Raw genomic sequence first — 57,671 nt, 5'->3', positions numbered from 1 at the left:
GTTTTTGATTTCAGGGACGATGTTTGCCATCATTTTGGCTCAGCCTGACTTTGGTTCAGTGGTCATCATCACAGGTTGCATGCTGGCAATATTCTATGTTGCTGGCGCTCCGATTGGTTTATACATTGGCATGATCATCATGACGGTATTTTTGTTCGCCACCGCCATTTATTTTTCAGATTATCGCAGCATTCGTGCCATGTCATTTTTAGACCCATTTGATGATTTAAGTGGCTCAGACTATCAATTATCACGCAGTTTAATCGCCTTTGGGCGGGGTGAGTGGCATGGGGTTGGCTATGGCAACAGCATACAGAAGTTATCTTATCTGCCTGAAGCCCATACTGACTTTGTGCTGGCGATTACAGGTGAAGAGTTGGGCTTTTTTGGTGTGGGGTTGGTGTTGATGCTCCAAGCCACTTTGGTGGCAAGCATGATGCGTATCAGCATCACCGCCCTAAAACGTAACCAGATGCGCATCAGCTATATGGCGTTTGGGTTTGCCATTATGTTTGTGGGGCAAACGGTGGTGAATGCTGGCATGAACATGGGCCTGATGCCCACCAAGGGTTTGACCATGCCATTTTTTAGCTTTGGTGGCACATCTATGGTGGTGTGTTTGATTATCATTGGAATGATTTATCGCATGAGCAAAGAAAGTGACATCATTAAGGTGGATGATTGTCGCAATTATTGATGCTTTGCTTCTGTTTTTGCTGGTTGCTGTGCCAAGGCGGTTGAACTTTGATATTTGCAATGAAAAATGGATTAAAATTCTCAATAATATCAATTCTCAATAAAATGTTATCAATGTTTAACACGCCCTAGTCTTTTGTTTTGGCTTTTTTAGCACGCCCTGAGCCAGAGCGACCGCCATGATTGGTTTTATTGTTATGTTTATTGTTGCGTTTTTTTGTTTTGCTCTTTGTGGTTTTATCTGCCTTTGACTGGTTCATCTCACTTGCTTTTAATTTGGCAAGCAATTCAAAATCAATCTGTAACAAGTCCATGTTAACACCAGCAACTTGCACACGCACTTGGTCACCTAAGCCAAACAACAGCCCTGTGTCTTTGCCAATCAACTGTTGTTGGCGTTCGTCATAGACAAAATAATCATTGCCCACATTCGAGACATGCACCAAGCCATCAATAAACAGCTCGTTTAACGTGATAAATAACCCAAAATTGGTCACTGTGCTGACCGTTCCATCAAATTCTTCACCCACATGTTGTGACATATAGTGACATTTAAGCCATGTCTCCACAAAGCGAGATGCTTCTTCGGCTCGGCGTTCGGTATCTGATGTTTGGGTGGCGGCCTCACTTAACGTAAAGTCGGTTGTGGTTTGTTTTTTACCTGTAACTTTATTTTTAATGGCACGGTGTAGCATCAAATCAGGATAACGGCGAATGGGTGATGTGAAGTGACTGTATTCGTCATAAGCCAAGCCAAAATGTCCGATGTTCTCTGGGGCATAGTTGGCTTGCATCATCGAACGAAGCAACATGCTATGAATGCTGACGGCATCGGGGCGGTCTTTGGTTGCTTGTATTAAACGCTGATAATCAGCTTGTGTTGGGTTTTCTTCTGGGAATTTAATGCCAAAGTTTTTGGCGTATTCATGAATACGCAAGGATTTTTCAGCATCAGGGCGGTCATGATTGCGGTATAACACAGGCAGATGATGTTGTAGGGCGAATTTGGCAGCACAGGTATTTGCCAACAGCATGCACTCTTCAATGAGTTTGTGAGCGTCGCCACGAGTGCGTGCCACAATGTCGCTAATGCCACCTGCTTCATCAAACTTGATATGAGTTTCGGCAGTTTCAAACTCCATGGCATGACGCTGTTCACGTTTTTTTAACAGCACTTGATATAATTGATACAGCACATCAACCGATTTTTTGACGAGTGCGTTGTCTGTCAGCGTTTTAGGCACGTTGGAATCTGTGTCATCATCAAAATAGGCGTTGACTTGATTGTAGGTTAGGCGAGCTTGTGAGTGCATGACAGCAGGATAAAATTCATAACCTGTGACGTTGCCTGTCCTGGACACTTTGATGTCAGCGACCATGCACAAGCGATCAACGTGGGGATTTAATGAACATAGCCCATTAGACAGCACTTCTGGCAACATGGGGATAACACGGTGTGGGAAGTACACGGACGTACCACGTTCATAGGCTTCGTGGTCAAGCGGTGAGTTGGCGGTCACATAATGGCTGACATCAGCAATGGCAATGACCACACGGTAGTTACCACCAGCACGTTTTTCAGCATAGACAGCATCATCAAAATCACGTGCATCTTCACTGTCAATGGTAATCAGTGGCAAATCTCTTAAGTCAATTCTGTTTTTGATGTCAGCATGATTAGGTTCAGTATAAGCATTGGCTTGCTTAAGCACTTCTTTGCTAAATTCGTGGGGAATATCATAGTTAAGTAGCGTGGTTTCAATGATGACTTCTCGGTCATTATCATTAACCATCACCTCGACAATCTTGCCTGTGGCAAATTCATGCTGGTTTGGCCAATCGATGATGTTTACTTTGACAGGGTGCCCAAGCTTTGCCCCACTTTGTTTAACATCATCATCACTGACGGTAACGGGCTGATGGTTATTGGGGCTGGCAAGGCTGACAAAGTAGCCGTCCTCTGCCTTATCCAATCTGCCAATAAACTGACTTTGCTGACGCTCAGCGATGTCCACAATCCGTCCCTCACCACGTCCACGACCATCGGTCTCACTGGCAACTGCCCTGACCGTATCGCCATTGAACACCCAACGCATCTGCTTTTCATGCAAAAATAAATCTGGCATGTCGTCCAACACCACAAAACCAAACCCTTTGGCATGAGCTGATACCGTGCCAGTGACCGTGTCGCTGTCATCAATGGGGCGATAGCGGTAAGGTCTGCCATCTCGGCTGACTTGCCCTGCCCTGACCATGGCTTTTAAGCGATTGCCTAAGGCATCAAAGCGTTCTTCATCATCGATGGCAAATGCTTGAGCCAGTTGTGAATGTGTCAGACCTTGTTTTGAATCATTGTCTATCAGTGTTTGCAAGATTAACAAGCGACTGGGAATGGGGTTATCGTATTTTTGGGCTTCTGCTTGGGCGTTGGGGTCATTCCAGTTATGTTTAGTCATAATTTTCCGTAAAAGTCATCGCCTAGAGACAAATTAAACAAAGATGAATTGAAATATAAGATGAATTGAATGGATAAACAAGGCATCATCAGCCATTTTAGCATAATTATTCACAAGCACAGTGAGAAATGAAGTGACCAAAAGTTAAGCAACCAAAATTTGATAAGATGGCAGGGCTTTTATCATGACATGCCTTGATAAATGAATAAATACCTCCATTATAACAATGATTTTTATTGATAAGACTGCAAAATTCGTTCCAAATGACTGATTTTTATTGTTTTATTGGCTTAACCAACCATGAATTTAACCAACCATTAACCGCCTAGGAGACCTGATGAGCAAGCGAGATTTTTACGAAGTGTTGGGCGTTAATAAAAATGCCGATGAAAAAGAAATTAAACGCGCTTATCGCAAATTGGCGATGAAATATCACCCTGACCGCAACCCAGATGACCCACAAGCTGAAGAGAAATTTAAAGAAGCTTCTTTGGCGTATGAAGTGTTGAGTGATGCTCAAAAACGCTCTGCTTATGACCGCATGGGACACGCTGCCTTTGAAAATGGCATGGGCGGTGGTGGCTTTGGTGGGGCGGGTTTTCAAGACATCTTTGGTGATATTTTTGGTAACTTTGGTGACATATTTGGGCAAGCTCGTGGGGGCGGACGGGCCAGACGTGGGGCAGACTTGCGATACGTGTTGGAGCTGACTTTAGAAGAAGCGGTTAAAGGGGTAAAAAAAGAAATCAGCTTCAAAGCGCCCGCTCCTTGTGATGCCTGTGATGGCAAAGGTACAAAAAATGCGTCTGATGTGGTTACTTGCCCGACCTGTCGTGGACAAGGACAAATCCGTATGCAACAAGGCTTTTTTGCCGTTCAACAGACTTGCCCAGACTGTGGTGGCTCTGGCAAAAAAATCAAAAATCCTTGTTCAGATTGTCATGGCAGTGGCGTAAAAGAAAAATCTCGCACGCTTGAGGTGAATATCCCCGCTGGTGTGGACGATGGCGACCGTGTGCGTTTGGCGGGTGAAGGCGAAGCAGGCGGGGCAGGCATACAAAGTGGTGATTTGTTTGTGGAAGTGCGTGTCAAAGAGCATGCTGTCTTTGTCAGACAAGGGGCTGACTTGTATATGGATGTGCCTGTGAGTATCACCGATGCCGCTCTGGGTAAAGAAGTTGAAATTCCCACTTTAGATGGTAAAGTCAAAATTAAAGTCAGTGAAGGCACACAAAGTGGCAAACTGTTGCGAGTGCGTGGTAAGGGCGTAACCCCTGTGCGTACGTCCATGAAAGGCGACTTAATTTGTCGCATCATGGTAGAAACGCCCGTCAATTTGACTTATGAACAAAAAGAGTTGCTCAAACAATTCCAAGAGACTTTGGATAAACATGACAGCGACAATCCACCACACCAACAATCACCCAAGAAAAAATCTTTCTTTGAAAAACTGGGTGATTTATTTGACTGAATTTAACCTATCCTGCTTACATCTCCACCCATAATCTTTGATTTAGGTGGAGATGTAAGCACAGGCGACCTAGTCAGGGCGTTCTTGTTTTTCGATGTCATAGACACTAAATAAAAACAGACACCAAATAAAAACAATGCTAAATTATACCCATATTTCATCAGCTAACAAGCCATGCTCAAAGCCTACAAATACAGAATTTACCCAAACCAACAACAAGCCATAGCGTTTGAACAACACTTTGGTTGTGTTCGTTTTGTTTATAATTGGGCATTGGCATTACAAAATAGATATTACAAAATCTTTGGCAAGTCATTATCCCGTACTCAAATACAAAACCAATTAGTCAAGAAAAAGAAAACGGCTAAATTTGCATGGCTAAATGAAGTCAATAGCCAATCGCTACTTAATGCATTGCTAAATGTCCATACCGCTTTTACTAATTTTTTCAAAGGTCGTGCCAAGTTTCCACGCTTTAAATCTAGAAAAATCCCACGAAAAAGTTATCAATGCCCCCAACATTGCACCATAAACTTTGAACAAGGCATCATCAACCTACCCAAAATCAAAGGCATCAAAACCGTATTTAGCCGTGAATTTGTTGGCAATATAAAAACAGTTACCATCACTAAGACAGCCACAGGCAAATACCATGCAAGTATTTTAGTAGATACGGATAGCATATTGCCAACACCCACCACAATAGAGCCTAGCCTAACTGTTGGTATTGACTTAGGCATCAGCCACTTACTTAACTTATCAGACGGCAGCAAGTTTGATAACCCAAAACATTTAGCCAAAGCCAGTCAAAGGCTTTCTGCACAGCAAAAAATCTTTGCTCGCAAACAAAAACAAAGTAAAAACCATCAAAAACAAAAATTAGCCGTTGCTCGTATTTATGAAAAAGTACGCAACCAGCGCTTAGACTTACACCACAAAATCACGCATAAACTGATTTGCGAAAACCAAGCTACCAGTTATGCACTTGAAGATTTGGGTGTCAAAAACATGGTAAAAAACCGAAAACTTGCCAAAGCGATTAATGATGTGGGCTTAGGGCAGTTTGTTGCCCTACTCAATTATAAAGCAAATTGGCATGGTAAAAACATTCTAAAAGTGAATCGGTTCTTTGCCAGTAGTAAAATTTGTTCGCATTGCCATCACAAATTAGACAGTCTGCCGTTATCGGTGCGTCATTGGACGTGTCCTAGCTGTCAAACACAGCATGACCGTGATATCAATGCAGCAAGCAATATACGCCATCAAGCGTTAGCTGATGCACTAGGACTTAGTGTTGTATAAAGAGTTCCCCCAGTATGATACTTATCAGCGTAAGTATACTGGCGAAAGGTAACAACTCAATCTAAGTTGAGGTTGTTATGGGTCACAAAGATTCTCACGCCTACCGCTGGGTTTGGTGGTGGGAGTGTGTCAAAAATTGGCTCAAAGATTGATTATCCGTTTTGGTTGTAGCCGACCTGTCGGCTCTAACAACCCTAAACCGATGAAGGTTTGAGCCTTGTTAAGTAACTTAACTTCTGTGGCAATGGTGATGTGTGGCTTACTTGGTGTGTCATCAAAAACCCTCAAACGCTGGCCTTGGCAAATGCGTTCGACTTGTTTGTCGTCCAGCTCAATGCTCATCATATCATTTGGTAAACAGGCTTGTATGGGCAATAACAGGTGCAATCGCTCAACATGTGATAACCTCTCTAATTGCTCTAAACTGATGGCATCTGCCACCATAAATCCACCAGTCTGCAGGCGTCGTAAGGCGGTTAGATGTCCTAATGTGCCTAAAGCCTTAGCGATGTCTTCTGCCAGCACCCGCACATAAGTGCCTTTTGAACAAGTGACGGATAAGCCAAGATAGATGTTCTGAGTGTCGTGCAGGTGTTGATGACGCTCTAATGATAACTCAAAAATGTGAATGCCTCTGGCTTGTCTAGGCACTTCTATGCCCTCTCGAGCCAATTCATACAGCTTTTTGCCCTGTTGTTTTAAAGCAGAATACATGGGTGGGGTTTGATTAAGCTCACCGATAAAATCGTAACTTACCCTGTGTAATTGGTCAGCCGATAAAGACGGCACATCAGCAGTGGCAATGACTTGACCATCCACATCACCTGTGTCGGTTTGTTCACCCAGCTTGATGATGGCATGATAAGATTTGACGGCTTCAAGCTGATAATGGCTAAATTTGGTTGCCTCACCCAAACAAATGGGTAACAGACCTGTTGCCAAAGGGTCTAGCGTGCCAGTGTGTCCTGCCTTGCGACTGTCATGCTCATCAGATTTAAACAAGTATTTGACTTTGGACACCAGCTGTTGGGAAGTCATGCCAGTGGGCTTATCCAGCAATAAAACCCCAGAGACGACTTTTTTAGTGAATGTTTTGTTCACAAAGGGTTTTCCAAATTATTCAGCATCATTATCATTTTTAGATGGGGGGTTGGTATCTGACTTGTTCACTGCTTGCTGGATTAAGTCCATCATATAATTACCGTGGGCGGTGACCTCATCATAATGAAATCTTAATCTTGGTGTGGTGCGAGTATTTAAAATATGGCTAAGCTGGGTTCGCAAAAAACCTGACGCATTATTGAGCACTTCTAAGCTATTTTTATGTGCTTGCTTACTCATAGAGTCTGCCATATCAGGCTCCATGATGGTAACATAGACATCAGCATAACCCAAATCTGAGCTGACTTTGACAGTAGAAATGGTCACAAAACCTGTTAAACGTGGGTCATTGATGTCATCACGGATAAGCACGGCAAGCTCACGTTGGATTTGGTCAGACAATCGTTGTAAACGTTGGTTCATAAAATTTCCTGTTTAATTTTAGCAATCAGTGCATTGTGGCAATAAGTGTTATTAATGGCAACTGGGCGTAAAAAAGACCTGAGCAGAATGAATCTGATAGGTCTTTTGCATGCAAAATATCAACATCAAATCATGTCAACTACAAGGTGCGTTGAACTTCTTGGATATTAAACACTTCAATCTTATCACCCACTTCCACATCATAGCCCTTAACAGCAAGACCACACTCCATGCCAGCACGCACTTCATTAACATCATCTTTAAAGCGACGTAAAGACTGTAACTGACCTGTGAAGATGACCTTATCATCACGCAAAACACGGATGGGTTTGTTACGATAAATTGTGCCTTCAATTACCATACAGCCAGCTGCTGCACCGAACTTACTAGAGCGGAACACATCACGCACCTCAGCAACACCAAGAATTTCTTCACGATGCTCAGGTGATAGCATGCCACTCATGGCGGCTTTGACATCATCAATCAGACCATAAATAACGCTATAATAGCGAATGTCTAAATTGGCCTGCTCAGCAGCTCGTTTGGCCGCCCCATCTGCCCGCACGTTAAAGCCAAGAAGAACCGACTCACTTGATTCTGCCAAACTCACGTCAGACTCAGAAATGGGCCCAACGCCTGAGCTGATGACCTTGACCTTAACTTCATCGGTAGATAACTCGTTTAAAGCGGAAAGTAGGGCTTCTAAAGAACCGCGCACGTCCGTTTTTAAGATGATGTTTAATAAAGACACGTCATTTTGACCCATGGAATCAAACATGTTTTCAAGACGCATCTTATTTTGACGCTCAAGCAGTTGCTCACGTTCACGTGTGGCACGGAACTCTGCCACTTCACGGGCTTTTTTCTCATCAGACACCACTAAAAATTCACTGCCAGCAGCAGGGGTCTCTGGTAGCCCAATGATTTCAACAGGGATAGATGGTCCTGCTGATTTGATGCGATTGCCATTTTCGTCGGTCATGGCACGCACTTTACCATAGTATTCACCTGCCAATACCAAATCACCTTGATTCAGTGTGCCTTTTTTAACCAATAGGCTGACCACGGCACCACGGCCTTTTTCAAGTTTGGATTCAATGACCACGCCTTGAGCTGCCCCTTCAGTTGGTGCTTCTAGCTCCATCAGCTCAGCTTGTAAGCTGATTAATTCAAGCAACTCATCGATGCCTTGACCTGTCTTGGCAGAGACACGAGCCATGGGTGTGTCGCCCCCCCAATCTTCTGAGACCACTTCTTTGGCAGTCAGTTCATTGAGCACTCGGTCTGGGTCAGCAGTGTCTTTATCCATTTTGTTAATGGCAACAATAATGGGTGTGCCAGCGGCACGAGCATGGTCAATGGCTTCTTCAGTCTGTGGCATCATGCCATCATCAGCCGCCACCACAACAACAACGATGTCGGTGGCCTGAGCCCCACGAGAACGCATGGCGGTAAAGGCAGCGTGACCTGGGGTGTCTAAGAATGTGATGACACCACGTTCTGTTTGAACATGGTAAGCCCCAATGTGTTGAGTGATGCCACCTGCTTCACCAGAGGCGACTTTACTTTCACGAATTTTATCCAATAAAGAAGTTTTACCATGGTCAACATGTCCCATGATGGTTACCACAGGAGGACGAGTCTGAACATTACTGCTACGTTCGTTGACAGCTTCTTGTAAATCGTCTTCCACTTTGGTATCGCTGATTAAAATGGGGTTATGTCCTAACTCTTCGACCACAAGGCTTGCGGTGGCTTGGTCAATTTCATCATTGTCTTTGACCATTTCGCCCATTTTCATAAGTAGCTTGACCACTTCACGGACTTTAACTGCCATTTTTTGTGCCAAGTCAGAGACCACGATTTGTTCGCTAATTTCCACATTGTGGATAATTTTTTCCACAGGTTTTTCAAATTTGTGTTTTGATGCTTGCGAAGACTTAAGTCCACGACTTGGACTGCGAATCTCTCTTTCTTCTTGATTACGGCGACGACGACCCTTGACAGCAGTGCTGTTAGAGCCACGTTTGATTTCACGACGTTCTTTTTCAAAAGATTCTTCGAGTGCCTCACCCACCAAGCCTTTAGCAAGTGGCTCATCTTTACGCACCTCAGCGATAGGCTCTTGGTCTGTATATTTTCCAGCCATTTTACGCATTTGCTCAAGGGTGCGTTTTTGGGCTTCTTCAGCGGCTTTACGGCGGGCTTCGGCCTCTAATTGACGCAAGCGTTCTTCTTCAGCTTCTAACGCTTCACGTTCTTTACGCTCAGCATCGGTCTCAACTTTAGGCTTAGGGAGAGATTTTTTCTTTTCTTTAACTTCAATTTCAGCTTTGGCATTTTGGGCAACCTGACTGCCTTTTTTAACCACCACACTGGTGGTGATGTCATCATTTTTGCCATCAGTTGATTTGCCACTGCCTAGGCTGGCTCGCATGGCTGCCAATGTGGCTGCTTGTCGCTCTTGGGCTTCTTTTTTGGCTTTTTCACGTTCAAGAGCTTCTTGTTCGGCTTTGGCTTTGGCTTGGGCAGCGGCTTGTTCACGAGCGGCAATTTCTTCTGCCAGCTTTTTGGGGTCTGGTTTGTCAAAGGTCTTTTTCTTACGCACTTCAACATTGACGCTCTTTGCTTTACCTGAACTGCCTGTCACCCGTGCGGTGCTGGTGGTTTTAGATTTTAGGCTGATGCGTCTTTTTTGTTGCTGACCATGGCTTTTTTTTAGATACGCAACCAGTTGCTCTTGCTCAAGCTCTGAGACCAAGTCATCTTCACCACGAGCAGGCAATCCAGCATCCATCAGCTGTTGTTGCACAACACTGACGGTTTTACTTACCATCTCTGCCAGTTCTTTGACGGTTTTATCTGCCATTAAATGTCACCTATTTTTTTAAATGTTAATTTTTGCCAGTGAACTATTCACAATTTAAATACTCACAATTTAGCAAAAATCTTATCAAATGATGGGTTGCAAACTGATGTTTTACCCTTGATTTTTTGCCATCATGCTTATTCGTTGAACCACGATTGACGAGCCGTCATAATCAGCCTGCCTGCGGTGTCTTCATCCAGACCTTCGATATCTTGTAAGTCAAAAATGGCTTGCTCTGCTAAGTCATCAACCGTGATGATGTCTTGCTCTGCCAGTTTATATGCCCAAGCGACTGTCATGCCATCAAGATTGAGCAACGCTTCACTGGGCTGTTTGATGTTTTGCTGTTTGACCAATTCATCAGCTATCACAGCTTCTTTGGCACGCTCTTGTATCATGTTAATTGCATCGTCATCTAAGCCGTCGATGTCATAAAAGGTGTCAGCAGGCACATAAGCCACCTCTTCAATGCTGGTAAAGCCAATATCTACCAAAGCTTGTGCCAAATCCTCATCGACCTCTAGGCGGTCATAAAATAGTTGTATGTAGGTTTTGGTTTCATTTTCTTGTTTTTTGAGATACTCTTCTTCGAGCATCATGTTTAGGCGATAACCTGTCAATTCAGATGCCAAGCGGACATTTTGACCTTGGGAGCCAATGGCTCTGGCAAGCTGGTCATTGGTGCTAAAGATGATGTCAGCGGTTTTGGTATCCTCGTCAAGCACAATGCTGTTGACATCTGCAGGCTCAAGGCTACTGATGATGTATTGAGCAGAATCATCTGACCACACCACCACATCAATACGCTCATTATCCAGCTCTTGCTGTACCGCTTGAATTCGAGTACCACGCATACCGATACACGCCCCAACAGGGTCAATGCGGTGGTCGTTGGTTTTAACCGAGATTTTAGCACGCAATCCTGGTATGCGAGCCACGTCTTTGATTTCAATGATTTGTTCAGCAATCTCTGGCACTTCTTTTTGCATCAATGCCACCAACATATCAGAATGCGTGCGTGACAATAGCAACTGTGGACCACGATTGTCTCGGTTAACATGATACAAAATGGCATTGATACGAGACTTGACGCGCAACTGCTCTTTAGGCAACATTTGGTCACGGAATAAATACCCTTCCACATTATCACCCAAATCGATGATGTAGCCATCACGAGTTTGTTTTTTGACCTCACCATAAATCATTTCACCAATACGTGATTCAAAGGCATCTGCCACCAATGAACGTTCAGCTTCACGGATTTTTTGAATGATGACTTGCTTGGCTTGGGTGGCAGCAATGCGACCAAACTTAATTGATTCAATTTGCTCTTCTTTAACATCACCGATGGACCATTCATTTGGGTCTAAGTCGCTGATGGCAAGTTGGCAAGCTGGCATCTCGTGATCTTCATCAGCAACCACCGTCCAATAACGATAGGTATCATAGTCGCCTGTTTTTCGATCAATATCGACTCGCAACGCCACTTCAGGCTGTTCAGTATATACTTTCTTTTTTGTTGATACCACCAACGCCTGTTCAAGTGCCTCAAAGATATCTTCAGGGTCTAAGCCTTTTTCGTTACTGACTGTTTCTACAACCGTTAATATCTCACGACTCATGATAAACCTGCTATGTGATTAAAAATTGGGAAAATAAACTTAAAAAATGTCTTAAATGTCTTATTGATAAATCAGATTGGCTTTATCGATGTTGTCCAATCGGATTTGTAAGGATTCACCTTCTTCACTCAAAAGCTGTAAACTGTCCGTATCAAGACGCTCAAGCTTGCCTGCCACTTTGCGTCGTTTACCTGCTTTTGAAGTAATGGCGTTAATCAAACGTAAATGCACCGTATCACCGACATAATCTGCCATCTGTTCAGCGGAAAAAAACGAACGATTCAAGCCGGGGGAAGACACTTCTAGCACATACTCACCAGCGATGGGATCGTGAACATCTAATACCCCACTGACTTGATGGGTAACAGCAGCACAGTCATCAATGGTAACATGAACGCCTTGTGCCTTGGCATCAGGCAGGGCTTCAATATAGATGCGTAATAATGAGTGTCGCCCTTGGGGGATAAACTCAACGCCCCACAGTGCCACATCGCAAGCCAAAACCGCTGGGGCAATGAGCTGGCTTAATTCACTGACTTTACTGGATAGCTTCATAAATATCAAAGTTAAAAAGTATTGTTAAAGATAACAAGCATCAAGCTTATGGGTATTGTTGATTGATGAACAACACACCATTGCAATGTTTTACGGATTTATTTAAGGTATAAAAAAACCCACAGACAATTGGTGGGTTCATCATATCAAACTTATCAATAAATATGAATAAATTTGATTAAGAAATAAGTGGTAGCGGGGGCTGGATTTGAACCAACGACCTTCGGGTTATGAGCCCGACGAGCTACCAGACTGCTCCACCCCGCATCAATTTAGACGGCATATACTAGCGATTATAAAATGTTTTGTCAAGGTATTTTTAAAGTATTTTTATGTTTTGGGTTGCTCAATGATGAAGCAATTAACGATGATGTGATTAACATTGGTGCGATCGGAGGGACTTGAACCCTCACGCCGTGAAGCACCACCCCCTCAAGATGGCGTGTCTACCAATTCCACCACGATCGCATGTTGTAGATAAAACAATTAACACATATTGACTATAACTTGATACATGACCAAACTGGGGACAAGCCCCAAATAAAGAGCAATATTCTACTGTCTTTAAGGGGGGTTGGCAAGTAAATTATTTTACTCTTTTAAACCTTTTGGTTAAGCTAAGGGCGACTCAGTAACGTCATTGTGTTGGGTTTGTGGGCGTGTCATGAACAGGCATTGAGTTGGTGACAGGCACGTCCAAACGATATTGGTCACTGGCTTGTTCTTTGGCATGTACTGCCAATAGCATGCTGGTGATGAAAAAGATGGCAGTCAAGATGGCAGTGGTACGAGTTAAAAAATTACCTGAGCCTGCTGCCCCAAATACCGTACCAGCACCACCTGCCCCAAAAGAGGCACCCGCATCAGCACCTTTACCATGTTGAATCAGTATCAGCCCAATCATGCTGATGGCAACGATGATGTGTAACGCCAAAATAAATGTGTACATACCGCCTCATATTTAATCATTTGTGATAAAAACCATCATAGCGTCTTAGCTTAAAGTGGTTCTTAACTTAAGTGGTTCGATTTTAATGTGTTTGGGTTTTAAGTGGTTGCGTTATTTTAAGAATGCTTGAGCGATTTGCACAAATTTGTCAGCCACTAAAGAAGCACCACCCACCAACACACCATCTACCAGCTTGCTACTGGCAAATTCGCTAGCGTTACTTTCATTGACACTGCCACCATATAAAATGGGTGCGTTTGCCAAGCTTGGATAATGTTCTTTTATGTGTGTTTTGATGAATTGGTGTGTCTCATTGACTTCTTGTAAGTCTGGTACTTTGCCTGTGCCAATCGCCCACACTGGTTCATAAGCCAACAATAAACGAGAAGATAATTGGGTTAGTTCATCTGTTGTCAAGTGATCGAACACGGCTAACTGCTTGGTTAATGTTTCTTGTGTGAGGGCATTTTGATGGTCTGATAAAGATTCTCCCACACATAAAACAACCCCCAGTCCAACTTTTAAGGCACAGCGGATTTTATGAAACAGCTGCACATTGCCTTCTTGGTGATATTGGCGACGCTCAGAATGTCCGACCAATGTCCAAGTTGCCCCCAAATCTTGTGCTTGCCCAGCTGAACAATCCCCTGTAAAAGCCCCTGTGCTGATGGCATGAGAGCTGATGTCTTGCACACCAAACTGTAAATGAGGCCATGTGATGTTTTTATTTAAAGCATTGGCGGCTGTCGTTATCACCGCATCTAAGTGAAGATGGGTTGGAATAATCATTAATTGGCAGTGTTGCTTTACTGAGTGCTGCTCTACTGATTGCCATGTTTGTGCCAATTTATCTGTCAATTCGTTGGTTAAAGACACCGCTTGTGCCTTAGTGGCAGGGTGTTGTTTCCAGTTTGCAATGACCCAAGCGTGCATGACGTGCCGTCCTCAATTTCAATGTTTGATTGTCAAAGCTCGATTGTCAAAACTTGACCTTTTTTCTTTGGTTTTTAACCCAAGCTGTGTATTATAGCAAAGTTAACAGCAAATTTTTACTGTTAAAATGGACTTGATTTTTCCATTTGCCATAAGCATTGACAAATAAGCATTGATAAATAAGTCAGTTTAAAGTAAGTCAGTTTAGTAACGTTCATGGCAATTTATGATAATCTATGACTTATGATAATCCATGACAAATGACGGTTATTTTTATCACCATTTTTGACCAATTTGACTGTTTTTATGATGGTGGGGGGTTGCTAACGTGTTATCATCATGGTGGTTGATATGACAATGGTGATTTATAATAGTGACTTACATTAACTGATTGGTTACAATATTTTTACTTAACCAGAACATGACTTGACCATAAAAAACTGACAAATCATTGGTTAAGAGATTTTTACAGACTGTTTTTTAGAGATTGTTTTTTTAGAGATTATAGATATGTCATCATCGAATATGTCCTTTAGTGGCATTGCTCAAAGACTGGTCAAAGAAGGGCTGATTGCACCCGATAAGATGAAAGCGGCATTGAGTGCTGTCCAACAAGAGAAAACCAGCTTAATTGCTTATGTGGTTGACAATAAGCTGGCAACACAAGAGAAAGTTGCCAGCATCGTGGCAGATGAGTTTGGTGATCCTCTTCTTGACATTGCTGAACTGAGCGATGACAGCGTTCCTAAAGATTTGGTTGATGAAAAGATTGTTAAGAAATACAGTGCGTTGCCTGTTTTTCGTCGTGGGCAACGTTTGTATGTGGCGATGAGTGACCCATCACGCCTTGATGCCATTGATGCCATCTCATTTAATTCTCGCTTGTCAGTGCAGACGGTGGTGGTGGAGTACAGTAAGCTGGTTAAGAAAATCGAAAGCATTTTTGCAGATTCGATGACCAATCTTCAAGACTTTAGTGATGGTGATTTTGATGTTGATGTTGACAGCGATGGTGATGATGAAACCAATGTAGAGGGGGGGGCAGAAGATGCTCCTGTAGTGAAGTTTATTAATAAAATGCTCATAGATGCCATTCGCATGGGGGCATCGGATTTGCATTTTGAGCCTTATGAAAAATCCTATCGGGTGCGTTTTCGCATTGATGGGGTGATGCAAAAAGTGGCTAGCCCTCCTGTCCAGATTGCTGGTAAAATTGCCGCACGCTTAAAGGTGATGTCGCAGATGGACATTTCAGAACGGCGTGTGCCACAAGATGGGCGTATCAAACTTAAAATATCCAAAGATAAAGCCATTGACTTTCGTGTTAACTCCTTACCGACTCTGTTTGGTGAAAAAATCGTTTTACGTATTTTAGATCCGTCTTCTGCCATGCTCGGAATTGACATGCTTGGTTATGAGCCTGACCAAAAAGAGCTGTTTTTAGAAGCCTTACACAAACCTCAAGGCATGATGCTCATCACAGGTCCAACAGGTTCGGGTAAAACGGTGTCGTTATACACAGGTCTTAATATCCTAAACACGGTAGAAAGTAACATATCCACCGCCGAAGATCCTGTGGAGATTAACCTTGAGGGCATCAATCAGGTCAATGTTAACCCAAAAGTGGGTTTGACCTTTGCCAGTGCGTTAAAGTCATTTTTACGTCAAGACCCTGACATTGTGATGGTCGGTGAGATTCGTGACCTTGAAACGGCTGAGATTGCCATCAAAGCGGCTCAAACGGGCCACATGGTGCTGTCTACTTTACACACCAACTCAGCACCTGAAACGTTGACTCGTTTGCGTAATATGGGCGTGGCATCATTTAACATCGCCACATCAGTCAACTTGGTGGTGGCTCAGCGCCTTGCCAGAAGACTCTGTAAGAATTGTAAGCGACCTGCCAGTGTGCCTAAGCAAAGTTTGTTAGAAATGGGCTTTACTGAAGAAGATTTGAGCAATCCTGATAATATCATCTATGAACCTGTTGGCTGTGATCAATGCCGTGAAGGTTATAAAGGGCGTGTTGGTATTTATGAAGTCATGAAAGTCAGTAATGACATCTCTCGCATCATCATGGAAGATGGTAACGCCATTGCCATTAAGGACGCAGCCCTTAAAAATGGTTTTCGAGATTTGCGCCGATCAGGCATCATGAAGGTCTTGCAAGGTGTCACCAGCATTCAAGAGATGTATCGAGTCACTTCTGAATAACGCATCACGGCCCATGTTCTTAACAGGCATATTGAATTAACTTGATTGAACGAATGTGATTAATATAAATAATTAGGAACACGCCCTAGCCAAATCATGGCAATCTTTTTTTAGCATTTTTAGCACACACGAAGATTTTTAGCACATACAAAGACACACAAAGAAAGGATGACAGTCATGGCAACTGCAAAGACTGAAATGTTACTAGATTTTACCTACAGTGGTACTAACCGCCGTGGGCAACAAGTCAAAGGTGAGACCACCAGTCGCAATATAGAGCTTGCTAAAGCCCAATTACGTAAACAAGGCATTAGTGTTAGTAGCATTAAGAAAAAGCCCAAACCACTTTTTCAAATGAAAAAGAAAATCAAGGCGATTGACATTGCTATTTTTGTGCGACAATTAGCAACGATGATGAAAGCGGGTGTGCCATTGACGCAGTCATTTGAAATTGTGGCAGATTCACTTGAAAACCCAACCATGAAAGATTTGGTCTTAGAGCTTAAAGCAGACATTGAATCTGGAACCACATTTGCTGAGGCTTTGCGTCGCCATCCTCGCTATTTTGATGATTTGTTCTGTTCATTGGTGGAGTCAGGTGAGCAAGCAGGTGCGTTAGAAACCATGCTAGAGAGGGTTGCCACTTATAAAGAAAAAAGTGAGCTACTTAAAGCGAAAATTAAAAAAGCGATGAAATATCCCATCGCCGTCATCGTGGTTGCCATCGTTGTGACCATCATTTTGTTGGTAAAGGTGGTGCCTGTGTTTGCTGAGCTATTTGGTTCTTTTGGAGCTGAACTTCCAGCATTTACCCAAATGGTGGTGAATATGTCCGAATGGATGAAAAAATGGTGGTTTATTTTAATTATTGGCATTGGTGCGACTGTCATTGGTTTTTCTGAAGCCAAAAAACGCAGTAAAAAATTCCGAGATCTTTTAGATAGGATTGCTTTAAAAGCCCCTGTTTTTGGAAAGATTGCTTATCAGGCCGTCATTGCTCGCTTTGCTCGCACTTTATCAACCACGTTTGCTGCCGGTGTGCCCTTAATTGACGCCTTAGATTCAACAGCGGGGGCAACCAATAATGTGGTGTTTTATAATGCCACTCAACAAATTAAAAATGATGTCTCAACCGGTCAACAATTACAGTTTGCCATGCGTACCACCAATTTATTCCCCAGCATGGCCATTCAAATGGTGGGTATTGGTGAGGAAGCTGGTAGTTTAGAAGAAATGTTAGATAAGGTTGCCACCTATTATGAAAATGAGGTGGATAATGCCGTAGATGGTTTGACCAGCTTGATGGAACCAATGATTATGGCATTCTTAGGTGTGGTAATTGGTGGTTTGGTTGTTGCCATGTACTTACCCATATTTCAAATGGGCTCAGTTGTGGGATAGTTATTTTGTCTATGTTTATCGAGCCATTACAGCAACTGCAACAAAACCTTTGGTTGGCATTAACCGTTTTTGCGGTATTGGGGTTGTGTGTGGGTAGTTTTTTGAATGTTGTGATTCACCGCATGCCTTTGATGATGCGATACGAATGGCGGCATGAGATTGCGGAGTTTTTATCTTACCAAGAAGACATTGACGAGCCAGTCAAAATGTCGGTATCTCAAGCAGTTGCCAAGGACACTCGCATGACCTTGTCATTGCCTGCTTCACGTTGTCCACATTGTGAGCACCGTATCCGTTGGTATGAAAACATTCCTGTCATCAGCTGGCTGATGTTGCGTGGCAAATGTGGCGATTGCCATGCTCCCATCTCTATCCGTTATCCATTGGTTGAGATCATCACGGCAGTGCTATCGGTGCTGGTCATTCATCAGTTTGGGGTGTCAATACAAGGCATTTGTGCTTTGATGTTTGTTTGGATACTCATCGCTTTAACAGGCATTGATTTTGATACCCAGTATTTGCCAGATAGATTGGTGTATCCGCTGATGGGTATTGGCTTGGCAGTCAATTCATTTGATGTGTTTGCGTCGCCCATAACTGCCATTTGGGGGTTGTTATTTGGCTTCTTATCTTTATGGGTAGTTGCCAAGGGATTTTATTTAATAATGAAAAAGCAAGGCATGGGGCAAGGGGATTTTAAGCTTCTTGCTGCTTTAGGTGCATGGCTTGGAGTAAGTATGCTGCCGTTCATTATTTTTACATCAGCATTGCTAGGCAGCATGATTGGGCTGGTATTGATGAAAGTTCATGGAGAGAGTCGTCCATTTGCATTTGGTCCTTATTTGGCAATGGCAGGGATATTGGCTTTGTTATTTGGTAATGATATTTTAAATTGGTATTTATCCTTATATGCCTAAATCTCCCTAAAACTCAGATGTGATTTTTGGCAAGTCAAAAGGTGATTGTGTGACTGAACATACGCACTGGCAAAATGCACCATCACAAACCACACCGTCAATGAACAGACTCGTTATTGGTTTGACAGGTGGCATTGGCAGTGGTAAGTCATTGGCAAGCGATTGGTTTGCCAAGCAAGGCATTGAAGTGGTAGATGCTGATGTCATCTCCCACCAAGTGGTTGCTAAAGGCACGCCAACTTTGGTTAAAATTCAGCAACAATTTGGTGATTGGGTATTGGGCAAAAATAATGAGCTTAACCGTCAAGCCTTGCGTCAATTTGTCTTTAATGATGCCAATGCACTGATGGCACTAGAGGCCATTACCCACCCTGTCATCAGGCAACAAGCAGAACAACAACTGGCAGCTGCTCAGTCGGAGTATGTCATTTTATCTGCTCCATTGTTGTTTGAAGCCCATAAAGCAGGGCTTGTTGGCTTGTGTCAAAGGGTGCTGGTGATAGATGCGCCCAAGACATTGCAACTGTTCAGAGCCAGTGGTCGAGATGGGCAAAGTGTTGAGAAGATTAAAGCTGTGATGCAACATCAGTTATCACGCACCGAGCGTTTGGCAAGGGCGGACGATGTGGCAGTCAACGATGGCAGTCCATCTGATTTGTATCAACAATTACAGACATTTCATCAGCAGTATTTGCAACTGGCACAAAACAAAAGCTAATCAATCATCTGTTATGCGTTGGTTTTGGTTAATTTGGTCAATCGCCGTTGCCGAGACACTTCATACAGTATCATGCCTGTGGCAACGCTGATATTTAGACTTTCAATTTTGGGTTTTTTGATTTGATGTGTGGGTGATTGACCATTTGGGGCATCTTTATCATGAGCCATTGGAATGCTAGCCATTGGAATATAGACAACTTGGTCACAACTGTCTGCTGTCAAGCGACGCATGCCGTCTGCTTCAGACCCCATGACAATGGCGATTTTTTGACGATAGTCTGGTGTATCAACCGCTTGGGCAGAGCTGTTAAGTGCTGTGCCATACACAAACACACCAGCATTTTTTAGCTCGTTAAGACACCTTGCCAAATTGGTGACTGCGATGACAGGGATTAACTCTGCTGCCCCAACGGATACTTTTGCCACGGTTGGGGTTAGTGGGGCAGTGTGGTTTTTTGGGCAAATGACGGCAGTTACCCCCATGGCAACGGCAGTACGCAAACATGCCCCAAGATTGTGAGCATCAGTGATTTGGTCAAGCACCAAAAACAGACAATTTTCTTGCTTGCTGTGATGTGCAAGATCATGTTCAGGGGCATAAGTCAGCGGTCTGGCATGTAACACCACGCCTTGATGCTGTGGGCTGCCACAAAGGTCGGTTAAGCTGGATTTTTGAGCGGTTTGGACACTGACTCCAAAGGTGTGTGCCAGCTGTATGATGTCATTGACGCTCTTGTCGTCAGGTTTGCCACTTTGTACAAATAGGCTTAGAGCATCTGTGGGTCGGTGTGTTAACAGTGCCATGATGGCATGAATGCCATAAAAATACACAGGTTTTGCCATGATGCGTACTCGATTTGATGTGAATAAGAAATTTAATATGGTCTACTGATATGACTGACATTAGCCTTCTAAATGACAAATGTATTGAATGATGTCGGCAGTTTTTAGCTTAAAATTGCTGTTCCCTGCCACTAAAAATGATTGGCCTGGGCGGTAGTTTTGATAATCAGATTCTGTGCTGACTTTAACTTGACATTCTCCACTTAAAATCTCGATGCGTTCTGATGTGTGCGTTTCAAAGTGATATTCGCTGATGTTGTTATCATTGGGTAAGATGATGCCCAGCATTTTTTTGCTGCCATCGTCAAATAAGATGGTATGACTGCTACAGCGACCATCGTAAGAAATGTTGGCGTTGGTAAGTACAGATGCTTGGGTATATTCTGCCACAGACATGTTGATGTTCCTTAATCTTCAAAGATGTTTGATGATGTACTGACAATTCATCGATAATTCATTTAAGTAACAAAAAGTCATCTTATCATACTACTTGTTTGCTTTATGTTACAAACACAAAAAATTATCGCATGGGTCGGTGGGTGTGGTGGGTGTATCTGGCCATAATTTATAGTAAACTTAGCTTTTGCCCAAAATAGCCTTTAGCGTTGCGATTGGTTGATACCGTTATTAAACTGGCAATGGCATTAAATTAGCAAGAAACTGACAAGGACATTTCAACGTTGCTGGTTTGGTCTTTAGTCTGTTTGAATTTTATTCTGTTTGAATTGTTTAGTCGATTTGAAAGATGATATCCCCATTGAGAATTTATCATGCTCCTGTATCTGACCCTACATCAGTTTGCTTTGATTGCTGAACATGAAGTTCGGTTTGTTGATGGCTTTAATGTCATCACAGGTGAGACAGGTGCAGGCAAATCTTTGTTATTAGAAGCGTTATCACTGTGTGTGGGTGAGCGAGCAGACAGCAGTATGGTGCGTCATGGGGCAGAAAATGCTGATATTTATGCCGAATTTGATGTGATGGACAATCAAGCGGTACAGACTTGGTTTTTAGAAAATGATCGCAAGCTTGAGAACAGTGAATTGCTTATCAGACGACAATTAAGCAGTAATGGACGCTCAAAAGCATGGCTGAATGGCTCACCTGTCAGTTTGTCAGAGCTAAAGTCATTGGGTCAGTTGTTGGTTAATATTCATAGCCAACATGCCCAGCAAGCCCTACTTAAGCCACAATTTATCATTGATTGGCTAGATACCATGGCAGGCATTCAAAAGATTGTCCATGAGACCAAACGGGCGTATCAACGCCATGCTCGCTTAAAACGCCAACAGGCAAATGCCAGTGAGGTGGACGCACACCGCCAAGACCGCATTGCCCTACTGAAAAATCAGCTTGCTGACATTGAACCTTTGTTGCAAGTTGATTACGCCAGTATTGAAGCAGAACATGAAGAATTATCCAATATCGAGTCTTTGATGCAAGAAGCAGGATTGGCGGTGCAATTATTAAATCATGATGGGGCAGATGAGCCTGATGTGATGGGACTATTGGGTCGAGCCATCAGATTGTGTGATAATCAAGTGGGTGTCAGTGCCACCTTTGAGCAGGTGTCTGAATTGTTGTATCTGGCTCAACAACACATCAGTGAAGCCAGTGGTCTGTTGAATGATTATGCTGACCAGCAATTGCCAGATCCTGAAAGACTGTATGAGCTGAATAATTTAATGAGTTTGGCACATCGACTCTCTCGTAAATATAACACCACGCCAGAGGCGTTAATTGACGAATCAAAAGCATGGCAGACAGAGCTTGAGCGACTATTACAACAGCCAAGCAGTAATGATTTGCAAGTGAAAGTAGATGAAGCATGGCAAGCGTATGTGGAAGTGGCAGAGCGATTATCTGAGTTAAGACGTAAGGCGGCGGCTGCCATTGCTGAACAATTGGCAGAGCAAGTCAGACCATTGGCATTGCCCAATGCTCAATGTGAGTTTGAGTTCATACGCTTGCAAGATGAAAGTGAGTACCATGCTGATGGTATGGATGACATTCAACTGTTATTCAGTGCCAATGTGGGCATGCCGATGCAGCCTTTGTATAAGATTGCGTCAGGTGGTGAGCTATCACGCATGGCGTTGGTGATGCAAGTGCTAAAAGCCACGCAAACCGATAAACAAGAGTCACGCCCAATGCTGGTCTTTGATGAAGTGGACGTGGGCATCAGTGGTGGCACAGCACAGATGGTCGGTGAGCTGTTACGCAAGTTGGGAAAACGCCAGCAACTGCTTGCCATCACGCATCAAGCACAGGTGGCTGCTCAAGCTCACCAACACATTTTGGTACAAAAAAAGCACGACACTCAAAGTGAGAGTATCTTAACCGTTGTTACAGCAGAAACCCAAGTCGAAGAGCTGGCACGCATGTCAGGTGGGGTTACCATCACCGAAGTGACTCGAGAACACGCACGCAGTCTGCTTGTTAATATTGAGCATTGATGTGAGTATTTATTTATGGTTTATTAAGCTTGGGGTTTATTAAGCTTAGGACTTATTACCAGTTATTTATTTAGTTATTCAACTTATCACAGTTAGGTCATCGATTGAACAGCACACATACACACACAAAATCTGTTGCCAACACGCACAAGTTAGCCGAAAATTTATCGCATCATTTTTTGATTGCCACGCCCAAGATGCCTGATCCCAGATTTAGCCAAAGTGTCATTTATCTGTGTCATCATGATGATAAAGGGACATTGGGATTGGTGATTAACGCTCCTATTATTGACACCACGGTGGGGCAATTATTTGATAATTTGGACATTGAGGTTAATGCTCCTAAGTTGCGACACAGTTATCCTTTGTTGGGCGGTCCTATCTACGAAGAAGTGGGTTTTGTTTTGCATACGGGGCAAGCGGTTTGGGCATCGTCATTTTCTATTGCAGAAAATATTTGTCTGACCACCAGCCTTGATATCTTAAAAAGCCTTGCCAATCAAGGTGGTCCTACTCATTTTCAGCTATTTTTAGGGCATGCCAGCTGGGCAAAAGGTCAGTTAAAAAAGGAGATTGATGCAGGGGATTGGTTGATATGCCCTGCTGACAGTCAGCTGATTTTTGATACGCCCTATGATGAACGTTGGCATAAAGCTGGGCAAAGACTGGGGGTTGATTTGGATTTTTTCAGCGATGATATTGGTCATGCTTAAAATTGGTTACTCTTAAAATCATTAAAACAACACATACGTTCATTAATACAGTTTATTAACGTAACAATACAAACATCATCATGACACAAACACCATCATGACATCAACATCGCCATAAACCACATATCATGAATAACCCAAAAAATCACAGTGATTATCTGAGTACTGCCCACATGGCATCACCCCATACGCCAAAGTTGATATTGGCATTGGATTATGGGGTTAAAAAGATGGGCATGGCACTGGGTAATACCTTAACCAAAGATGCCAGAGCTTTTGATATTTTGCCAATGGATAATGGTCAACCAGCTGATTGGGACAATCTACTTGGCATCATCAGCACATGGAAAATCCATACAGTTGTCGTGGGCTTACCACTGAATATGGACGGTACAGACTCCATACTCAGTAAGCGGGCGGCTAAATTTGCCAGACGTTTGACACATCGGATACATGAGCAACGCTTAGCGACGGTTGTTCGGTTATGCGATGAACGGTTAAGCTCCAAGGAAGCTCGTCAGTTGGCATGGCAGTCAGGGTGGATTAAAAATGAGCAAGACCCCATTGATGACATCTCAGCGTGTTTGCTATTGACTTCTTATATGAATGAGCAACTTATATGAATGAGCAACACGCATCACCGCTAAATTTATCCGAATACCTATGTTTCCGAATACCCATGGTTGCCAAAAATCTAAGCTTACTCAAAACTAAGTTTACCCAAACCCCTAATTTCACCCAAATCCCTAATTTCACCCCAATAAGAGTATGAGTAACCATTTTGACTGATTCATTCACTTCATCAACAGGCTTTGCCAAACCTGCTTTGCATCGCATTCGACAAGCAAGGACATTCAATCAGCTGTCGATTTATTTGATTTATGTGGCGATGGTGTGTTTTGTGGGGTTTGGGACTTTGGCAAGTCTGCCAAGTTTGCATGACAGCAGTTTGGTGTATGGGTTGTTTCATTATGTTCCGTATGCTTTGGTGGGGCTTAGCATTTTGCCTAACTTATTTGTGGCGTTTGTGCTGTACCGTTATCGACTTAGCCAGCCGTCCATGATAGCCTTGTGTTTGGTCATGTCGTTTGCCTTGTTTGTGTTCAGTGTTTATGTGGCATTGGCATCGTGGTTGGGGGTGGCTTTTTTGTTTCGAGTAAATTTGAAACGGTTTTTTCAATTTTTGGCAGAGGCAACGAATTAAAAAGTGAGTGAGACAATGATGCAATCTCATCAAACCAGTCAGACTGATCAACAAGCAGAGTATTGTTTGGACACACAAGGGCTAAACTGCCCAGAACCTGTGATGCTACTGCACCGAGCCATACGTAAAGCCAATGTGGGTGAGCGTATTGAAGTGCTGGCGACTGACCCTGCCACCACTCGTGATATTCCTAACTTTTGTCGTCATCTTGGGCATGGGCTGTTATTGGAACAGCATTTTGATGATGATGCCACCCCCAAATATCGCTATGTGATACAAAAAAGAGCGGACGCATCATGAGTCGTACGGTTGCCCTACACCCCAGAGAACCTAAAGCCTTATTTGTTGATGATGAAGCGGTTTATTTGACTGAATTTCGCACAGCGATGTTGGGTAGGGGCTTGGCCACTCGCACTCGTAATGCCTATGTGCAAGACCTTATGGCGTGTGAGACCACGCATTCAAAACCATTGACCCAATGGCAACACGATGATGTCTTAATTTGCTTGTCTGCCCTGGCACAGCAGGGTAAAAGCCCACGCACGCAGGCACGAATGTTATCAAGCTTACGCCAGTTTTATTTATGGCTGATTACTGCCGATCGCCGAGAAGATAACCCCTGTGAGCAAATCAGCCCCCCCAAACTTGGGCGAGAGTTGCCTGATAATTTAAGTGAAACAGAGGTTGAGTCGCTCTTACTTGCTCCTGATGTCAGTACGATTTTGGGCATTCGAGACAAAGCCATGTTGGAGTTATTGTATGCGTGTGGGTTACGAGTATCGGAGCTGATGAATCTGACGTTAGAGCAGGTCAATTTAAACGCAGGATGGCTACAGATTGTCGGTAAAGGCAATAAAAAACGCTTATTGCCCATGGGTGAATATGCCACTGATGCGTTGAGCCACTATTTGACTCATGCAAGAAGTGAGTTGCTTGGTCATGCCAGCAGGCATAAACACAAAACCAATCAATGTCAAGCGGTGTTTTTGACCATGCAAGGTGGCTTTATGACACGGCAAAACTTTTGGCACAGTATTAAAAAATACGCCCAACAAGCAGGTATTGATAAAGACATCTCACCGCACAGTTTACGTCATGCCTTTGCCACACATTTGCTTAATCATGGAGTGGATTTACGCAGTGTGCAGTTGTTGCTTGGGCATAGTGATTTATCCACCACGCAGATTTATACGCATGTGGCGACGGCTCGATTGCAAAAACTACATGCCAAGCATCACCCAAGAAATAACCTCATTTTAGAGAACAACCATGACACTGACACACACCCTTGATATTGAGCTACAACATAAAGCCAAACAATGGCGACAAGACATTCAATTTCGGCAGAATGTGTTGGGTAAGCCTTTTGACTTTACCACCACTTGGGGTATTTTCTCACCAGAGAAGTTAGATGACGGCAGTTTGATGCTTCTTGACCACATTGACTTTATCACTGATGATGACTCGATAGACTTAGGTTGTGGCTATGGGGTACTTGGCATGACCGCTGCCCGAGAATGCCCCCAAGGACAGCATACCCTGATTGATAAAGACTTTATGGCGGTAGAATACGCCAAACGTAACTGCTTGGCAAACGCTCTTAGTAATGTGGACGTGCATTTGTCCAATGGCTTTAACCATGTGGCAGATGATAAAACTTTCAGCTTGGTGATGTCTAATCTGCCTGCTAAAGTGGGTAAAGAACAGCATTATTTGTATTTGCTTGATGCGTATGCTCAGATGCGATTAGGTGGTCGTTTTTATGTGGTCACCATCAACGGATTGCGTCAATTTATCAAACGGGCATTTACCGAAGTGTTTGGGAATGCTGATAAAGTGAAACAGGGCAAAACCTATACGGTAACTTTGGCGATTAAAGAATGATGGCTTATCTTTATCCCACTCCGCCGTAAACCTACGACTTCAGGCGGTGGTTATAAGGCAATTCCGTAACCATGTTGACGCACAGAAAGTTATTTAGTGTGGTGTCCTTGCGTGTCAGCGACACTCATGTTCAATATACTGGCGGATAATTTCAATTGGAGCACCGCCACAACTACCTGCAAAATAACTTGGTGACCACAATGCACCACCCCATAATTTTTTGGTGACGCTAGGGTATTGCCTTTGTCTGATTTTACGACTAGAAACGCCTTTTAGACTATTTACCAGCTTAGAAATACTTACCTTTGGTGGGTAATGCACCAGTAGATATACATGGTCATCTTCTCCATCAAACTCTACCAATTCACTTTCAAACTCATGACACACTTGCTCAAAGATGATTTGTAGCTCATCTAAAATTTCTTTGGTAAACACTTCTTTTCTGTACTTTGTTACAAACACCAGATGCACATGCAGGTTGAAAACAACATGGCGACCACGCCTAAGTTCGGTTTTGGAACTTGACATAAAATTAGACCAATTTATAATTAAGACAATAAAATCATACCAAAACCTATGAAAACACTCAAGCTCCGCATATACACCAAACACACAAACCAACTTGAAAAACTATCAAGTTCGGTAAACTATGTGTGGAACTACGTTAATGAATTAAGTTACAAATACCTACAACGCACAGGCAAATTCTTTAGTGCCTATGACCTAAATCAATACACCAAAGGCAGTGGCGAACTACTTAGCTTACATTCCCAAACCATTCAAGCCATTAACGAAACCCATGCCAAAAGCCGTAAGCAATTTAAAAAGGCTAAACTTAACTGGCGAACCAATAACCCAAAAGCCAAACGCAAATCACTCGGTTGGCTACCATTTAAAAATTCAGCCATCAAACTGCTAAAAACCTACCAAACAGGTAAAAAAGCATTAAAATCCAAACTACAACTAAGCCTAGCCAAAGGACAAAAACTAACAATTACCGTCTTTGACCAATATAACCTTAGTAACCATCACATCAATACCTGTGAGATTATCCAAGACAGCCGAAACCGATGGTATGCGTGCATTACCGTAAAAGATTTCCCAAAAAATCAATGTGGTACAAAATCTATTGGTCTTGATTTGGGTTTAAAAGACAGCGTAACCACCAGCGATGGGGATAAACTAATCACCAAATTTACCCAAAAATACGCAAATAAACTGGCCAAAGCCCAAAGAGCAAATAAGAAAAAGCAAATTAAAGCCATACATGCCAAAATTAAAAATAGCAGGCTTAACGCCATTCATCAATTTACAAGCAAACTTGTCAAACAAAATGCTTTGATTGTGATAGGCAAATTAAAATCAAAAACATTCACATCAAGCAAACTGGCTAAATCGGTTTACGACGCAAGTTGGTATGAACTTAAACGACAGCTGGATTATAAGTGCAAGCATGCAGGTTGTCTGTTTGAAGAAGTGAATGAAAGTTTTACAACCCAGACTTGTTCGTGTTGTTTGAGTATATCAAATAATAGTCCGAAAGGTAGAGCAGGTTTGGCAATAAGAGAATGGACTTGTGGTGCTTGTAACACCACGCATGATAGAGATATTAATGCAGCCAAAAACATTCTCCGTCTCGGACGTGAGACGCTAGCTGTAGGAAGCCCCTTGCTTTAGCTAGGGGAGTACGTCACTGCTATCTTTGTCTGTCTAATAAATACATGCCCAAAATGCTGATGGCAATCATGGGCAACAACACCATCAGCAAGGGTGACACACCTGTTGCCAATGCCACATAACCCACCAAGTCTTGTAAATAACTGAACAATAGCCCAAACAACAACGCCATGACGACACGCAAACCCAAGCTGTACTGACGTAATGAGCCAAACACAAACGAACACGCCACCAACACCAATGCCAACGTCGATAACGGTGATAAAAGCTTTTGCCAAAATGCCAACTCGTGGCGTAAAGACCGCTTTTGCTGACTGTCCATAAAAGAGCGGTGGGCAAGTAACTGGCTCAAAGACAGGTCTTGAGCGTTACGGGTAAGCAGATACACCGATTTTGGCTCTATTGGTAACGTCAAGATGTCTTGGGGTTTATTACTTTCAAAGGCATTTCTGTTTTGATTGGTGGTGCTGTTTTGATTAACGGTATTGCCGATATTGACTTGACTGACTTGGGACAATTGCCATTGATGTTGGACTTTGGGTGAGTGGATTTTGGCTGAATGGAAAGCAGGTGAGTGGGAAGCAAAAGACGATGGAATAGGTTGACTGCCAACATAATGACCACCACGAGCCAAGGTTGCTGACAACAGATTGCCAACGGCATCAAAATGCCAACGCTTGACCAGGCCAATATTACCATCACTGTCTGCATAGTCAATAAACAGCACGTCTTGTCCTATGCCAGTGCCTTTGACATCATAAGTTGGCTGTATCGTCCAATAGCCTGTGATTGATGTCGTGCCATTATCCGCCTGATAACGAATGGTTTTTGCCATGTGATTGCTGGTTGGCAGCACAAACTGATTTATCAATAACGCAACCAACACAAAAATTAGGGCAGGTTGCATCACCCAACTGACAATCTTAACACTGCTCACGCCACTGGCTCGCATCACCACAATTTCGCTGTGATTGGCAAGTAATCCCAACCCGACCACCGCCCCAAGCAACGCCCCTGTGGGAATGAATTGCTGTAAAAAATAAGGCGACATATAAAGAATATACCGCAAAGCATCTACTAACTGGTAACCATCGGATAAATTATCCAATTCTGCCAAATACGCAAACAATGTCTGTAAAAGCCATAACCCAAGTACAGATGTGGTGATGGACAACAAGGCAGTTTTTTTGACGTATCGGCTAAGTAATGACATGGTGTATGACGTATGGTTAAAAAATAATTAGTTTGCTGGCTGATGTGATTTTGCTGATTAATGTAACCTTGGTGATTGATTTGGCGACTGACGCTGTGCATAAAAACCAAATCGCAACCGCTGATTGAGCCGACTTGCCCAATTTAAATACAAGGCTAGGATAAACAGCACAACCAATAATGCCCCATATGCCCACACACCAACCTTACCATCACTGATGGGTTTTTTGAGTGAAATCAGTAACAGTGCAACACTCACAAACAGCAAAATGGCAGGAATAAGACGTAACCAACGCCCCTGTCTTGGTCGCACTTGTGCCAACGGGATGGCAAACATTGGGGCAAGCAACATCAGCCATGGTAACGCCAAGCGATAACCCAACTCAGCTTGAGCGGCAATGTTGGGCGCGTTGTCGACCGTTGGCTGTCGGCTGGCTTGCCAAATTTGACTCAAAGGCTGAGTCTCTTTATTGTCATCATTGACCACGTCTTGGACAGGCTGTGTTAAGGTTAAGCGATAACGAGCAAACCCCACTTGGTTGTATTTTAGGCTGTCAGCACTGATTTCATAACGTCTGCCATTGAATAAATCCAGCTGAGTCTTGCCCATGCTTTTTGCTCTGACTTGTGATTCTGTAGAGTCGGTCAATACTTGTTTGGCAGTTTTTGCCAAAATCAGCGTGTCTTGACTGGTCAGCGGTTTGGGCGGCTGGGTATCTTGTGGTTCAGTGGTTTGTGTTTGGATAAGCAACACGTCTTGTAGCTGTTTTTTATCTGGGCTGACACTGCCCACATACAAATGATAATCACCGCTACTGATAAACTCACCAGGGCGAATAAGCTCAAAGGCACTTTTTAACGCTTGTTCTTGCCAAATGGATTCAGAATGTCTGACACCCCAAGGCTTACCAAATAAGCTCAACGTCGCTTCAATGACAAACAACAGTAAAATTAAGGGGGTTGCCATGCGACCTAACCGCCCACGAGAGATGCCACTGGCGTTGATGACCGCCATTTCATGGTCAACCCACAAGCGTCCGAATACCAACATCAATGCAATAAAAAACGCCAATGGTAAAATCAGTTCAAGAAAAAATGGCAGATTGTAACCAATGATGGTGAACAACAACCCCACATCCAATCTGCCTTCTGCTGCCAAACCAAAATAGCGAATAAGCCGACCACCAAGTAACAGCACCACCAAAAACCCAAGCACCACAGCGGTATTTAGGCTAAGTTGATAAATCATATAACGGCGTAAAATCACCTAAAGCTCTCACAAGATAACATCAAGATAACATTGACATATAAAATTGAAACATAACATTTAATGGCGACAAAAAGCCAAGGTATGGTACACTAAAAGTGCTTATTTTATCATTCATTTTAATGTCTCATTTTAATTTAATGTTTCACTTTAATATTTAATAGGGAAATGTACATGAACATTCAACTGACGCAAAAACTGCCCAAATTACAAGGCAAAAAACTCTTCAAAAAACCCACACCAAAAGATAACCATTGCTTGGTGGTGCTGGTTGATGAAGATGGTCAGCCATTGGCCAGTCAAGAGCTTGGCGACCACAGTGAGCGAATTCATCTTTTGACACAGGTTGCTCATTTTAAAGGCAAGCAAGGCGAGACGCTCAGTGATTATGCCCTTGATACAGATGCCAAAGCCAACCCAATTCAGCTGTTGTTAGTTGGGGTGGGTCAGCGAAGCAAACTCAATGCCCACGCCCTACAAAAGATTGCCAAAGCCATCTATGACAATTTGCATCAACGGGTAACCACCTGCACTGTGGTGTTGGGTGATGCGTTTGACGACATTCAAGGCAACACAAGTGAGCCATTCACCCAATTTGCCTTGAGTTTATTAAACGCCAGTTACCGTTTTGACAAATACAAATTTGACGCCAGTACACCGATGCTTGGCGACATTTATCTGTTGGCGGATAAACGCCATGATGACGCATTACAATTTGTACAAGCGGTATTCACAGGGCAAAAACTGACACGAGATGTTGCCAATGAACCGGGTAATGTCTGCTATCCTCAATACATGGCAAATCAAGCCCTACAGCTGGCAAAAACATATCCTGACATGCTTAAAGTAACCGTCTTGGATGAAAAACACATGCACAAGCTTGGCATGAACTGCTTTTTGGCAGTTGCCAATGGCTCCAGCAAACAAGGTCAACTGGTCATTTTAGAGTATTATGGTCAATCTAAATTCACTGATAAAGCCAGCAAAAACAAAAAACATCACCCAGAAGATGCGCCCATCGCTTTGGTTGGTAAAGGCGTTACTTTTGATTCTGGTGGCATCTCCATTAAGCCATCATCAGGCATGGATGAAATGAAGTTTGACATGGGTGGGTCCGCAGCTGTGCTGGGTACGGTCAAAGCCTTGTGTGAAGCCAAATTGCCCATCAACGTGGTTGCTGCCCTTGCGTGTGCCGAAAACATGCCATCAGGTGATGCCACCCGTCCAGGAGACATTGTTACTGCCATGAATGGCAAAACAGTTGAAATTTTGAATACCGATGCTGAAGGCAGATTGGTGCTGGCGGACACACTCAGCTACATTGAGCGGTATCAGCCCAAAGTCATCATTGACGCTGCCACCTTGACAGGGGCAATGGTGGTCGCCTTAGGTCATGTGCGCACAGGCTTGTTTGGCAATGATGAAGACGTGATATTTGATTTACAAAAGGCTGCTGAACAATCAGGTGATTTGGTCTGGCACATGCCCATGGATAATGAATACCAAAGTCAACTGGATTCACCCATCGCTGACATGCAAAATATTGGCGAACGTTATGGCGGTTCTATAACCGCAGCGTGTTTCTTATCTCGCTTCATCGATGAAAACCAAGCGTGGGCTCATTTAGACATCGCAGGTACAGCGTGGAGCTCTGGTAAAAATAAAGGGGCTACTGGTCGCCCTGTGCCATTGTTCATGACGTATCTGAAAAATGCCAGTCTGAAAAATGCCAGCAAGAAAAGTCACTGATAGCCAATTTTCTGACTGCCATAAGCGTCAACATGACACAAATTACTTTTTACATTTTACAAAATTCAGGTCAGCCCTTGAGCCAAGTTTCTGAACAAGATGTCTTACTGTTGTTTGTGTGTCGTCTGTGTCAGGCCATGCTTGATAAGTCTGAACACAGTGTGGTGCTTGATGACAATGTCAGCAGATTAGAGCGGTTAGACGAGTGGTTGTGGTCATTTGCACCCACAAGCTTTATGCCACATGATGGTTTTGTTGAGTCATCAGTTGAGCAATTTTTGGCAAGTGTTGCTCCCATTCGTCTGCTGAATAACGCCAGTTGGTTGTCAGCAAGTGATGCAAAAGTGCCTTGGAATGGTGTGGTGATAAACTTGTCTGCCACACCATTGACGTTGCCCAATGCCGTCGCCAGCCAAGCTGTTGCCAGTATGGACGGTTTGGCTGATGAATCAGTGGTGTGCGCCCCCAGTCGTTTGCTTGAAATCATCGCTGGTAATGAAGCGGATAAAGAAATTGGACGGACAAAATACCGCCATTATCAACGTCAAGGCCATCAACCCAAGCATCATGTCCTATCACTTTATCCAAACAAATGACAAAATCCAAACAAATGACAAAATTGTCTTGCTAAATGGTCATTTACTGTTACTATTCAGTAATGATAATTCAGTCATGGCAATTCTGTTATGATTATTCAATGGAAGAAAGTTAGGACTTAGGATTAGGTTATGAAAGCCATTGTACAACTTTATAATCGCATTGGTTTGGTGCCACTTATCATCGTTGGGTTGGTGTTGGGTACGTTGATTGGTTGGCTGTTGCCCAATGTGGGCTTGGCACTTGGACTGCTTGGTAGTTTGTTTGTGGGGGCATTAAAGGCGGTTGCGCCCATTTTGGTGCTGATTTTGGTGATGGCCGCCATTGCCCAGCACCGTTCTGGCGGTGATGTGTATGTCAAGCCTGTGCTCATTATGTATGTGTTTGGCACATTCTTGGCAGCATTGACGGCAGTTATTGCCAGTTTTATGTTTCCCACTGAGCTGGTGCTGGTTCAATCTGCCATTGAGCAGACACCGCCATCAAGCTTACGAGAAGTCATCACCAATTTGTTGATGAATGTGGTTGCAAACCCCGTTCATGCCCTTGTTAACGCCAATTATATTGGCATTTTGTCTTGGGCTGTGCTGATGGGATTTGCGTTGCGTCAAGCAGGCGAAACCACACAAAAAATGGTGGTGGATTTGTCTGATGCCATCTCACAGGTGGTTAAATGGGTCATTGCCACCGCCCCATTAGGCATTTTAGGACTGGTTGCCCAAACTGTTGCTGAGACTGGTTTTTCAGCCTTAGCAGGGTATGCCCGTGTCTTGACTGTGTTGGTTGGTTCTATGCTGTTCATTGCATTGGTGGTCAATCCCATCATTGTCTATGTCAAAACAGGTAAAAATCCTTATCCTTTGGTGTTTACCTGCTTGCGTGAGTCAGGTGTTACCGCATTTTTTACTCGCAGCTCTGCCGCTAACATTCCTGTTAATATGAACTTGGCTCGCAAATTAGGCTTGCATGAAGACACTTATTCAGTTACTTTGCCATTGGGAGCGACCATCAACATGGCAGGGGCAGCAATCACCATCAACGTACTGACCTTAGCCGCTGCCCAAACTTTGGGCATCAACGTCGACTTTGGTTCGGCATTGATATTGGCGGTGGTGGCGACGTTAAGTGCTTGTGGAGCGTCAGGCGTGGCAGGGGGTTCATTGTTGCTCATTCCTTTGGCATGCAGTTTGTTTAACATTCCCAATGACATTGCCATGCAAGTGGTTGCCATCGGCTTTATCATCGGTGTGGTGCAAGATTCAGCAGAGACAGCACTCAACTCATCGACCGATGTGCTGTTTACCGCCGCAGCCGACCCCAAATATGCACGTCATTGATGTCTACCATAATAACTAAGCCAGCTTAATTTAATTTGATGGCATTCATCTGATAAAAAGGACAGCCGTGTTGCTGTCTTTTTTTGTTAGGGGGTTGAGTGAATGGCAATAGATGATGTCCGTAATTAATTAGCGGCTCAGGTGGCAGGGTGCAACACACCATGATTGACAGGATAATAAAATTATTTCTTTTAAAATGTATTGACGTATTGTAATCATTTAGTTTATGGTTGTTAAATAATTTAGAAAAGGGAACAATAATGCCTGTTTTAAGACATATCCCTGTATTTCTCATAGGTGCAATGGTATATCAACCCGCTCTGGCAGATCTACCTTTGACGGTTGAAGAGTTAACAGCAGATAAAAATAAATTTAAATTGTCGAGCAATTTAAGTTATTTTAACCAAGCACAAAGAAATTTAACCGAACAAGGCTATAGCGTTGTAGACCTAGGCAATGGTCGAACAATCACTTTGCCAAATCCTTCAACGGAAGGTGTGAGCAATACAGATAGTTTGATAGGAACGCTGGGTTTAAATTACGGTGTTACCGATAAATGGGAAATTGGAGCTAAAGCCAATGCCTTGTATCGACAGACAAGGCAAAATACAAGTGGTGAAAATCATCAAAATTCAGATACACACCTGCAGGATATTTCTTTCACCACTCAATATCAAACTACCGAAAATCATAAAACATTCCCTAATGGTTTGATTTTTAGTGAAATATCGCTTTATGATAAAACCGATGGTTTGGATTCAAAATCTTTTTCATCTGCATTGATTGGTGGAACGCTATACACCGTTAACGACCCTATTGTCTTAAGTTTAACAGGCAGTTATCAATACAATGCCAAGCGTGATGTTTTGACTCAAAACAAAATAGTGGATATTGGCGATGTTTTGTCAGTAAATGGTACGGTTGGCTTTGCCGTAAATCCTGATATCACCCTAAATACTGGTGTTGGCTGGCAATTAAGGCAAGCGGATAAAATCAATGGCATAAATCTTGGTATTACACAAACACAAACCAATTTAAATCTAGGTTTGGCTTATGCCTTATCCCAAAGAAGTAATATCACAGCAAATGTTCGTACCAATATATCAGGAGATGGTGGTAGTACCTTTTCAGTTGGGTTAACTACCAAGCTTGGCGAGCTACCGCCACCGCTATCCGAGCGTTATCGGAAAGCAAAAACATTGCAATGATGCAATGAATCTTAACCCTAAATCTAACAAGGAGTTTATTATGAAATTGATGTCTAAAATCGCAGTAGCTTCTTTAGCGTCTACTTTAACTGTATCTGCAATGGCAGAAGTTACTCAGCCTGCCTTGACAACCCCAAGCACAGAATCAAGCACAGAAGCTGTTGTTTTTAACAATCAACTAGACACTGCTGATTTAAACTATGCCTTTGGCGGTAACCAAGACTTGCAAGTACAAGCGATGACAAGTCAAGAGATGGATGAGACACAGGGGGCTTGGGTTCAATATGCTGGAGCTGGTTTGGTTGGTGGATACTTAGGATATATGGGTTACGCATCCAGTGTACCTCGTTCAGAAAGAACTTGGGGAGGAGTTGCTACAGCCATGGGTTCTGGAGCTGTTGGAGGAGCTCTTACATTAACCCCTATCGGTATAACTAGAGCTGCATTTTTAGGCGGTACCGTTGGATTTGTAGGTAATCAAGCAGCAATATCAAGTTCCCAAAGATAAAATGTTGACTTATCTTAGTTTTTTATCTGTATTTTTTACATACGCATTTGTTAGAATTTTGACCAAAAATTCAAAAAATAGCTTTGATAAAAATCAGATTCTGTCAATGTTTTTTTATTTATTTATTATTGGTTTATCAATACATTATGATAGATACCCAAATATGCAGATACAAGCCATCATAATGGCACTTTGTTATCCTTTCATGGGATACCTAGCCTTTAGAGTTAATAAATGATGGAAATACTCAATAGCATTCTTTTGTGGTATCTATTTATCATAACAGTAAGTTTCTTTGCTGTTATGATAAGATTCACTGCCATTGATATTTTAAAAACATCTTTTTCAAAAGTTGAGGTTTATTTTAATCAGAATAAACCTCAATTTACACAGAGATGGTTAACTTAAATAATGTTAAATCTTTTTATCTTATATAGTTGCATTGCTAGTTTTTTGATGTCCTATGTTTTTTATTCATCTCGTAGAAAGATAACGACAAATATAACGGCATATTTAATAAACTTATGTGCTACCGTATTGTTATCAACCTCTTTAGCAATCATAGCAAATGAATTGGACATTAAATATTTTTTATTTTTAATAATATTGTTACTTTTTATTTTTTATATTTCTTATATTTTATTAAAAAGAATCTCATAAATAAGCTGTAATAGGAGGTACATTTGGTGCAGCGGGTGCAGCAGCAGGTGGAAGAATGACTGTAGGAGCTAATATTTGGCGTTTTAATAGTCTTGCATTGAATTATTGAGTATGAGTAAATGCAGCTTGGAGACGATAATAAAAATTTTCACATTTTTCTAAATAAAATTATATTTTAAGAGTGTTGAACAGCAATTTTTCAACACTCATTACTTATAATTTAAATAGAGATTAAAACTGTGCTTGAAATAATAACATCAGTATTAGAAGCTTTGAGTGGTTATATTGGAGGCAGAGTTTTTAAGGATAAAAAATATACCTATAAAAAAATAATCATGTCATCTTTTGTGGTGTCAATCCTTTTTTTCTTAGCACATTCTTGTTATGAGTTTTTATTTTGGCAAAAAGAGTTTATAAAAATTAGTTTTATAATATCTTTAATATCATTTATTGTAATTTTACTTATGCTTTTACTTTTGAAAATTATGAATGATTTAAAAAAATAGATTTTGAGTAAAATAATATGAATAATTTATTCTTTTATCTTTTTTTTATCAGTTTTTGTGTTTATATTTCAACATCTGTTTACGCTTCTTATGCTTCTCCTTTTCATTTAAATCCACAAATACTCAAAACCCAAAATATTACCATTCAGTCATGGAAAGAACAAAAAGATGCAGGCGTAGTTAAGCAAGACCTAGATTATTCTTGTGGGGCATCATCGCTTGCCACCATCTTAACTTATTTTTATCAAAATCCCACTTCTGAACGTCAAATACTAGATGACATGGCTTTGTCTGATGTGATGGCTTCTTTTAGCGATTTGGCGATTGTTAGTCAAAAATATGGATTTATCGCCAAAGGTTTTACTACCAATTACGATACCTTATCAAAATTAAAAATCCCTGCCATCGTTTATCTTAATCACAAGCGAAGCGACCATTTTAGCGTTGTGCGTGCTATTGATAATGACAGGGTTTATTTGGCAGATTCAAGTTGGGGTAATCGAGTATTAAGCAAAAAACAATTTGAACAAATGTGGCATACCAACAATGACCCAAACTTACAAGGAAAGGTTTTATTGATACTGCCTAGCAATGAACAACAAAAACAGTTATCTGACACTAATTTCGTCAAGATACAAGACGCTCAAAAGTTGTTACGAGAATCCCCTGTGCTATTTCGAGACTTTTTATAGATAGCCAATATTTGCATTTGTAATCAAAGCCAAACAACCAATCCTTTGGCTTAACGCCCAGCCAGTTTATGGGCTTGGTGCTAAAATAGGTGGCAGATACAGGCAAGTCGTCAGGGTTTTTTGGGCTACTAAAATGATTTGATTCTAAATCGCTTGGGTTGTCAAGCATTGAAAGGTCAATAGCCAGCTTGTGCAAGTTTTGTTATAATCTTCGGCTTATGCCTGTTTGGTTTTGTGCCTACTTATCAGTTCAGTGTTTTGAATGGTTTTTTTTAAGTGGGCAATGTGGTTTTATTCGTTTTTTATTTCCATTTTTTTGTCTTGTGGTGATATGATTGGAGATGCCTAAAAATCCATCAATCAGCAAGTAGCAATCAGTAAGCATCAATTAACAAGCATATTCTTAATAAATAGATTTTTAATAAAGGTACTAAGGCAATATTATGGTTGCAATCACATTACCAGATGGCAGTGTTCGCCAATTTGACGGTGAAACAACAGTCATGCAAATCGCTCAAGACATCGGTGCTGGGCTTGCCAAGGCCACCGTGGCAGGTCGGGTGAATGGTCGGTTGGTCGATGCCAGCGACCCCATCACCACCGATGCCACGGTAGAGATAATCACCCCAAAAGATGATGCAGGCGTGGAGATTATCCGTCATTCAACCGCCCACCTTTTAGGTCATGCGGTCAAACAACTCTACCCTGATGTTAAAATGGTCATCGGGCCTGTCATTGATGATGGCTTTTATTACGACATTTATAGTGAACGCCCTTTTACCCCTGATGACATGGCAAAGATTGAAGCTCGCATGATGGAACTCATCAACCAAGATTATGATGTCATCAAAAAAATGACCCCACGAGATGAAGTCATCAAAACCTTTTTGGAGCGTGGTGAGACTTATAAACTCCGCTTGGTGGAGGACATGCCTGATGAAACCCACATGGGCTTGTATCACCATCAAGAATACATTGACATGTGCCGAGGTCCACATGTGCCCAACACTCGCTTTTTAAAGGCATTTAAGCTCACCAAAATGAGCGGTGCGTACTGGCGAGGAGACGCCAAAAACGAACAGCTACAACGCATCTATGGCACAGCATGGGCGGACAAAAAACAGCTTAAAGCCTACTTACAACGCCTAGAAGAAGCCGAAAAGCGAGACCATCGCAAAATCGGTAAAGCCTTGAACTTATTTCACATGCAAGAGCAAGCCCCCGGCATGGTGTTTTGGCACCCCAATGGCTGGACAATCTGGCAAGTACTTGAACAATATATGCGAAAAGTACAAAAAGACAATGGCTATCTTGAAATCAAAACCCCGCAAATTGTGGACAGAAGCTTATGGGAAAAATCAGGGCATTGGGATAACTATGGCGAGATGATGTTCACCACCGCCAGTGAAAAACGAGATTACGCCATCAAGCCGATGAACTGCCCGTGTCATGTGCAAGTATTTAATCAAGGCTTAAAATCCTACCGTGATTTGCCCCTACGCTTGGCTGAGTTTGGCTCATGCCACCGCAACGAGCCATCAGGGTCTTTGCATGGCATCATGCGTGTGCGTGGCTTTACCCAAGACGATGCCCACATCTTTTGCACCAATGCCCAAATTCGCTCAGAAGCCCTTAATTTTATCAAACTTACCCTTGATGTGTATAAAGACTTTGGGTTTGACCACATTCAAATGAAGCTGTCCACTCGCCCAGAAAAACGGGTTGGGGCAGACGAGTTGTGGGACTTGGCAGAACAAGCCCTAGCCGACGCCCTAGATAACGCTGGGCTTGACTGGGAGCTACAAGCAGGCGAAGGGGCGTTTTATGGTCCTAAGATTGAGTTTAGCCTACAAGATTGCATCGGACGGGTTTGGCAATGTGGCACATTACAGCTGGACTTTAACCTACCTGAACGCTTGGATGCTGAGTTTGTGGGAGAATCAGGCGAGCGTGAACGCCCTGTCATGCTTCACCGTGCGATTTTGGGGTCATTTGAACGCTTTATTGGCATTTTGATTGAACATTATGCAGGTCTCTTCCCAGCATGGCTTGCCCCCCAGCAAGTGGTTGTGATGAACATCACCGACAAGCAAGCTGACAGCGTGGGCGATGTGGTTAGCAAGCTAAACACCAAAGGCTATCGTGCCATCAGTGATTTGCGTAACGAAAAAATTGGCTTTAAAATCCGTGAACGCACCTTAGAACGCATTCCGTTCATGCTGATTTTGGGTGATAAAGAAGTGGAGAGTGGTACGGTCAATGTGCGTACTCGCACGGGCGATAACTTAGGCAGTATGAACCTTGACGACTTTATCAAAATATTAGATGGGGCGATTGAGAAAAAAGGTCGGCTAAATTTGTAAACAGAATAAGTTTATTAAGAAAAATCCATTCAAAACATTGAATGGATTTTTTAAAACCACGCTTAACGAAATTATTTTGTTGACAACCCATTTGTCTTTCCATTTGTCTTTCCATTTATCTTTATGGATATCATGAAAATCATCACACCATCATTATGTCTTTGCTTTATTTTTTTACTCATTCAACAAATGATTGTTGGCTTATCCACCTATTTTATTGCCAATCTTGCCATAGACATTGCTAAAAATGATGATTTTTTGCTAAACTTAGCTGGTTTTGTTTTATCGTTAATCATTGTTTATATTCCTGCTTATTTTGCCACCATTTATTTAGAAAAATCAAAATTTGACCTACTAAATAATTATGTGCAAAAATTTACGACAACTTTTTTTGGCAAAACTGTCTTGCTTAATAATAAAGAACTAAAAGACCAAAGCACCGTTTTTGTCAGTCAAGAGAGCAAATCAGTGATAGGTGACATGCTGGACTTTGCATTTGATGGCGTGGCACTGATTTTAAATTTATTGATTAACATCTTAATCTTGGGATTTTTTCTTGATTATGATTTATTGGTGGCGTATGCCGTTGGATTTTTATTGGTGGAATTTTTTATTTTTTACCATAAAAATCAAATATCTAAGATGTCAAAAATATCTCAAAAATCCAGAATATATTTTATTGCCATTTTAAATAAAATTTGGGACAATGTGATTATTTCTAATCAATATAATGTGGGTATTTTTAATCGTATTTATAAAAATAATTTTAACCGCTCAAAAAAATATCATATTCATAGCCAATCATTCAATCAATTAATTTCTAGTTTTGGTATAATTTTGTTTATGATTCCTGTATTGGGCTTGATTGTTTATTTATTTATCAAACACCACAATGATTATGTATTTTTATCATTGTTGGTTGCAACATTACCAAGACAAATACAGCTATTGCAAATGGGGCAGGCACTTGTTTTTCACCAAACCAATTTTTCTGGCATTAAAGCCAGATTTGTTGGTTTGCAAAATTCGTTAAATATGCCTGATATTGATATATTAAGCAGAATTAACTTTAAAGAGATTTTTATTAATAACATGCCATTGAGTGATTTTGATTTAAATCATTTGCCAAAAAATGGCAGAATGACGATTAAAGGGCGTAATGGGGCAGGTAAAAGCAGTTTTTTGTTGTATTTAAAAACATTATTATCAAATAGGGCTTTTTATTTGCCTGTCAGCCATGATTTATTTTTTCATCAAAATCATAAAAAATCCACAGGTCAAAAATTATCATCTCAATTAATGCAAATTAATAACAATAAAAGCGATGTTGATGTCATCATTCTTGACGAATGGGACGCAAACTTGGATGGCATCAACAAAAGTCATCTTGATGAGTTAATTAATGAATTGGCAAGACAAAGGTTAGTTATTGAAGTCAGGCATTAAAAACCCCTTGAAATCCCTGTCATTTTTAAGTAAAATATAAATCCATATTTTTATTTGGAGTATTTACCATTAAACCGTCAAACCGTTTAAACATCAATGAAGATATCCGTGCCAAAGAAGTCCGTTTGGTCAAAGAAGACGGCGAGCAGGTTGGTATTGTCGATATTAAATCAGCATTACAAGCTTCTCGTGATGCTGAACTGGATTTGGTTGAAATTGTTCCAGATGCCAAGCCACCTGTTTGCAAAATCATGGACTATAAAAAGTATTTGTACGACCAAAAACAGAAGGCAAAAGAAGCCAAAAAAAACCAAAAGCAGACCCAGCTCAAAGAGATGAAACTGCGTCCAGGCACAGAAGAAGCAGACTACCAAGTTAAATTGCGTAAAATTATCAGCTTCTTAGAAGACCAAGACAAAGTTAAAGTTACCATTCGCTTTCGTGGCCGTGAGATGGCCCACCAACAAATTGGCTTACAACAGCTTGAGCGTATCATCGAAGATACCGCCGAATATGCCAACGTTGAGCAACCACCCAAAATGGAAGGGCGACAGATGGGAATGTTGTTAGGACCAATGAAGAAAAAATCTTAAAAAGTTAGCCGTTGCTTATATTCATGAAAAAGTACGCAACCAGCGCTTAGACTGACACCATAAAGTCACCCATAAACTGATTTGCGAAAACCAAGCTACCAGTCATGCACTTGAAGATTTAGGTGTAAAAAATATGGTAAAGAACCATAAAAAGCAAGCATTAGCTGATGTGGCAGGACTTGCTACTGTGTAAAGAGTTCCCTCATGCCGATACTATTCAGCGATGGTGGCATGACGAAAGGTAGCAACTCAATCTAAGTAGGGGTTGCTATGGGTCGCAAGAATTCTCACGCCTACCGCTAGGTTTGGTGGTGGGAGTATGTCAACATATACCTTAATATATGGTACTCACTCACAATTTGATGTGAGTACATATGGTCATATGCAATCAGACATACTGACACCGTATATCACTGATGACCATATAGATGGTCATCATATGCCGTTGCCACGTTAATCTAAACCATCATGCTTTGATGATTCAGATTAACGTTTTTTTATGTATGCCAATTGGCGGTTAATTTGGTATTTGGTTTTGTTCGGTTATTGAATTACTTTGCTTACGGAATGACTTTGGTTCACAATGTCATTAATCATCATGTCATAAGGTAAACTGTCATAAGGAATGTCTCCATGCAAGAACTTACCCCCCCAGCCACCGATGTCAAACCCACCATTACCCTTGAGCCGCCCCAATCTGTTGCCCCTGTGGAACAAGATGACGCCAACCAAATGGTTAAATTAGATGAAAGCAAAATTCCTGAACTCGATGCTAAGATTAATGACTTTGTTGCCAGTGTGCTTGCCAGCCCTGTGAATACCCCAGCGTTTGATGAGAAAGTACAATCCATTCACCAGTTAGGCACAGCTGAAATCCGAGCATCCAGTCAGATGTCTAATCGCATGTTAGACAAATCTGCCAAAAGCATGAATGCGTCTTTATTTGACCAATCACCGATTGCCAAATCTTTGACCGAATTGCGTGCCATTGTCGAAGATTTAGAGCCAAGCAAACAAAATCTAATGCCAAGCTCTCGTAAGTTATTTGGGATTTTACCCTTTGGTAATAAAGTTCAAGATTATTTTCGCCAATACGAGTCGTCGCAAAAGCACATTAATGCAATCATCGAGAGCCTATATAATGGCAAAGATGAACTCATCAAAGATAATGCGGTGATTGAGCAAGAAAAAGTCAATCTATGGGCGTTAATGCAGTCATTGCGTCAATATATTTATGTTGGTCAGCAAATTGATGCCAAGCTGGAGAGTAAAATTATTGAGCTAGAAGCGACTGACCCAGAAAAAGCACGCATCGTTAAAGAAGAGATGCTGTTTTATGTGCGTCAAAAGAACCAAGACTTTTTGACCCAATTGGCGGTGAATATTCAAGGTTATTTGGCGTTGGACATGATACGTAAAAACAACCTTGAGCTGATTAAAGGGGTGGACAGAGCCACCACCACCACCATCTCAGCGTTGCGTACAGCGGTGATGGTATCGCAAGCATTAAGCACACAAAAACTGGTGCTTGACCAAATCAGTGCCTTAAACAAAACCACCAGCAGTATCATTGAATCAACCTCAATATTGCTAAAACAACAAACAACCGAAGTGCATCAACAAGCCACTGACAATACCATTGAGATTGAAAAGTTACAAAATGCCTTTAATAACATCTACGAGACTATGGACATCATCAGTGAGTACAAGCTTGTTGCTCTTGATAATATGAAAGAGACGGTCAATGTGCTAAGTAATGAAATAGATAAGGCCAATAAATATCTTGACCGAGTGAATCAAACCACCATTGTGGAAGTGTCTCGAGACATTAATTCTGAACCCAAACGTTTGGGAGAAGTGAAAATTTAACAGCATTGGCTAAAAAAGTCAGACATAAAAAGGCATAAAAAGGCACACAAAAAACCCCAAATTTATAATTTGGGGTTTATGGATAATGGTGGCTCGAGGCAGGATCGAACTGCCGACACAAGGATTTTCAGTCCTTTGCTCTACCGACTGAGCTATCGAGCCAAATCTGTTATCTGACATTTGTTCTCAGATGTTTGGCGATTTAAGTAACGTAAGTGATGTCGCATTGTTTTATATTGCTTGATGATGCGATGTGCTTCGTTGCGATGCGTATTAAACTAAATTTGTCTGATGCTGTCAAGTGGTTTTTACTCCTTTACTGACAGTAATTCATAATATTGCATGATTTGGTGCAATTTAATATCAACTGGTTCAAAGCGTCGAACGCCTTTTTTGCTCTCGGCATCATAAATAAGTTTGGCAAATTTGGCTTCGATGCCACGATTGTGGTTTTGTGGATGCACGGCTAAATATTGTAACCGTTTGGTATCAGCAATGCCATCATCGAAACAGCCTAACACACATATCGGCTTGTCATTAAACATGCCCACATACATCAGACCGCCTTGAGCAAATGCTCGTTCAAAGACCGCCGTCATTTCTTGGTTGTCGGTGAAGTGATGGGTGGGTTGATACAAAGCTTCGATGCGAATTTTTAGTTCGTCTGGGTGGGTGATTTGTCGCATCAATGGGGCATCAAAGCGTTGAATGGCAATGGCTTGTAGCGGCATGTGTGTCCTTAGGTATTTTGGTTATTCTTATCTTAAATGTTGTTCTTATCTTAAATGATGATGTTTGAAACGATTAAGACGTTAATCCCAGCACGTCTTGCATGTCATATAAGCCTGTTGATGACTTTTGACGCTGAGCCACCCAAATGGCCGCTCGTACTGCCCCTGTGGCAAAAGTCATTCGCTCACGGGCGTGATGCTTGATTTCAACCATTTCGCCATCTGTTATCAGCATGATGCCATGGTCGCCGATAATTTCACCGCCACGAATGGCATGAATGCCAATGCTGTTTGTTGCTCTTGCTCCTGTTTGCCCTTGGCGACCATAGATGACCACGTCATTTAACGCTTGACCACGAGCTTGGGCGGCCGTTTGTGCCATCATAAAGGCAGTACCAGAAGGGGCATCAACTTTATGCTTATGATGGGCTTCGATGATTTCAATGTCAGCGGTGTCGCCAAAGGCTTTTACCGCCATTTCAATGAGTTTGAGTGTTACATTGATGCCAGTGGAATAGTTGCCTGCATACACGATGGCAATGTCTTGGCTTGCTGTTTGTAGTTGGGCATTTTGCTGGTCATTTAGCCCAGTTGTGCCAATCACCATGGCAACCTGAGCGGTCTGGCAAATGGCAACGTGAGCCACAGTGGCATCAGGTGAGCTAAAGTCTATCAACACGTCCATGCCTGTGTCAGCAATGGCAGTGTCTAAGTCATCGGTTAATGCCACATTAAGCCGTTCCATACCGACCAGCTCACCTGCATCTACCCCCAACAGCGATGACCCCGCTCTTTCAATGGTGGCAACCAGTGTGGTGGCAGGGTTTTGACTGATGGCTTGTATCAACATGCGTCCCATGCGTCCACCCGCCCCAGCAATGCCGATATTGAGTGTCTTAGGTTGGGTCTGATTAATGTTTTGAGTGGCAGAAGTGGTCATGATATATCCAACAATGCGGTGAGTTCAGAAGGTGAGTTTAATAATCAATGTTGCCAGTATAAAGGTATTACATCAAGTCGCAAATAAAAATCTTGTGGTTTTTGTTTTAAAAATATTTTGGAAAATAAAGATGCAAGTTTTGAATGATTTGGTATATAATTATTATCTTTAATGATAATTGTTATCGTTATTATTGTCATTATTTTTTAATTCTGTCTGATTGGTGATGACAACATGACCATATGACAATGTTATATATGACAATGCCACTAAATCTTTTGGAGTATGGCATGTTACCTGCATATAAAAAGTTAGGTTTGGCTTGTGTTGGTTTATCTGTGGGTGTATTGACCGCTTGTGGTGATAGCAATGATGGGTTAGCTCAGCTTGTTAGGGACACAATAAGCCCTGTGCTGTTCATCAGTAATGAGCCAAATTCAGTGACAAAGCAACCCAAAATAACAATTCAAGGCAATGTCTCAGATAACATCAAAACAGGGTTGTCAGTGATAATAAGCAACAAACAAAACAACATCAGTCAACGCTTGGATATTGATAAAAATGGTGATTTTTTATCAGAAGTCAATCTAAAGCAAGGTGAGAATGAATATGTCATCACGGCGATTGATGAAGCTGGCAATAAAACTGAACAAAAAATCTTAATCGTACTGGATAATATTGCTCCAAAAATTGATTTGGCAAATGACTTAAAAGAGGCTGTCAGTCGCACCAGCGACATTATTTTGTCTGGCAAAGTAACGGATAATGCGTTATCTGCTGTGTTGCTGACTGTTGATGTGAATGGCCAGTCTGTACAGGATATTGATATCAACAGTTCGGGTGATTTTAAGTTATCTTTGGCTTTAGAAGCTGGTGATAATACGATACAACTGTCTGCCAAAGACAAAGTTGGCAATGTCAGCGTCTCAACACAACATGTTTATTTTGGCAATACTTTGACGGCGGCCAATTCGCACACAGGGGCATTGGTCAATGGTAAGCTATATGCGTGGGGACGTAATAATTTTGGGCAAGTGGGTATGGGGGAGGTGACGACACTGAAAAATAACAATCACCCAACCATGCCTGTGCTGATTGATAAAGCACCTGCCAATATTGTGTCAATTTCATTCAATCAAAACCATTCGGCTTTATTAACCAAAGAAGGTAAGGTATATACATGGGGAAGCGATACAAACGGTGAATTAGGTCGAGGAAATGGTGCAAAAGACAGTTGTGGCAAACAAAAAAATAATTGCCGTTTAGACATTGGATTGGTTGAAGGCTTGTCAGATGTGATTGCCATCAGCAGTGGTTATGCTCATAAACTGGCACTCACAAAAACAGGTGATGTTTGGGCATTTGGTAATAACAGTCAAGGGCAATTAGGACAAGACACAGCCACGATAAAAAACAGCAATGTGCCTGTCAAAGTAAATTTTTCTGCCAATGCCAATATGGGGAAAATTATCCAAGTGATTGCCAGCTCAGATGCGTCTTATGCCCTTGATAACAAAGGGCAAGTTTGGGCTTGGGGGTCAAATGAATATGGCAATTTAGGCAAAGGGCTTGTTTGTGATGAATATGACATCACATTAACACCCAACTGTATAAAACATGATTTCATACCTAGTATGGTTTTATTGCCCAACAAGCCAAATGTTACTGAATTGGCGGTTGGTCGTGACCATGTGCTTGCGCTCACGGATAAAGGGCATGTTTATGGCTGGGGACTAAATTTTAGTAGCCAAGTGGGCTATAAAGGCGATGATAAGGTTGGTACGGGTGATGCTTGGGAAGAAGTCATTGATAAACCAACCTTGTTACCGTGGTCAACAACGCAAACAGTCAAGCACATATATGCCAATGGCACAACCAGTTATGCCATGCTCAATAATCGTAAAATCTATCCTTGGGGGATATTTGGCGAGACGAATGCTGAAGGCAAAACAGAGTATGTTGAGCTAAGTATACCAACAGACAAATTACCCAATCTAACCGATGTCAATGACATGGCGGTGGGAGCATTGCATCAAATTGCCAAACGTAATAATCATGGTGGTATTTTTAGCTGGGGCTGGAGTTTTGAAGGGTCTCTTGGTGGCGAGAACATCACCAATATTTGGATGTATAATACCCCCATTGTGGTTGCTATACAATAAGAAGTATGCTGATAAAAAGCATGCTGATAAAAAGTGTGCTGCCTTGCCCATAACACGTTTGCCCATTAGGGTGAATCAAATCAGCCAAACTTATGAACAAGACAGATATTTATCAATGTATCTAAAAAAACATCATGAATAATCAATTTTTAGCCAACCATCATTTTTTAACCTTATCTGTGTTGATTGTGATGAGTATGACCGCTTGTGGCTCTCACTCATCAAGTGGTGATGATGTTTTGGCAAATAACAAAGCAACAAATAACAAGGCGACAAATAACAAAGCGGCAAATAATAACGCCATACAAAGCCCAGTAACACCGACCAACCCTAATCCCACAACACCCACCAATAAACCAAGGGTATGGTTGGAAAGTGGTGGCAATGCAACAGTGGCATATGATGAAAACCCCCCTTTTTTAACCCTAATCCCAAACTTAGACATCAGTCAACTTTCTGGTGTGTCACAAGGGCGAGAGTTATTCATTACCAACTGGCAACCCACTGGGCAGGGGCGAGCATTATTTGATGGGGTAGGACCTTTGTACAATGCGGTGTCTTGTACCAGTTGTCATGCTCAATTTGGGCGTGTTGTTCCATACCATGATGATGGAACGACAACCGATGGCGTGCTGTTTCGTATCGGTGATAACATGGGTGAACAGCACCCAATATGGGGTGGACAACTTCAGCCAAATGTAATCCCAAATAATATTGGACTATTGGCGGAAGGTAGTGTCAAAGTGAGCAATCAAACTGATGCTCAAGGTAGGAACTTTTGGCAATTTAACTTTACCCCAGCTGACAGCAATCAAAGTCTTGGCAAATATCGTTTGGGTGCCAGAATCGCACCCCAATTATTGGGTGTGGGATTGCTTGATTTAGTGCCACAAAGTGCGATTGAAGCCCTTGCTGATGAACATGACAGTAACCATGATGGCATCTCTGGGCGTGTGCATTGGGTGTATGAAGAAAACCAAAAACGCATTGGTAAATTTGGTTGGAAAGCCATTAACTCATCACTTCGCACCCAAAATGCCACCGCCATGTCTCAAGACATGGGCTTAACAACGCCAGTTCACATAGAATCAAGCTGTACCAACAATCAACCACTTTGCCTAAGTTTGCCACTAGGAGGCATGCCAGAAGTGTCAGACAGTGCCTTAACCGCAGTGGTTGATTTTATGACGGCTTTATCCGTCCCCGCCAGACGCATTAGTAACCAATCTGCCTTTGATAGAGGAGCAGATTTGTTTGATGCCGTTGGCTGTGGTGCGTGTCATAATCCAACTTTCACCACAGGCACAAGCCCCAAGTTTGGTGAATTGTCTAACCAAGTGATTTATCCTTATACCGATTTGTTGTTACATGATATGGGAGTAGGTTTAGATGATGGTGTTAAAGAAATCAATGCCCAAAGCTATGAATGGCGGACACCACCGTTATGGGGCATTGGCATCGTGGCAAAAAATCCAGACGCAAGGTTTTTGCATGATGGACGAGCCAGAACCTTAGAAGAAGCCATTAGATGGCATGGTGGTGAGGCCCAATCCGCTCATGATAAATTTCAACAACTTAGCAAACGTGAGAAAGTTGATTTTATGAGTTTTTTAAATGGGATTTGACTATTTAGCCATCATGAGCAAAAAGCCACCGACCTTACAGGGTGATATTTAGGAAATCACAGGAATATAAGGCAACGTCATGGTCATGCTGAAATCATGTGATTTGACTTTATTTTAATCAAATATGGGGTTGGTGTTGTCTCTATGGTTTTGTATAATTGCTTATACAAATTTTAATCTTACTGTTATATTTGTGGTTTATAATAGAGAGTTTGGCTATTTTTACGTAAATCATACAATTTTTACAAATACTCACTGTCTTTTCTTGCTTAATGGCTATAAGATACGCAACCATCAAATTAGTGACGGCTTATGTTTTAAGCCAGAGCTTAATCAACCTTAATCAATAATTGATTATTAATAATTGATTGTGATGAACAATTTAAGTTATATTCAATTCGTCAATCACTTTAGGAGAGTGTTATGAATTTTAAACTATTGGCCATGACTGGTTTAATCGCCGCCTCTATGGGGCTTACCGCTTGTGATAGCAAAAAAGAACAAGCCGTTGAGAGCATTAACAACGCTCAAGAAGAGCTTCAAGACGCAAAAGCCGAATTGCATGAAGCTGCTGCTGACGGTGAAGCGGTTGGTGCTGAATTGGCTGCCACTAATGAAGCCATCGCCACTGCTGACACAGCAGAAGTTGTGGTGGCTGCTGGTGATGCTGGGGCGGTGCAAGAAGCTGACCACATTCACACTGATACCAACGTTGCCGATGCAGCTGCCAATGAAGCCGTTGCCGCTGCTGATGGTACCACCACCACCACGGTAACCACTGAAGAAGTGGTTGTTGAAGAGTCTCATACTCATTAATTTGTCAGATTGGTCAGCTTTATTGCTTAGCTTAATTAAAAATTGGTGTGAGAAGTTGAGAAGCTGGCTTATCATTGATGCCCCCATATTATGGGGGCATTTTTATCCTCCGTTGCCGTAAACCTGCGACTTCAGGCGGTGGTTTTACGGCAACTTAAGTAGTTATGCTTACGCATCGGCCGCTGTTTAGTGTGGCGTCCTTGCGTGTCAGCGACACTCATGTTCAATATACTGGCGGATAATCTCAATTGGAGCACCGCCACAGCTACCTGCAAAGTAACTGGGTGACCACAACGCACCACCCCATAACTGCTTAGAAATAGATGGATACTGCTTTTTGCGAATAAGCCGACTAGACACGCCTTTCAAACTATTAACTAAACTTGAAATAGCCACCTTGGGCGGATAATTCACCAACAAATGCACATGGTCATCCTCACCGTCAAACTCCACAAGCTTGGCTTCAAACTTTTTGCACACACCATCAAAGATAGCCTCAAGGTCATCAAGAACTTGTTTGGTGAAAACTGCTCGTCGATACTTGGCGACAAAGACCAAATGCACATGCAAATTAAAGACAACGTGTCTATCACATCTTAAGCCACGTCTTAAATCGTTTTCCATTGATTAGACCAATATTGAATAAAAGGTAATATCAGTATAAACTAGCCCTATGAAAACCCTCAAGCTACGCATCAAAGACAAACACGCAAATCAGCTAAACAAAATAGCTGGCAGTGTTAACTATGTGTGGAACTACGTTAATGAATTAAGTTGCAAACACCTACAAAAGACTGGTAAATTCTTTTCAGCCTATGACCTAAATACTTACACCAAAGGCAGTGGAGAACTATTAGGCTTACACTCACAAACCCTACAAGCCATCAATGAAACCCACGCCAAAAGCCGAAAGCAATTTAAAAAAGCCAAACTAAATTGGCGAACTAACCGACCCGATGCCAAACGCAAAAGCCTAGGCTGGATACCCTTTAAAAAGTCTGCTATTAAGTATCTAAGCACAAGACAAACAGGCAAAAAAGCACTTAAATCAACCATACAGCTATCGCTCTCTAAGGGTCAAAAGCTCATCATAGATGTCTTTGATAGCTACAACCTAAGTCTATATCAAATCAACACTTGCGAGTTAGTACAAGACAGCCGTAACCGTTGGTATGCCTGTATTACCGTCAAAGACTACCCTAAAACCACTTGTGGCAAAGGTAGCGTTGGCATTGACCTAGGACTAAAAGACAGTGCCACCACCTCAAACGGTAATAAACTACAAATCAAACAGACCCAAGCATGGGCTAAAAAATTAGCAATCGCTCAACGTACCAAAAACAAACAGCGTGTTAAAGCAATCCATGCCAAAATCAAAAATACAAGGTTAGACTTAATTCATAAATTCACCACCCAATTAGTCAAAGACAATGCCCTAATTGTGGTTGGTGACGTTAAAACCACCCAATTTAACAGTAAAAAAGGCAAACTAGCCAAAAGCGTATATGACGCAGGATGGTTTGAACTCAAACGACAACTGGAATATAAATGCAAGCATGCAGGTTGTCGTTTTGAAATCGTGAATGAGAAATACACTACCCAAACTTGCTCGTACTGTGGCGATATGTCCAGTAGTCCGAAAGGTAGAGCAGGTTTGCGATTAAGAGAATGGACTTGTGTAAAGTGTGGCACATGGCATGATAGAGACATCAATGCCAGTCGGAACATTCTTGCGGTCGGGCTTGACCGTCTGGGAGCAGGAATCCCCGAAAGATAGGGAGGGGAGGAAGTCAAACCTTTTGTAAATTCATTCACAATCATTCCCCACCCAAATCAAAGATAAAAGTAAATCAAAGATGAAAGATGGGTGGGGAAAAATGATGGGTAGAGAATGATGCCTGATGAGTTAAATCAGGCTTATCATTCAAAATTTACAATCCTGCCTTTTTTAGTAATGCCCCCAAACTGCCTAATTGATTGGCATTGTCTTTAGAATTGACTTTGGCATGGCTCTTTGTACTCTTGGTATTTTTACCATGACCAGAGTGATTGTCTTTGTGGTGATGCTGTGTCTTGCTGGATTTTTGGGAGGAGGAGGGGCGAGAAGATTGGTTGCGACTGCCACGCCCAGTGTGAGTTTTGCTGTGTTGCTTATTTTGATGGTCAGTGTCTGTTTTAATCGGACTGCCATCTTGAGTACGACGGTCTTTGGCGGATTGGTTGGCTTCTTTGCCCACCTCTTTCATGCTAAGCCCAATGCGACGACGCTCTTTATCAACGGACAGCACTTTGACGGTGATGATGTCGCCAGGTTTAACACGATTGAGTGGGTCTTGGATAAAGTCATTCGCCATTTCAGAGATGTGCACCAGTCCATCTTGATGCACCCCCACATCGACAAAGCAACCAAAAGCGGTAACGTTAGTTACCACGCCTTCAAGTTCCATGCCAACGGATAAATCGCTGATGTCATTGACATCATCACGAAAATTGGCGGTTTTAAATTCAGGCCTTGGGTCATGAGCAGGTTTGGCAAGCTCGTTTAACACGGATTGAATGTTATTGGCGTGGCTGTTTTCGGTCTGGGTGTTTTCGGTTGAGCTGACATCGTTGTCAGTAATAAATTGGCTGATGTCCAGCTCTTTTAGGGCTTGTTCTTGACCGATGACATCTGCTAACGATTTGCCAGCTTGGGTAAGTAACGTGGCGACCATGGCATAGCTTTCTGGATGCACGCCAGTGGCATCAAGTGGTTCTTCACCATCACGAATGCGTAAAAACCCAGCCGCTTGTTCAAAGGTTTTAACCCCCAGTCTGGGAACATTTTTCAGTTGTTCACGGTTCTTAAATGCCCCATGCTCTTGACGGTAGGTGATGATTTGTTGTGCAACGTTGCGATTTAGTCCAGCGATGTGTGACAAAATGGCAGGGCTGGCGGTGTTTACGTCCACGCCCACAGCATTCACACAATCTTGAGTGACTTTATCTAGGCTGTCTGCCAGTTGGTTTTGGTTGACATCGTGTTGATATTGTCCTACGCCAATAGCTTTTGGGTCAACTTTAACCAGTTCAGATAAGGGGTCTTGTAGTCGGCGGGCGATGGATACTGCCCCACGCAATGATACATCTAGCTCACCCAGCTCATTGCTGGCCAGTTCACTGGCAGAATACACCGATGCGCCAGATTCATTGACCACGATTGCGGTGGCGGTGAGATTGTCTTCTTTTAGGATATTTTTGATTAACGCATCGGTCTCTCGGCTGGCGGTACCATTGCCAATGGCGACTAAATTTACCCCATGGTCACGAATGAGTTGGCTGATGGTGGTTTTGGCTTCAGCGACTTTGTTATCAGGTTGGAACGGATATACGGTGGCGGTGGCAGGGTTGCCATTTGTGTCTTTAGCCACATGACCTTGGGCATCAATCACCGCCATTTTTACCCCATGACGGATACCGGGGTCAACGCCTAAGATGATTTTTGCTCCAGCAGGGGCTGCCATCAGCAGGTGCTTTAAGTTATTGGCAAACACATTGATGGCATCGGCTTCGGCGGTTAGGCGTTTTTCGGTCAGTAGCCGATGTTCGATGTGTGGTCGCCATTTGTCTGCCCAAAGGTTTGTTGCCGTTTCTTGTAAAAAGGTTTGGCGTTCAATTGGCTGTTTGTCATTAAGAGCAAAGTGGCTGATGATTTGTTCAATAAAAGGGGTGTCTTCGCCATCTACCTTGAGTGTCAGCACGTTTTCTTGTCGCCCTCTTAGCATGGCAAGTAGGCGGTGGTTGGGTAAGCGGGTTAGGTTTTCGCTGTGGTTAAAATAGTCTTTAAACTTCTCACCCACGTCTCGTTTTTCTTCATTGGCAAGGCTGGCATTGATGGTGGCGGTTTTGCTAAAACCATGACGCACCTTGTCTAATAAGTCCAGTTGTTGTGTCCATTCATCAATGATGATGGCTTGCACGCCTGCCAACTGTTTGTCAAGGTCGCTAAAGTCCACATCAATGGGTTCACCTGTGTCATCAGTGACTGTCTCGGGGGGTTGGTAGTCAGCCAAGGCAACGGTCGGGCTGATTGATTCGTTTAAAATGGTGTGAGCGATGCTGTCTAGTCCAGCTGCCTGTGCCTTGGCAGAGAGTGAACGGCGACGTGGGCGATAAGGCAGATAGATGTCTTCTAACTCAAGCTTGGATTTGGCATTGTCGATGCGAGTTTTTAAGTCATCGGTAAGCTTGCCTTGATTGTGTAATAACTGCACGATTTTGTGACGGCGTGTTGCCATGTCACGTTCATAATTAAGAGCAGTCTCAAGGTGTCTTAGTTGAGCATCGTCCAAGCCTCCTGTCTGTTCTTTGCGATAGCGAGCGATGAACGGCACAGTTGCTCCGTCATCATACAGTTTGACAAAGGCGTCAATTTGGCTGCGTTTAACACTCAGCTCATTGGCAAGTTTGTCATGAATGTGTGCTTGGGTTTGTGGGTCTAGAACGTCATCAAGGGTGGTGGCAGACATGCGTTATCCGTTATCGTATCTGTTGCTGTTAGTATGGGTGCTGTTATTATGGGGTACGTATCATGTTCAATGAAACTAAATGGCAGACATTATAACAAAGAATAACAAGGAATAACAAAGAAAGATTGTCTGTAAATGTTCAACTACTTTTACGTTTTGTATGATGCAATTTGTTTGTCAATCTTATACACTTATTCACACAGGTGTATTTTTATGGTTTTTTTCACCGTTGTTTTTTATCAAACAGCTTGTCAGCCAGTCGCACAATAGTAAGCAAAGCAGTAAGCAGTAAGCAATGGCATGATAGCAAATCATCACACAAGATAAGGATAACGCCATGATGGCAGATGACCCAAATCAAAATGACGACATGACAGACATCACCAACCTGCAACATCAAAAGCAGGCATATAAAGATGCCTGTGAGCATTTTAATCAACGCATCTTGGTGGTAGATGATGATGCTCGCTTGCGGACATTGTTACAGCGGTTTTTAGAAGATGATGGCTATGTGGTGCGTACCGCTCACGATGGCAACCAAATGGATAAGCTGATGCAACGAGAAATGTTTTCTTTGATTGTGTTGGATTTGATGTTGCCTGGTGAAGATGGCATCAGCATCTGTAAGCGTCTGCGTCAAGACAGTGGCGACATTCCCATTATCATGCTGACCGCCAAAGGCTCAGATAATGACCGCATCGCAGGGCTTGAAGCAGGGGCAGATGATTATTTGCCCAAGCCATTTAACCCAAAAGAATTGCTCGCTCGCATCAAAGCTGTACTGAGACGACAAAGCCGTGAGTTACCCGGAGCCCCAAGCCAACAGGTGGAGGTGATTGAGTTTGGTCCTTGGACGCTGGATTTGTCCACTCGCATGTTGAAGCGAGATGATTCGGTGGTCACTTTAACCACAGGGGAGTTTTCGGTATTAAAGGCGTTGGTACAGCACCCTCGGGAGCCATTGACTCGTGATAAGCTGATGAATCTTGCTCGTGGGCGTGAATGGGGGGCGATGGAGCGTTCAATTGATGTGCAGGTATCTCGTTTGCGTCGTTTGATTGAAGATAACCCTTCTCAAGCACGCTACATTCAGACGGTGTGGGGCGTGGGTTATGTGTTTGTGCCTGATGGGGAAAACTGATTTGATGTCGTGATGACTGCCATCATAAGGTTGGTTGTTTTTAATCCTTGATTATTCCTAATGCTTAGTTATTTCTTCGCCAAAGCCAATCGGTCAATTGCATCAATGGACTGAGGTTGGCGGTTTTACCGAAGGCACAAGTTAGGTTGGCTTTTGCGTCATCATATAAACTTTGGGCGTACGTTTTTGCTTGAGCCACCCCCATCAATTTGACATACGTGGATTTGTCAAGTTTTTCATCACTGCCTGTGGGTTTGCCCAATGTGTTGTTGTCAGAGATGACATCTAAAATGTCGTCTTGCACTTGGAATGCTAACCCCAAGCTTTTGGCAAAGCCAGTCAGGGCGGTTGTCTGTTGATGATTTGCCTGAGCATCATTTATCTTGGCACACATCGCCCCCATCAATACGGACGCTTCAATCAACGCTCCTGTTTTGTCTGTATGAATGGCTTGCAGTTGAGTTTGGTTTAGGGTTTGGTTTTCGCCATTTAAGTCCAACATCTGTCCGATGACCATGCGTCTGGCACAAGGGGCAAACACCCTAAGCAGTTGCTGACAGCTGGGGGCATCGGTGTGTTTGTCAAAAGCATTGCCAGAGAAAATGTCTGCCACCAAGGCTTCAAACGCCAATGTTTGTAACACATCACCCACCAATAGGGCAGTGGCTTCATCAAAGGCAATATGACACGTGGCACGCCCTCGACGTAGGTTGTCATCGTCCATACATGGCAAATCGTCATGCACCAGTGAATAACCATGCAAAAACTCCACCGCCAGCATCGAACGGCGGACGACATCGGGCAACGACGCATGAGCCAAGCCATCACATGATGCAGGGTGCAGGCTGGCATAAGCACAAGCCACCAATAAAGGACGCACCCGTTTGCCATGACCTGCCATCACATAATGACAGGCATCACCTAAGGGTGTGGGCAAGTGGCCATGTTGTAACAATACGGTGCTGTCTTGCTGAAACTGAGCCAATGTCTGTGCCATAAAGTCAGAAAATGCCTGCTGTGCCATGCTGGTTCTCAAAGACATGCTAATCTGTTCCTTAAAACCCATCTAAACCTACCCAAAGGTAAATTTAGCGTTTAATTTCTACTTCAACGTTGTTTGCCTTATTCATTTGAACTTGGACTTACATCAACTCCATAGACTAACACGGTAGAACCTACCGCTTGTTTATATTAAGATAAAGTTAGGACTTTATCCGCCTTGTTTAAAATGTTTAAACTTGCATTCACATCACGGTCATGACTTGCTTTACAATTTGGGCAAGTCCATAGACGTGTTGCTAACGTCAAGTTTTCTTTAGCCATCACAAAACCACA

At 42.5% G+C, this 57,671-nt stretch carries 50 protein-coding genes and 3 tRNA genes (1 of these 53 running past the window's edge); 31 read left to right on the top strand and 22 right to left on the bottom strand.

The window, feature by feature from the left end; translation table 11 throughout:
- Window positions 1-697 carry the 3' portion of a putative lipid II flippase FtsW gene (gene ftsW, locus B0682_RS01600; RefSeq protein WP_205760086.1) on the top strand. 506 nt of this gene lie to the left of the window's left edge, so 697 of the gene's 1,203 nt are visible here — the last part of the coding sequence; its start codon lies beyond the left edge, outside the window; the stop codon is at window positions 695-697.
- A gap of 127 nt (window positions 698-824) precedes the next feature.
- Here the strand turns inward: ftsW and rnr are convergent, their stop codons facing one another.
- Complete coding sequence (gene rnr / locus B0682_RS01595; RefSeq protein ID WP_078306359.1) at window positions 825-3,152, bottom strand: ribonuclease R; 2,328 nt, start codon at window positions 3,150-3,152, stop codon at window positions 825-827.
- 337 nt (window positions 3,153-3,489) lie between these two features.
- Between rnr and dnaJ the strand changes: the two genes are divergently transcribed.
- Together dnaJ and B0682_RS01585 are read left to right on the top strand one after the other, a co-directional pair.
- Window positions 3,490-4,623, top strand: a complete 1,134-nt coding sequence (gene dnaJ, locus B0682_RS01590; RefSeq protein ID WP_078306358.1) for a molecular chaperone DnaJ — start codon at window positions 3,490-3,492, stop codon at window positions 4,621-4,623.
- 174 nt (window positions 4,624-4,797) lie between these two features.
- On the top strand, window positions 4,798-5,925 hold the full coding sequence (locus B0682_RS01585) for an RNA-guided endonuclease TnpB family protein (protein ID WP_078306357.1): 1,128 nt from the start codon (window positions 4,798-4,800) through the stop codon (window positions 5,923-5,925).
- Between the two features lie 141 nt (window positions 5,926-6,066).
- Here the strand turns inward: B0682_RS01585 and truB are convergent, their stop codons facing one another.
- From truB to tpiA, 9 genes are all read right to left on the bottom strand, one after another.
- Window positions 6,067-7,026 (bottom strand): tRNA pseudouridine(55) synthase TruB, encoded by a 960-nt coding sequence (truB, locus tag B0682_RS01580; protein WP_078306356.1) that lies wholly within the window; start codon window positions 7,024-7,026, stop codon window positions 6,067-6,069.
- 15 nt (window positions 7,027-7,041) lie between these two features.
- Complete coding sequence (locus B0682_RS01575) at window positions 7,042-7,449, bottom strand: ribosome-binding factor A (RefSeq protein ID WP_078306355.1); 408 nt, start codon at window positions 7,447-7,449, stop codon at window positions 7,042-7,044.
- A gap of 139 nt (window positions 7,450-7,588) precedes the next feature.
- Complete coding sequence (gene infB / locus B0682_RS01570; RefSeq protein ID WP_078306354.1) at window positions 7,589-10,318, bottom strand: translation initiation factor IF-2; 2,730 nt, start codon at window positions 10,316-10,318, stop codon at window positions 7,589-7,591.
- A gap of 137 nt (window positions 10,319-10,455) precedes the next feature.
- The gene (gene nusA / locus B0682_RS01565; RefSeq protein WP_078306353.1) at window positions 10,456-11,940 is read right to left on the bottom strand and encodes a transcription termination factor NusA; all 1,485 of its coding nucleotides are present in this window, start codon (window positions 11,938-11,940) and stop codon (window positions 10,456-10,458) included.
- Between the two features lie 60 nt (window positions 11,941-12,000).
- The gene (rimP, locus tag B0682_RS01560; RefSeq protein WP_078306352.1) at window positions 12,001-12,495 is read right to left on the bottom strand and encodes a ribosome maturation factor RimP; all 495 of its coding nucleotides are present in this window, start codon (window positions 12,493-12,495) and stop codon (window positions 12,001-12,003) included.
- Between the two features lie 190 nt (window positions 12,496-12,685).
- Window positions 12,686-12,762, bottom strand: a tRNA-Met gene (locus tag B0682_RS01555).
- 116 nt (window positions 12,763-12,878) lie between these two features.
- Window positions 12,879-12,963 (bottom strand) — tRNA-Leu (locus B0682_RS01550).
- A gap of 169 nt (window positions 12,964-13,132) precedes the next feature.
- Window positions 13,133-13,444, bottom strand: a complete 312-nt coding sequence (secG, locus tag B0682_RS01545; protein ID WP_078306351.1) for a preprotein translocase subunit SecG — start codon at window positions 13,442-13,444, stop codon at window positions 13,133-13,135.
- Between the two features lie 111 nt (window positions 13,445-13,555).
- On the bottom strand, window positions 13,556-14,377 hold the full coding sequence (gene tpiA, locus B0682_RS01540) for a triose-phosphate isomerase (protein ID WP_078306350.1): 822 nt from the start codon (window positions 14,375-14,377) through the stop codon (window positions 13,556-13,558).
- Window positions 14,378-14,887: 510 nt separating this feature from the next.
- On the opposite strand from tpiA, the gene pilB reads away from it, so the two are divergent.
- The 4 genes from pilB to coaE all read left to right on the top strand — a co-directional run bounded on the left by pilB (window position 14,888) and on the right by coaE (window position 19,627).
- Complete coding sequence (gene pilB / locus B0682_RS01535) at window positions 14,888-16,591, top strand: type IV-A pilus assembly ATPase PilB (RefSeq protein ID WP_078306349.1); 1,704 nt, start codon at window positions 14,888-14,890, stop codon at window positions 16,589-16,591.
- 177 nt (window positions 16,592-16,768) lie between these two features.
- A complete protein-coding gene (locus B0682_RS01530) occupies window positions 16,769-17,992 on the top strand; it encodes a type II secretion system F family protein (RefSeq protein WP_078306348.1) in 1,224 nt (407 codons plus the stop codon).
- A gap of 11 nt (window positions 17,993-18,003) precedes the next feature.
- Window positions 18,004-18,909, top strand: coding sequence for a prepilin peptidase (locus B0682_RS01525; protein ID WP_205760089.1), 906 nt, complete (start codon window positions 18,004-18,006; stop codon window positions 18,907-18,909).
- A 100-nt stretch (window positions 18,910-19,009) separates the two neighbouring features.
- Window positions 19,010-19,627: a dephospho-CoA kinase gene (gene coaE, locus B0682_RS01520; RefSeq protein WP_078306439.1), complete on the top strand. Its 618-nt coding sequence runs from the start codon at window positions 19,010-19,012 to the stop codon at window positions 19,625-19,627.
- An 11-nt stretch (window positions 19,628-19,638) separates the two neighbouring features.
- On the opposite strand, the gene rlmB is transcribed toward coaE, so the two are convergent.
- Window positions 19,639-20,472: a 23S rRNA (guanosine(2251)-2'-O)-methyltransferase RlmB gene (gene rlmB / locus B0682_RS01515; protein ID WP_078306347.1), complete on the bottom strand. Its 834-nt coding sequence runs from the start codon at window positions 20,470-20,472 to the stop codon at window positions 19,639-19,641.
- A 60-nt stretch (window positions 20,473-20,532) separates the two neighbouring features.
- Entirely contained in the window at window positions 20,533-20,868 is a 336-nt protein-coding gene (locus B0682_RS01510) for a pyrimidine/purine nucleoside phosphorylase (protein WP_078306346.1), read from the bottom strand.
- A 374-nt stretch (window positions 20,869-21,242) separates the two neighbouring features.
- On the opposite strand from B0682_RS01510, the gene recN reads away from it, so the two are divergent.
- From recN to B0682_RS01475, 8 genes are all read left to right on the top strand, one after another.
- Window positions 21,243-22,928: a DNA repair protein RecN gene (recN, locus tag B0682_RS01505; RefSeq protein ID WP_078306345.1), complete on the top strand. Its 1,686-nt coding sequence runs from the start codon at window positions 21,243-21,245 to the stop codon at window positions 22,926-22,928.
- Window positions 22,929-23,032: 104 nt separating this feature from the next.
- Window positions 23,033-23,641 (top strand): YqgE/AlgH family protein, encoded by a 609-nt coding sequence (locus B0682_RS01500; protein ID WP_276206611.1) that lies wholly within the window; start codon window positions 23,033-23,035, stop codon window positions 23,639-23,641.
- Window positions 23,642-23,814: 173 nt separating this feature from the next.
- Entirely contained in the window at window positions 23,815-24,264 is a 450-nt protein-coding gene (gene ruvX / locus B0682_RS01495; protein WP_169832898.1) for a Holliday junction resolvase RuvX, read from the top strand.
- Window positions 24,261-24,413, top strand: coding sequence for a hypothetical protein (locus B0682_RS09465; RefSeq protein ID WP_158077837.1), 153 nt, complete (start codon window positions 24,261-24,263; stop codon window positions 24,411-24,413). The genes ruvX and B0682_RS09465 overlap by 4 nt, the downstream gene beginning before the upstream one ends.
- A gap of 9 nt (window positions 24,414-24,422) precedes the next feature.
- A complete protein-coding gene (locus tag B0682_RS01490) occupies window positions 24,423-24,845 on the top strand; it encodes a hypothetical protein (RefSeq protein WP_240494811.1) in 423 nt (140 codons plus the stop codon).
- An 18-nt stretch (window positions 24,846-24,863) separates the two neighbouring features.
- Window positions 24,864-25,145, top strand: a complete 282-nt coding sequence (tusA, locus tag B0682_RS01485) for a sulfurtransferase TusA (protein WP_078306436.1) — start codon at window positions 24,864-24,866, stop codon at window positions 25,143-25,145.
- Entirely contained in the window at window positions 25,142-26,137 is a 996-nt protein-coding gene (gene xerD, locus B0682_RS01480) for a site-specific tyrosine recombinase XerD (protein WP_078306343.1), read from the top strand. The genes tusA and xerD overlap by 4 nt, the downstream gene beginning before the upstream one ends.
- Window positions 26,115-26,729, top strand: coding sequence for a class I SAM-dependent methyltransferase (locus tag B0682_RS01475; protein ID WP_143823231.1), 615 nt, complete (start codon window positions 26,115-26,117; stop codon window positions 26,727-26,729). The genes xerD and B0682_RS01475 overlap by 23 nt, the downstream gene beginning before the upstream one ends.
- Window positions 26,730-26,843: 114 nt before the next feature.
- Here B0682_RS01475 and tnpA (B0682_RS01470) read toward each other — a convergent pair whose 3' ends face one another.
- Window positions 26,844-27,257: an IS200/IS605 family transposase gene (gene tnpA, locus B0682_RS01470; protein ID WP_078306342.1), complete on the bottom strand. Its 414-nt coding sequence runs from the start codon at window positions 27,255-27,257 to the stop codon at window positions 26,844-26,846.
- A 48-nt stretch (window positions 27,258-27,305) separates the two neighbouring features.
- On the opposite strand from tnpA (B0682_RS01470), the gene B0682_RS01465 reads away from it, so the two are divergent.
- On the top strand, window positions 27,306-28,406 hold the full coding sequence (locus tag B0682_RS01465; RefSeq protein ID WP_078306341.1) for an RNA-guided endonuclease InsQ/TnpB family protein: 1,101 nt from the start codon (window positions 27,306-27,308) through the stop codon (window positions 28,404-28,406).
- A 19-nt stretch (window positions 28,407-28,425) separates the two neighbouring features.
- On the opposite strand, the gene B0682_RS01460 is transcribed toward B0682_RS01465, so the two are convergent.
- Together B0682_RS01460 and lptF are read right to left on the bottom strand one after the other, a co-directional pair.
- On the bottom strand, window positions 28,426-29,619 hold the full coding sequence (locus B0682_RS01460; protein WP_078306340.1) for an LptF/LptG family permease: 1,194 nt from the start codon (window positions 29,617-29,619) through the stop codon (window positions 28,426-28,428).
- Window positions 29,620-29,676: 57 nt separating this feature from the next.
- A complete protein-coding gene (gene lptF, locus B0682_RS01455) occupies window positions 29,677-30,885 on the bottom strand; it encodes an LPS export ABC transporter permease LptF (protein WP_276206610.1) in 1,209 nt (402 codons plus the stop codon).
- Between the two features lie 174 nt (window positions 30,886-31,059).
- Here lptF and B0682_RS01450 point away from each other — a divergent pair, with 174 nt between their 5' ends.
- The 10 genes from B0682_RS01450 to B0682_RS01395 all read left to right on the top strand — a co-directional run bounded on the left by B0682_RS01450 (window position 31,060) and on the right by B0682_RS01395 (window position 44,413).
- Window positions 31,060-32,634 (top strand): leucyl aminopeptidase, encoded by a 1,575-nt coding sequence (locus B0682_RS01450; RefSeq protein ID WP_078306338.1) that lies wholly within the window; start codon window positions 31,060-31,062, stop codon window positions 32,632-32,634.
- A 32-nt stretch (window positions 32,635-32,666) separates the two neighbouring features.
- Window positions 32,667-33,230 (top strand): DNA polymerase III subunit chi, encoded by a 564-nt coding sequence (locus B0682_RS01445; RefSeq protein ID WP_078306337.1) that lies wholly within the window; start codon window positions 32,667-32,669, stop codon window positions 33,228-33,230.
- A gap of 132 nt (window positions 33,231-33,362) precedes the next feature.
- Window positions 33,363-34,568, top strand: coding sequence for a serine/threonine transporter SstT (sstT, locus tag B0682_RS01440; RefSeq protein WP_078306336.1), 1,206 nt, complete (start codon window positions 33,363-33,365; stop codon window positions 34,566-34,568).
- A 260-nt stretch (window positions 34,569-34,828) separates the two neighbouring features.
- The gene (locus tag B0682_RS01435; RefSeq protein ID WP_078306335.1) at window positions 34,829-35,776 is read left to right on the top strand and encodes a transporter; all 948 of its coding nucleotides are present in this window, start codon (window positions 34,829-34,831) and stop codon (window positions 35,774-35,776) included.
- 40 nt (window positions 35,777-35,816) lie between these two features.
- A complete protein-coding gene (locus tag B0682_RS01430; RefSeq protein ID WP_078306334.1) occupies window positions 35,817-36,284 on the top strand; it encodes a hypothetical protein in 468 nt (155 codons plus the stop codon).
- A gap of 1,183 nt (window positions 36,285-37,467) precedes the next feature.
- Window positions 37,468-38,142, top strand: coding sequence for a C39 family peptidase (locus B0682_RS01415; RefSeq protein WP_078306331.1), 675 nt, complete (start codon window positions 37,468-37,470; stop codon window positions 38,140-38,142).
- 443 nt (window positions 38,143-38,585) lie between these two features.
- Window positions 38,586-40,505: a threonine--tRNA ligase gene (thrS, locus tag B0682_RS01410; protein WP_078306330.1), complete on the top strand. Its 1,920-nt coding sequence runs from the start codon at window positions 38,586-38,588 to the stop codon at window positions 40,503-40,505.
- Window positions 40,506-40,637: 132 nt separating this feature from the next.
- Complete coding sequence (locus B0682_RS01405) at window positions 40,638-41,951, top strand: ATP-binding cassette domain-containing protein (protein WP_078306329.1); 1,314 nt, start codon at window positions 40,638-40,640, stop codon at window positions 41,949-41,951.
- 92 nt (window positions 41,952-42,043) lie between these two features.
- Window positions 42,044-42,544, top strand: a complete 501-nt coding sequence (infC, locus tag B0682_RS01400; protein WP_205760088.1) for a translation initiation factor IF-3 — start codon at window positions 42,044-42,046, stop codon at window positions 42,542-42,544.
- A 633-nt stretch (window positions 42,545-43,177) separates the two neighbouring features.
- Window positions 43,178-44,413 (top strand): toxic anion resistance protein, encoded by a 1,236-nt coding sequence (locus B0682_RS01395; protein ID WP_078306327.1) that lies wholly within the window; start codon window positions 43,178-43,180, stop codon window positions 44,411-44,413.
- An 86-nt stretch (window positions 44,414-44,499) separates the two neighbouring features.
- Here B0682_RS01395 and B0682_RS01390 read toward each other — a convergent pair.
- From B0682_RS01390 to dapB, 3 genes are all read right to left on the bottom strand, one after another.
- Window positions 44,500-44,575, bottom strand: a tRNA-Phe gene (locus B0682_RS01390).
- Between the two features lie 146 nt (window positions 44,576-44,721).
- Window positions 44,722-45,144 carry a hypothetical protein gene (locus B0682_RS01385; RefSeq protein ID WP_078306326.1) on the bottom strand — a complete coding sequence of 141 codons (423 nt, stop codon included), beginning with the start codon at window positions 45,142-45,144 and terminating at the stop codon, window positions 44,722-44,724.
- A gap of 73 nt (window positions 45,145-45,217) precedes the next feature.
- Window positions 45,218-46,084: a 4-hydroxy-tetrahydrodipicolinate reductase gene (gene dapB, locus B0682_RS01380; protein ID WP_078306325.1), complete on the bottom strand. Its 867-nt coding sequence runs from the start codon at window positions 46,082-46,084 to the stop codon at window positions 45,218-45,220.
- A gap of 290 nt (window positions 46,085-46,374) precedes the next feature.
- Between dapB and B0682_RS01375 the strand changes: the two genes are divergently transcribed.
- From B0682_RS01375 to B0682_RS01365, 3 genes are all read left to right on the top strand, one after another.
- Complete coding sequence (locus tag B0682_RS01375) at window positions 46,375-48,246, top strand: RCC1 domain-containing protein (protein WP_078306434.1); 1,872 nt, start codon at window positions 46,375-46,377, stop codon at window positions 48,244-48,246.
- A gap of 134 nt (window positions 48,247-48,380) precedes the next feature.
- Entirely contained in the window at window positions 48,381-49,871 is a 1,491-nt protein-coding gene (locus B0682_RS01370; RefSeq protein ID WP_078306324.1) for a di-heme oxidoredictase family protein, read from the top strand.
- Window positions 49,872-50,294: 423 nt separating this feature from the next.
- Window positions 50,295-50,687: a hypothetical protein gene (locus B0682_RS01365; protein WP_078306323.1), complete on the top strand. Its 393-nt coding sequence runs from the start codon at window positions 50,295-50,297 to the stop codon at window positions 50,685-50,687.
- Between the two features lie 207 nt (window positions 50,688-50,894).
- On the opposite strand, the gene tnpA (B0682_RS01360) is transcribed toward B0682_RS01365, so the two are convergent.
- Window positions 50,895-51,311 (bottom strand): IS200/IS605 family transposase, encoded by a 417-nt coding sequence (gene tnpA / locus B0682_RS01360; protein WP_078306322.1) that lies wholly within the window; start codon window positions 51,309-51,311, stop codon window positions 50,895-50,897.
- A gap of 49 nt (window positions 51,312-51,360) precedes the next feature.
- Between tnpA (B0682_RS01360) and B0682_RS01355 the strand changes: the two genes are divergently transcribed.
- The gene (locus tag B0682_RS01355) at window positions 51,361-52,464 is read left to right on the top strand and encodes an RNA-guided endonuclease InsQ/TnpB family protein (RefSeq protein ID WP_078306321.1); all 1,104 of its coding nucleotides are present in this window, start codon (window positions 51,361-51,363) and stop codon (window positions 52,462-52,464) included.
- Between the two features lie 154 nt (window positions 52,465-52,618).
- On the opposite strand, the gene B0682_RS01350 is transcribed toward B0682_RS01355, so the two are convergent.
- On the bottom strand, window positions 52,619-55,195 hold the full coding sequence (locus tag B0682_RS01350) for a Tex family protein (protein ID WP_078306320.1): 2,577 nt from the start codon (window positions 55,193-55,195) through the stop codon (window positions 52,619-52,621).
- A 337-nt stretch (window positions 55,196-55,532) separates the two neighbouring features.
- Here B0682_RS01350 and ompR point away from each other — a divergent pair, with 337 nt between their 5' ends.
- Window positions 55,533-56,336 (top strand): osmolarity response regulator transcription factor OmpR, encoded by an 804-nt coding sequence (ompR, locus tag B0682_RS01345; protein WP_240494808.1) that lies wholly within the window; start codon window positions 55,533-55,535, stop codon window positions 56,334-56,336.
- A gap of 64 nt (window positions 56,337-56,400) precedes the next feature.
- Here ompR and B0682_RS01340 read toward each other — a convergent pair whose 3' ends face one another.
- The gene (locus B0682_RS01340; protein WP_411350668.1) at window positions 56,401-57,378 is read right to left on the bottom strand and encodes a polyprenyl synthetase family protein; all 978 of its coding nucleotides are present in this window, start codon (window positions 57,376-57,378) and stop codon (window positions 56,401-56,403) included.
- A 149-nt stretch (window positions 57,379-57,527) separates the two neighbouring features.
- Window positions 57,528-57,659 carry a transposase gene (locus tag B0682_RS01335; protein ID WP_240494816.1) on the bottom strand — a complete coding sequence of 44 codons (132 nt, stop codon included), beginning with the start codon at window positions 57,657-57,659 and terminating at the stop codon, window positions 57,528-57,530.
- Window positions 57,660-57,671: the final 12 nt, after the last annotated feature.

It is taken from the genome of Lwoffella lincolnii (genome assembly GCF_002014765.1).
Classification (GTDB): domain Bacteria; phylum Pseudomonadota; class Gammaproteobacteria; order Pseudomonadales; family Moraxellaceae; genus Psychrobacter; species Psychrobacter lincolnii.
The sequence above is the reverse complement of the archived record's forward strand: the minus strand, read 5'-3'. Positions and strand labels throughout refer to the sequence as shown.

Excerpts from the sequence above, each read along its gene's own strand:
- rnr (WP_078306359.1), bottom strand. The coding sequence starts at position 3,152 with ATGACTAAACATAACTGGAATGACCCCAACGCCCAAGCAGAAGCCCAA.
- dnaJ (WP_078306358.1), top strand. The coding sequence starts at position 3,490 with ATGAGCAAGCGAGATTTTTACGAAGTGTTGGGCGTTAATAAAAATGCC.
- B0682_RS01585 (WP_078306357.1), top strand. The coding sequence starts at position 4,798 with ATGCTCAAAGCCTACAAATACAGAATTTACCCAAACCAACAACAAGCC.
- B0682_RS01575 (WP_078306355.1), bottom strand. The coding sequence starts at position 7,449 with ATGAACCAACGTTTACAACGATTGTCTGACCAAATCCAACGTGAGCTT.
- infB (WP_078306354.1), bottom strand. The coding sequence starts at position 10,318 with ATGGCAGATAAAACCGTCAAAGAACTGGCAGAGATGGTAAGTAAAACC.
- nusA (WP_078306353.1), bottom strand. The coding sequence starts at position 11,940 with ATGAGTCGTGAGATATTAACGGTTGTAGAAACAGTCAGTAACGAAAAA.
- rimP (WP_078306352.1), bottom strand. The coding sequence starts at position 12,495 with ATGAAGCTATCCAGTAAAGTCAGTGAATTAAGCCAGCTCATTGCCCCA.
- secG (WP_078306351.1), bottom strand. The coding sequence starts at position 13,444 with ATGTACACATTTATTTTGGCGTTACACATCATCGTTGCCATCAGCATG.
- tpiA (WP_078306350.1), bottom strand. The coding sequence starts at position 14,377 with ATGCACGCTTGGGTCATTGCAAACTGGAAACAACACCCTGCCACTAAG.
- pilB (WP_078306349.1), top strand. The coding sequence starts at position 14,888 with ATGTCATCATCGAATATGTCCTTTAGTGGCATTGCTCAAAGACTGGTC.
- B0682_RS01530 (WP_078306348.1), top strand. The coding sequence starts at position 16,769 with ATGGCAACTGCAAAGACTGAAATGTTACTAGATTTTACCTACAGTGGT.
- B0682_RS01525 (WP_205760089.1), top strand. The coding sequence starts at position 18,004 with ATGTTTATCGAGCCATTACAGCAACTGCAACAAAACCTTTGGTTGGCA.
- coaE (WP_078306439.1), top strand. The coding sequence starts at position 19,010 with ATGAACAGACTCGTTATTGGTTTGACAGGTGGCATTGGCAGTGGTAAG.
- rlmB (WP_078306347.1), bottom strand. The coding sequence starts at position 20,472 with ATGGCAAAACCTGTGTATTTTTATGGCATTCATGCCATCATGGCACTG.
- B0682_RS01510 (WP_078306346.1), bottom strand. The coding sequence starts at position 20,868 with ATGTCTGTGGCAGAATATACCCAAGCATCTGTACTTACCAACGCCAAC.
- recN (WP_078306345.1), top strand. The coding sequence starts at position 21,243 with ATGCTCCTGTATCTGACCCTACATCAGTTTGCTTTGATTGCTGAACAT.
- ruvX (WP_169832898.1), top strand. The coding sequence starts at position 23,815 with ATGGCATCACCCCATACGCCAAAGTTGATATTGGCATTGGATTATGGG.
- B0682_RS09465 (WP_158077837.1), top strand. The coding sequence starts at position 24,261 with ATGAATGAGCAACACGCATCACCGCTAAATTTATCCGAATACCTATGT.
- tusA (WP_078306436.1), top strand. The coding sequence starts at position 24,864 with ATGCAATCTCATCAAACCAGTCAGACTGATCAACAAGCAGAGTATTGT.
- xerD (WP_078306343.1), top strand. The coding sequence starts at position 25,142 with ATGAGTCGTACGGTTGCCCTACACCCCAGAGAACCTAAAGCCTTATTT.
- B0682_RS01475 (WP_143823231.1), top strand. The coding sequence starts at position 26,115 with ATGACACTGACACACACCCTTGATATTGAGCTACAACATAAAGCCAAA.
- tnpA (WP_078306342.1), bottom strand. The coding sequence starts at position 27,257 with ATGTCAAGTTCCAAAACCGAACTTAGGCGTGGTCGCCATGTTGTTTTC.
- B0682_RS01465 (WP_078306341.1), top strand. The coding sequence starts at position 27,306 with ATGAAAACACTCAAGCTCCGCATATACACCAAACACACAAACCAACTT.
- B0682_RS01460 (WP_078306340.1), bottom strand. The coding sequence starts at position 29,619 with ATGTCATTACTTAGCCGATACGTCAAAAAAACTGCCTTGTTGTCCATC.
- B0682_RS01450 (WP_078306338.1), top strand. The coding sequence starts at position 31,060 with ATGAACATTCAACTGACGCAAAAACTGCCCAAATTACAAGGCAAAAAA.
- B0682_RS01445 (WP_078306337.1), top strand. The coding sequence starts at position 32,667 with ATGACACAAATTACTTTTTACATTTTACAAAATTCAGGTCAGCCCTTG.
- sstT (WP_078306336.1), top strand. The coding sequence starts at position 33,363 with ATGAAAGCCATTGTACAACTTTATAATCGCATTGGTTTGGTGCCACTT.
- B0682_RS01435 (WP_078306335.1), top strand. The coding sequence starts at position 34,829 with ATGCCTGTTTTAAGACATATCCCTGTATTTCTCATAGGTGCAATGGTA.
- B0682_RS01430 (WP_078306334.1), top strand. The coding sequence starts at position 35,817 with ATGAAATTGATGTCTAAAATCGCAGTAGCTTCTTTAGCGTCTACTTTA.
- B0682_RS01415 (WP_078306331.1), top strand. The coding sequence starts at position 37,468 with ATGAATAATTTATTCTTTTATCTTTTTTTTATCAGTTTTTGTGTTTAT.
- thrS (WP_078306330.1), top strand. The coding sequence starts at position 38,586 with ATGGTTGCAATCACATTACCAGATGGCAGTGTTCGCCAATTTGACGGT.
- B0682_RS01405 (WP_078306329.1), top strand. The coding sequence starts at position 40,638 with ATGAAAATCATCACACCATCATTATGTCTTTGCTTTATTTTTTTACTC.
- B0682_RS01395 (WP_078306327.1), top strand. The coding sequence starts at position 43,178 with ATGCAAGAACTTACCCCCCCAGCCACCGATGTCAAACCCACCATTACC.
- B0682_RS01385 (WP_078306326.1), bottom strand. The coding sequence starts at position 45,144 with ATGCCGCTACAAGCCATTGCCATTCAACGCTTTGATGCCCCATTGATG.
- dapB (WP_078306325.1), bottom strand. The coding sequence starts at position 46,084 with ATGACCACTTCTGCCACTCAAAACATTAATCAGACCCAACCTAAGACA.
- B0682_RS01375 (WP_078306434.1), top strand. The coding sequence starts at position 46,375 with ATGTTACCTGCATATAAAAAGTTAGGTTTGGCTTGTGTTGGTTTATCT.
- B0682_RS01370 (WP_078306324.1), top strand. The coding sequence starts at position 48,381 with ATGAATAATCAATTTTTAGCCAACCATCATTTTTTAACCTTATCTGTG.
- B0682_RS01365 (WP_078306323.1), top strand. The coding sequence starts at position 50,295 with ATGAATTTTAAACTATTGGCCATGACTGGTTTAATCGCCGCCTCTATG.
- tnpA (WP_078306322.1), bottom strand. The coding sequence starts at position 51,311 with ATGGAAAACGATTTAAGACGTGGCTTAAGATGTGATAGACACGTTGTC.
- B0682_RS01355 (WP_078306321.1), top strand. The coding sequence starts at position 51,361 with ATGAAAACCCTCAAGCTACGCATCAAAGACAAACACGCAAATCAGCTA.
- B0682_RS01350 (WP_078306320.1), bottom strand. The coding sequence starts at position 55,195 with ATGTCTGCCACCACCCTTGATGACGTTCTAGACCCACAAACCCAAGCA.
- ompR (WP_240494808.1), top strand. The coding sequence starts at position 55,533 with ATGATGGCAGATGACCCAAATCAAAATGACGACATGACAGACATCACC.
- B0682_RS01340 (WP_411350668.1), bottom strand. The coding sequence starts at position 57,378 with ATGTCTTTGAGAACCAGCATGGCACAGCAGGCATTTTCTGACTTTATG.
- B0682_RS01335 (WP_240494816.1), bottom strand. The coding sequence starts at position 57,659 with ATGGCTAAAGAAAACTTGACGTTAGCAACACGTCTATGGACTTGCCCA.